Source organism: Bacillus sp. 196mf, from assembly GCF_003217275.1.
Classification (GTDB): domain Bacteria; phylum Bacillota; class Bacilli; order Bacillales; family Bacillaceae_G; genus Bacillus_A; species Bacillus_A thuringiensis_S.
The window spans coordinates 1-57,671 of the sequence record NZ_QJTG01000005.1 but is presented as its reverse complement, the minus strand read 5'-3'; the positions used below and the strand labels follow the sequence as shown (position 1 = coordinate 57,671).

Genomic DNA, 57,671 nt, shown 5'->3' with positions numbered 1-57,671 from the left:
AAAGCATTATCAAGATCTTTTCTCATTATTAGAGGATAACCCATCTCAGCAAGAAAAATTAAAACAGATTAACGAAAATATTATTAGTTGGATAAATAAAGAGATTCACCCGTTAATTGCAAATCATAATAGTAATAATGTACAAACAATCGACACGACTCAAATTCAGTCCTTACAGTCACAGGTAACTAACTTCCGTAGCACTGAGGAGCAATTAACGAAAAAAAGAGCAGCACAATTAGATACTGAAAATAATAAATTAGAGATTTGGTTATACAGTTTATTGTTCTTACTTTCTTGCATTTCCATTATTGTTTCCCTTTATATTTCTAATTCCATTACAAAAACGATTAAAAATGTAATTCAAGCTATTAAATCCATTTCTTCTAAAGAAAAAATCACGGAAAGAATTCATGTAAACACACGTGATGAAATAAAAGATCTTGCTCATACAACGAACCACTTACTAGACGAAATATCGAAAAGAGAGTGGTTACAAACTGAGCTTGCAGAATTAATTTTAATGTATCAAGGTGTATCTTCTATTGAGATGTTAGGTAAAAAAATTCTTAGTGGAATTATACAAAAAACGCACACTTCTTGCGGTGCATTTTATGTACGTGAAGAATATGAAGAAACTGTCTACTATGTGAAAAAAGCTTCTTTCGCCGATCAAGGTGCTGATATTGGAAAACAATCCATTAAAATGGGTGAAGGTTTCATTGGACAGTCTGCCTTAGAAAAGAAAAGTTTTATTCTCAGGGATATACCCGAAGAGTTTCGTTATGTCACTAGCGGAGTATTAGAAATACGTCCTAAAAATCTACTAGTCATCCCTATCTTATTTGAGGATGAGGTGATTGCAGTAATGGAGTTAGTAAGTGTAACTGAGATTTCAGACTTACATCAAGATTTAATTCAACAAACTATTGATAATCTAGGTTTAACAATCCATAGCATTATAGGACGTATGCGAATTCAAACTCTTTTACATGAATCACAAGCAATGACAGAAGAGTTACAAGTTCAATCAGAAGAATTACAAACGCAAGCTGAAGAACTACAAATGCAAGCTGAAGAATTACGAACAACAAATGAACAATTAGAGTCTAGAACTGAAGAAGCTGAACAAAAGACAGCTGACTTACAAATTACCAAATCAGAATTAGAAGAAAAAGCAAGCGAGTTGTTACGCAGCTCAAAATACAAATCTGAGTTCCTAGCAAATATGTCACATGAATTACGCACACCGTTAAATAGTATTTTACTATTATCTGAAATGTTAAGAGAAAATCATGATAATCATTTATCGGATGATGAAATTGAACTAGCAACTGTCATTCATTCATCAGGGAAAGACTTACTTACTTTAATTAATGACATACTAGATTTATCTAAAGTAGAAGCAGGCAAACTAGACATCATTTTTGAAGCAACGAACATAAGTGACATGGCAGCCAATATGCATCAAAACTTTTTACATATAGCTGCACAAAAAAATGTCGAATTTACTATTGAAGACAGTGATACGATTCCTGATCTGTTTTATACAGATGCAAAACGGATTGAGCAAATTATTAAAAACTTATTATCCAATGCATTTAAATTCACGGAAAAAGGATCCGTTTCTTTACATTTCGATTCAATAGAAACAACCAATTTAAGTCATGATATGCAGTCTATAAGTAAAGATTGGATTACAATTTCAGTAAAAGATACTGGTATTGGTATCGCTAAAGAACAGCATCAACTTATTTTCGAAGCCTTTCAACAGGCAGATGGCGCAACGATTCGGAAGTATGGTGGTACAGGATTAGGTTTATCTATTTGTAAAGAGTTTGCTAGATTGTTAGGTGGTTGGATTACGTTAGAGAGTAATGTAGGAGAAGGTAGTACTTTCACGGTATATATTCCTAACCTTCCAAATGGATTACCAGATATACAGTTATCCAATTTAGAAGTCGCAGCAACGATAGAAGATGTTATTCCTGCTGAAGTTGTTGAAGAAACTATCGTTACTCCCGAAACAAATAACGTCTTCCAAGAGAAAACCATTTTAATTGTCGATGATGATCATCGAAATATATTTGCGTTACAAAACGCATTAAAAAAACAAAATGCCAACATTATTACTGCCCAAAACGGCTTAGAGTGTTTAGAAATACTAAAAAGTAATACAAATATTGACCTTATTTTAATGGATATTATGATGCCTAATATGGACGGTTATGAAACGATGGAAAATATCCGAATGAACTTAGGGTTAAATGAAATACCTATTATCGCATTAACTGCTAAAGCAATGCCAAATGATAAGGAAAAATGTTTATCTGCTGGCGCTTCAGATTATATAAGTAAACCATTAAATCTATATCAACTCTATTCGGTAATGAGTGTATGGTTAATAAAATAAGTGAGGTTTAGTTGGAGTGGAAAATAAGTATTATAATTTTGATCCATCAGTAGATACGGATGAGCGCACGAACTTAGAAATTGAATTACTATTGGAAGCGGTATTTAAACTATCAGGATTTGATTTTCGCCAATATGCTCGCACATCTATTTATAGAAGAATTTGTAATAGAATGCAGCTCTCTAATATCCCTACCATTTCAAAATTAATTGAAAAAGTAATTCACGAGGAAGGGGTTTTAGAACAGTTATTAAATGATTTCTCGATTAATGTAACTGAGATGTTCCGTAACCCTGCCTTTTTTAAAGCGCTTAGAGAGCATGTTATTCCTGAATTAAAAAAGCAACCTGAAATTAGAATTTGGCATGCTGGATGCGCAACTGGTGAAGAAGTATTATCAATGTCCATCTTACTTCACGAAGAAGGATTAAGTGAAAAGTCGGTTATTTACGCAACAGATATGAATACAAATGTGTTAGAAAAAGCAAAACAAGCTATCCTCCCGTTAAATAAAATGCAAACTTATACGAAAAATTATTTACAAGCTGGCGGTACACAAGCATTTTCTAACTATTATTCAACAGATAATCGTTTTGCTTATTTTAATCCATCACTTTTACAAAACATTATTTTTGCACAGCATAATTTAGTAACCGATCAATCTTTTAACGAGTTTCATATTATACTTTGTCGTAACGTTTTAATTTACTTTACAAGTAAACTTCAAAATCAAGTGCAGCAACTATTTTATGAAAGCCTAGGTCACAATGGTTTTCTATGTTTAGGAAATAAAGAAACTCTTCGTTTTTCAAATATAATGCCGCATTATACCCAATTTAATCCTAGCGAACAAATTTATCAAAAAATACAATAAAAAGCGTATGAAATCCTCTGTTTGGATTTCATACGCTTTTTATTTCGCATTCGTTTGTATCATAATTAGACACATATCATCTGATTGCGCTTTCTTTTGTTCTTCCTTGTAAAACCCTTCTATCTCGCCTTCTAAATCTCCCCATTTTCTTTCTGTAAAAGTACGTAATTTCTCTTCAGACTCAAATTCATCATTTGCAATTGCTTCAAGAACACCATCTGTAAACAATAATATTTGAGCGTTCTTCTCAAAAGGTATAACTGTCTTTTTAACTTTTATTTCATCAAAAAATCCTACGGCACAACTCCCGCGATCTAGTTCAACTACATTTGTTTCATCAACTAAAACATATCCAGAAGGATGCCCTGCATTGACATATTCAACTGTTCTATCTTCTGTATTAACAACTAAGTATATCGCCGTAAAATAATAAGGAATATTATCATTTTCATTATGTAAAAGGGTCATATATTTATTTAATTCTTTAATAACGAGTTCTGGATCAATTAAACATTTAATTGTTTCACGTAATACAGACGAAATAAACATACAAACTAATGAAGCAGATACACCATGTCCCATCACATCTAATAATATAATACCGTAGCGATTTTCATCGATTTTATACCAATAATACATATCTCCAGCTAGTTTAAATGAAGGTAAGTAACTTGCTTCAATTTTTATATGATCTTCTCTTAATGGGCTACTTAATAAGTTTCTTTGTACTTGCGTAGCTAAATCTAGTTCATTCCGAAGATTTTCTTCTTGTTCTTTATGCCAATTTAATTCTGATTTCAAGCGTAACGCTACACGCATACGTGCTAATAATTCAACTTTATTTATAGGTTTCGTAATATAATCCATTGCCCCCATATCAAGAGCTTCGGCCAATTTATTTGCATCCTCTAAAGCTGTAACAAAAATAATAGGGATATCTTTAAACTTCTCCTCTTTTTGTAATCGCCTACAAACTTCAAGTCCATCAATTTCAGGCATCATAATATCTAATAGTATTAAATCAATTTCATTATGCCTGGAAGAATCTTTTCCAAACTGTATGTATTCGAAGAGCTCTTGTGCAGAATTGAGCGATACAAGATCATGATATCCGGCTTGTTTTAAAATCTTCTCAATTACAAATATGTTAACCGGATTATCATCAACAATTAAAATGGACACAAGTTATTTCCCCTTTTCTTATTTAAAATGTAAATCTATTATCATTTTCTATTTTTCTAGTATTACATACTCAGTTACAAAATGAAAATTTCTTACTCAAACATATTTATACAACAAAAGAACAAACCCCTAGAAATAGGAATTTGTTCTTTCACTCTATAAATTTCTACTTTTAATTTAAAACCATTGCTTTATCATTTAAAAGACGATCTAATTCTTCCATATGATTTGTTTCATCTGCAATCATATCTTCTAGTTTTACAACTAACTCTGTCATATTTAATTTCGCTGCCTGTTCTTTTCTCGTTTCATAACGCTTAATTGTTTCATATTCTGATTGTCTAGCGGATTCTAACATTTCTCTAACATCTTCTACTTGTTTCACTGGTAAAGGGATCGTAGTAGGTGTACCACCTAGCGTCTTAATTTTCTCCGCTAAATATAGGGCATGTCCTTGTTCATCACTAATTTCAGATTCAAAGAAAGGTTTTAACACTTGTCTATATATACCAGAAACTGTAGCTGCATTATGGTTATACATAATAATTGCTGAGTATTCTCCTGCTAAATCTTCATTCAATCCTTCGATTAGTTCTTTCACATCGTGTGACATTTTCATATCTCCTCCTATACTTAATAAGTACCCCTTTTCTCATGTTTTAAACATAATTATTTTAAATTTTTATGTATCTAAAAATGCGGCTTGCTTCAATTTACTTATCGCTTGTCTTTTAATACGAGAAACGTGCATTTGTGAAATACCTAACCGTTCCCCTGTATCTTTTTGATTTAAATTTTCTCCAAATATATAATGAATAACACTCTTTTCCGTATCATTTAATACGTTAAAAATATCCTTTAAAACGAGACGCCTTTCTGTCTCTTCATATCCTTGCTCTACTTCACCTACAGATTCAATTCTCGCTACCGAACTTCCATCAGATGAATTTTCAACTACATCATCTAAGGAAGATACTCGATAATTATTTTTCGCATCCATAATCTCTAGAACTTCCTCTTCCGATAGTCCTAAATGATTTGCAATTTCTATTATCTTCGGTGAACGTTGCAGGTGATCTGTTAACTCCTCTATCGCAAGTTTAATTTTCCCGCCCAAATCTTTAATTCGTCTTGGAACGTGAATGCCCCAAGTTTTATCGCGTAAATACTTCTTTATTTCCCCTACTATCGTAGGTATTGCAAAAGGCTCAAAAGCATTCCCTATCGAATAATCATACCTTCTTATTGCACCTAAGAGCCCTAACATCCCTACTTGTATAATATCCTCATGCATCGGCCCGCCTTTTGAATAGCGATATGCAATGGAATATACGAGATTTTTATAATGATCAACTAACCTTTCCTGCGCTTCATTACATTGGTTTTGTTGGAATTCTGCAATTAGCTTAATAACGTCTTCTTTAGTAAGAGTTGTAGGTTGAGATTGGATTTCCATCATTCTCCACCTGCTCTCTTTGTATATATTTTGTCATTAAAACTGTCATTCCCTCATCATGCATAATTTGTATATCATCCATTAACGTATTGATTAAATATAAACCTAAACCATTTTCCGGCAAATGTTCTACTGGTTTACTAATATCATACGGACCAACTTTCCTTTTTAAGCTATTAAAATCAAAGCTAACCCCATTATCCGCAACCATAATTTCTAATCGATCTTCATATAAGCCAAAGACAATTGTAATTTCTCCAACGTCTTCTTTGTATGCATGTTGTACAATGTTTGTACATGCTTCACTAATAGCAATTTTCATATCTTCTATATCGTCATAAGCAAAGCCCATTCGATTCGCAACACCAGCCATTGTTAAACGAATAATAGCCACATATTCTGCCTTTGCAGGAATTTTCATTTCTATCTTTTCAAATCTCTCCATCATCCCTAGTCACCTTCTTTCTACTTTTTCAAAATCGGAATTCAAATTTAATATTTCTGTTAACCCTGTAATATCGAATAATCTTTTTAATCTTTTAGATACACCGATAAACTCTAGTTTTCCATCATTTTTCTTAACTGCTTTTAATAGCGCTATAAAAACACCTAAACCAGTACTATCCATATAATCTACGTTATGAAAATCTACTACAATATGAACCTCTTTTTCGCTTGTAATAGGCATTACCTTATTTTTTAAATCTGATGCCGTATACGCATCAATCTCACCATTAAGTTGTACCGTATAACCTACATCATTTTGCAAAATATTTATTTCCAAATTCATCATTTCCGCCCCCTTATCTCAAACTTTTACTATTTAATTACCCATAAAAATTAGTTTTAAACATATTTTTTTATTTTCATTATAAATAAATTTTCTACACCTTTCTCGGCTTAACACTTAAAAAATACTACCGAATGTTTAAACCTTATAAATTTGTGTATGTATAATGTATAAACATTATTTTTAGGGGGATCTATCTATGGAAGAGCACAACTTTAAAAAGGGAGATTTTGTTCAATTTTCTTATCGACACGATCATGCTACAACGTTAGTTGGTTCCATTATTAACATACTAACAAATACAATTGTAGTTGATATAGGTAATAGCGAGGACTTATCTCATATAGAACCGAGGCAAGTCGTAAAAATAAATAATTGTGAAAAAGTAACGATGGTTTAATACATAATAGAAAGTGTAATTTTAATGAGTGGGGGTTCTTCATCCTCCACTCTTTCCTATGCAGATTACATAAAAAAACATCCAATTATTTTAATCGGATGCTTTTTTATGTATATTTATCAGTTCATTAACTTTATAGCTATATATAATAAACTTAAGATTACTATTTATTATCATACTTACGCTTTCCGCAGCATTCTAGAGAAGAATGTAACGATTAAAATAAAGACGATTGCACCTAATAACGCTGGAAGAACGAAAATGCCTCCCCATTCAGGACCCCAATGACCAAATAACGCACTACCTACCCAAGATCCAATTAAACCAGCAATTACATTACCAACTATACCTAAAGGAAAGTCTTTTCCCGTAATCATTCCAGCTAACGCACCAATAAGTCCACCTACAATACACGTAATAATAAGTCCCACAATTAAACCTCCTATATTGTTTTTATATTTGATTTATCAAGCTTTGGTATGTAACCAAAGCTTGATAAACATGTATCATTCTTTATTATCCAATCCATCACTTATCTTTTGTTTCACTTTTCCGACTTTTTCTTTTATAGTTCCCTTCGTCTTCTCCCACTTCCCTTCATTTTTCAACTCTCTATCTTCTGTAACTTCACCAATTCCTTCTTTTAATTGCCCTTTTTTCTTTTCAACTTTACCAGTAATTTGTTCTTTCAGCCCGCTCTCACTCATATTTCCCATCTCCTTTTCGTAATAGATTTATAGATGTAAAGGGTACAAAATTAAATAGAATACATGCATCTTCTTTCTTGTAACCATTCACCGACTCTTTCTAAATCCTTAACGAATAACAAGATTTTTCCTTCATCCAGCTTTTCTTCATAAAAGTTCGCTTCTTCCTCATTAAGCCCTAACTCTTGCATTTTATTTCTTAACTGATCTCCTGTTTTTTGAAAGACGTTAATAATGCTTGTCCCAAGTCCTTCCTCTTTTATTCCAATCGTGTTCACGTCTGCATTATCTGCGATTCTATCTGTCCTCTCTTTCTCATGTGTTAACACGTAAATATCTTTTTGTTCTATTCCTTTCTTCACTAGATCATTCGCCGCATTCATGACCTCTTTCTCCGTAATAAATTCATATACAAAAGGTTTACTATACTTCGTTTCCATCTTTAACTTCCTCCTTTAAAATGAATTATTTGTTATATTATATGTAGTACACCTATTTTCGAAATGTTAAACATAAAATATGAAAAAAATTATGTGAATTTTAATTTTAATAGAAAATGAACAACATCATTTACCACTTTAAAACACCTTCCCCTTACAATAACTACCTAAATTAACAGAAAATTGTTATAATTAAATTCAAGGAGGGATACTATGAAAAAAATCATATCTATATGCGCTCTAACCGCTCTATCTTTCACTTTAATAGGTTGTACAAGCACCTCGGCTACAGATAAAGCTTCACAAGTTAAGCAAGAACACACACAACATACCTTTCAATTAAACTCCGCAAATATTTCAGACATTGAAATACTAAAAACAACAAATCATACTACTTCCAAATCTCAAACAGATAACGAAGAAATGATAAAATCTATCGTTTCAGCAGTTCAAAATGGAACACCTAAAACAATCACTTTAGATCAAAAAAAGAGAGAATCTGCACATTCTACTATTACCGTTACATATAAAGATGACTCAAAAGAAGAATTTCTTGTATGGGTTGATAATAAGGAACAAATTACAATCGCTAAAAATGAGAAGAAAGATAAGGTAGAAGGTGTGATAGTGAATATTAAAGATGCTAAAATGATGAAGGATTTCTTTTAAAATTCTAGTTAACGTAAAAAAAGAGTAGGATTACATCCTACTCTTTTTTTACTCATGCCCAATAAATAGACTTTTATAAAAGCTATTTAAGGTCTAATTTTGCTAAATCATGTTGTAAAACATTATTTCCTTCTTGTGGGTTAAATACGATTGCACTAAGACCAAAAACATTCGTAACAACATCTCTATCTTTCGGACGAATGATTCTTACTTCATAAGCAAAAAGTGCTGGAGGAAGAGCTGCTGAACGAAAAGTAACATATCGATTAGGTGGCAATGTTTGCGTTGAAGGGTCTATTAATGGTAACAATACCGGAGAACCAGATGACCAATCAAACATTTCAACAGTTACTCTACGAGTATCGTCAGGATCAACATTCATAGCATCCACAGTAAGAAATAACGTAGCGGAATGTCTACGTAATATACCCGTTGATAAAGTTTCATTATGATGTTCACAGCATTTTTTTGGAGGGTGACCATAGCCATAACTCATACCAATCCCCCCCTTTCATTTACAATTAAGGACAAGTATTCCTTATAATATATAATGCTAGTATTCTTTTATTGAAAGGTATAAAAGCGGATTTCTATCTATATTTTTGGATATTTTATTTTTCATTTATTCGCTTTTAAAGAATGATATAGACTCTCCTATTTTGCCTTTGAATTCCTTCTAAGAATATATTCTGCCCTCATCAATCGAGGTCTTACTCCCCGACAAATAGCGGGATAAATCTATTTTGAAAAGGACCTGCTCCATTCATTCGTAAAAGCATACAGTAAATGGAATCCGTTAAAACACATGAGTGACCCCTTGGTTTTCCCTTCCTATTAAAAGGAGGAACTGTTATGGGCTTTGGTGGTAGTTGTGGTGGCTGTGGCTTCGCTGGAGGATTTGCTTTATTAGTTGTATTGTTCATTTTATTAATCATCGTTGGAGCTGCTTGCTTCTGCTAAAAAACTATCGGAAAAGACACTTTTATATGAGTGTCTTTTCTTCATAAAAAATACGCAATGTGCAGTTTAAGTGTAAGATGTAGTATTACATCCCCCTCCATAATGAACTTCGATACTATAAATTTCGTTTAGGTGCAATCTTAAAATTTTAGTTTAATAGCAATATGGTGAAACTCTATTCCATATAATATTGCTATTGCAGAAAAGTAAAACAAACTGGACAACCTAGATTTCAAACTGTAAGATTAGATGTTGGTGAAATTGGGCGGCAAAGCATATATAGAAAATAGGTGTTAATTTTGAAAATCAATAAAAAATTCGAACCAATAATTTTTAATATCTTTATGATTTTAGGTATATCTAGTATTATCTCTTTCGTCATGGTTTCAATGAATGTTGGATATACAGCTTTATTTCTCAAATCATGGATGAAAACATGGGGAATTGCTTTCGTACTTGCATTTTTAGCTTCTAAATTATTACCCTTTGTAGTTAAAAAAATAATGAAAATCTTCACTTTTGTTGAGAATGATGCTTAAGAATAAAGTGATGTACTACTCCGGTTCATTCCAATTAAAAGAGTTTATTATCACAAAAACTTAACCTAGTAAAATGTTTCAAATCGAAGGAAGACACCTTACAGGTTGTCTTTTCTTTATAAGTAAAAAAAGCCCACCTATTTCCGTAGGCGGGCTTTATCTTTATTACACAATATGAAAGTATACTCTCTTTTTCTCTGAAATTTTATGTAATTTTACATATTCATGAACATACATGTCTTGATGGACTTTATCTATATACTCATGGCAGTAATCCATTGAAAATGTATCTTCTTGAAAGCAAAACTCTCTTTTAGAAAAAAAAGACACCCTAAAGTTCATTCCTCCGACTTGAACCTCTTTAATTTTAATAATATGTATTGGACTCTTATCTAAAAAATAATCTAATGTATTCCAATAAGAGAAAGATAATGATAAAATAAAAGTGCAACAAGATGTTGCTTAGTTTTTAAATTTTATGGGAATAACACAAAAGCTAGGTTTGGTCGCCAAGTTTTTTCATTCCTATCGGTCATGAAATACCCCGGTTGGTCGCTGGGGTATTTCTTTTTTTATTAACGTATATATAGGTCTATTATGGACAAAATAAAATATAATCTTAGTAGAAGATAGAACACTGACATCTTTGCCGCTTCTAAATCACTTTGGTCTTGTGCGAAGAAAGTATGGTCAGTACTTTCAGCTCAGTGTTCGATCTACTTTAGTTTTTGAGTTGAGTGTTGCTAATCATAGCAGCACTTTTTTACATTCCAATTTGTTCTTTGATGAATTGAATTATATGTTTTACAAACTGGCTTTGCGTGAAGAAGTAATGAATATTTCTCAGTACTGTCGTCCACGATGCTAGATTACTTACGAAAGACTGGGATTCTGTCTTTTTGGTCGCCTTTTTTTTACGTTTTTTCATTCCTGTCCCTCCCTTCATAAGGGAAGGGCAAAGATGGCACATTTTATATTTTAAAGAGTTATATAGAAGAGGACAAGCTATTCATTAGCAAAATAAAGAAAAGACACCCTAAGGTGCCTTCCTCCGACTTGAACCACTTTAATTTTAATAATATGTATTAGACTCCTATCCAACTATTATTTTACTATGTTAAGTTATTTTTGTTTATTGAGAAATACAATAATTTATTTATGTTGGTCGTCTGTATGGTCCATGCAGCGATTAACAAGAGGACAATAGCAGTGATGACACCTAAAAGTCATTGCTTGAGCCGATGGCTAGAAACATAAGCATTACTGTGTATTTATGAAATCTCATTATAAGCAAACTCCTAGTGGAACTACACATTGGTAGAAAAATATATATACTTCTACTTGATAAGTTCTTATTTTAATCATATATAAAAGGAAATGAAACCGGCTATAACAATCAATGGAAGGATTACTGCGAGTTTATTTTTTAGAGGGACACGCTTGTCTGGGACGCCGGGGATGGATAACAAAAGCTAGTAAAACAATTACCCCAATAATACCTAAAAGTGTATGAATGATGATCATCCTCCTAAGTAATATTATTATTAAAATTATATCACATTCAAATGTTCATAAAGTAAATATTTTACAATATAACCCAGATGTTGCATTTTTAAATTCAAAAAAGCCCCTCAAAGCATCAGCTTTAAGAGACCCCATCCTATCATCTTCTCTCTTCATACAATCGATTTGCTTTATACGAGCAAACGAAATACATACATGTCACAACGGGGATAAATGTCAAAAAAAGTCCTCTCATTAATGCAAATGGCGTTTCAAATAAGAATGACCATAGAAATGATACACCTTGCTTATCCCATAATCCTGGCGTCAAGTATAGTTCTTTCGGATTTACAAAGGCTCCTAAATTCATTGTATTACTATACATAAATAAAAATAATATCGGCAAATAACAGATCGCTAATTCTAAAAATGTTTTAGATAGACGCTTATACTTCCCTGCTCGTGACATTGGATCTGAAAAAATGTCATCTTCACTTTCTTCATCTACCTTTTTAAAATATTGCGTACCTGACCACCGATTACCAGCTATATGCTCCCAGCCACTATCTTCAAATAATGTGCAGTAATTAATAAAGTCACTTTTTCTACTAAATACTCTATGGTCTATTTTAATTGTCGCATCTTCCGGTTCTGTATATCTAAATGTATAACCAAATGTATTGCTTTCTAGTTGATAACCTTTCCAAGCCATCTCTTCTAACCATTTTTCCTCTTTCTCAAAATCTAAAAAGAATTTCAATCTCCACATCATCGTTTCCCCCTAACTATACGTGTAATAAACTTTTTGTAACCGCAATAATGTGCTGCATTCTCATAAAGTCTAAGTGTAATACTTCTTTCCCTCGTTCCGTAATGACATACACTTTTCTTCGTTTATCTTCACTTTTTACTGATTCTATTAATCCTTGTTTTAATAAATTTTCAACCGCGCCATACAGTGTACCCGCTGCGATTTTCACTTGATGATTACTCAGTTCCTCTACCTTTTGCATAATTAAATAACCATGGGCTGGCTCTAACAAAGCTAAAAGAACGTAATACGTTGTTTCCGTTAATGGTAAATTTTTATCTCTATTCATAAAGACCTCCAATGTAACGATAAGTATATAGCTAAACTATATAGTTCAACTGAATAGTTTCATTTTATACAGTCAGACTGTATATGTCAAATGTAGGAATAACTTTATAATCCAAAACAAAAACGCTACCTTTTTAAAAGATAGCGTTTTTGTTTTATCCTTGCTTATTCTTCGCCTTCATTTGCTCTTCATAAACAAACTTCGCGGTCATAAAGTCGTTAGAAAAATCTTTCAATGCATTCTTCATTACATTTAATTCTTCTTGTGATTTAATTTCAATACCGTTTAAGAAATCAAATGCTTTTGATTGTTCCTCCGCAACAAAATTTTGTGTCATATAGTCATCTTGGAAGTCTTGCTTCGCCTTTTCTTTTACTTTATTCATTGCATCTGTTTTGTTTATGCTTTTCATAGGGTTTTCGAATGCTCCAGTAGGTTGTTCCGGTTTTGGCTCTTCTTTCTTTTCCGGCTGTTGCGCTGGTGCTGGTTGTTGTGGTTCTTGCTTTGGTTGTTCTTGTTGAACCGGCTGCTGCGCTACTTGTTGCTCTTTTTTCGCTAACTCATCTTTTAACTTCTTCACTTGCTCATCAAGAGATTTTTTTTCAGTTTCTAACACACTCATATCACTTTTCAACTTTTGCGCCTCTTCAAAATGTTCATCTACTAATTTATTATATTCTTTCTCAGAGTACATTTTTTCACTGGTTGATGTCGTTTTCTCTTTCGTAACAACTACATTAATAATTATAAATAAGGCTACAATTCCTATTAACGCAGCGAAAATCTTCTTTTTATTCATGATTAATCCTCCAAAATGTAAAATTTCAAAAATTATCATAACAGACCAATTCGTTTTCACCTGTCATATTTTGTCGAATCAATATAATAAAAAAAAAGCATCTGAAACAGATGCTTTTTTCTCATTCTTAATACGTAAACGTAATCGTCACTAAAGAATACCCTTCTTTCGCATTGTAAGGCTCCGCTTTATAAGAAACTCGATTTGCCCCTTGCGGATAATCGATTTCGCCAATTGCCTTTTTAACATCTTGCAGTGCACCATTCATTGATTGCTTGTACAGCACTTCAATTTTCTCTGGTTTTGCACTATAACGCTGCTGCATTTTATTTTTTAATTCGGTATAGTTGTTTACGATATATTCATTTCCTAAATAGTTTAACTTTGTATCTTTTAATATTTGCTGATATGCAGGCGTTTTCGTACTACCTGCCGCAATTTTGTTTGTCAGTGTACTATAATAATTTGTTGTAGCTTGCGGATAGTCTCCGCGGTTCCACTCATGATTTCTTGCGATTTGTTCATCTGATAAATTGAAATACGAATACGTTACGCGGCCCTGTTCATCTGGAACCGGATCATCGAATGTTGTATCAAGGTGATACCATTTGTTTTCGATTTTCACTAAATTCCAAGCATGAGGTTGTCCGTCCCCAGTTCCTGTCACGAAATGATTTTCAATTCCTGCTTCTTTTAATAATTGATAAGTTAATAGTGCGTAACCTTGGCAAACCGCAGAACGATTTACTAGTGCTTCATATGCTGTGTAAGCTTTATAAGACGTATCATAAGAAACATGTTTTACTACGTAATCATGAATCGCCTTCACTTTTTCGTGATCATCCATTCCAACTTGAGTAATAGAAGAAACGATTGCTTTCGCTTGTTTCATGACATATTCCGTCTGTTCTTTCGTTTCACGATATGTAATCTTAAGTGTAAATGTATAATTTCCAGGTGATCCAGAAAGTCCATATGAAACATTCGATCTATTATTATTTGTATACTCATTTTTACTTGCAACTTCTTTATATGCGTTAAAAAGTGTATTCATCACTTCGTTTGTATTATTGTTTTTCGTTTTATATGGAAGTGTAATATTTGTCTCGTATGTATTAATACGCTTTTGTACTTCCTCTTTAAAAGCTGTTAATAATGCCGCATCTCCTGTGTCTTTCACATCAGCATTTTTATACTTCAAAGTTTTATATAAAAACTGCGCATACTGTTCACGTGTTACTGTGCCATACGGTTCAAAATTCCCGTTCCCTGTGCCATCTGCGATTCCATTTGACTGCACTGCACTAATTGCGTTTTCTGCCCAAAATGGATTTGGAACATCCTTAAAGGTATGTTTTTGTTTTGCCGCAAGATGGAAAGCATTTGTAAGAATTTGTGCCATTTCCGCACGACTCACAGAAGCTTTCGGTCTAAATTGGCCATTTTCATCACCTTTAAAAACTCCTAAATTCGTTAAAGTTAATACCTCTTCTGGAAACATTGTAGAACTTTGATTAATATCACCGTAAGGATTTTTAAACGTAGACCCATCCTTTAATACGTAACGAGTTCCATCATTACTAAACGAACCGCCTTGTTTATTCGGTACTAACACTCGATAAATTAAAGCCGCAACTTGCTCCCTTGTCGCAACATCTCCAAAACCAAATATCCCATTTCCATAACCGGAAATAATATTTTTACTCGCTAAATCTTTAATCGCAGGATATGACCAATGTGATGTCGGCACATCAGAAAAAACACCCACTTCAGCAGCTTTTACATCGCTACCATTTGTATATAACAACGCACCACCAATAAGTGATAATGATGTAATTGATTTTAATAGTTTTGTATACATAATGTCTTCTCCCAATACATTCTCTATTTTTGTTGGTTTATGTCGAAAAATCTAAAAATATGACAAAATATATTATACAATTAAAAGTTTTTGATGGATATATTGAATTTTAAAATATGCAAAAATTCATATTGTTATAAGGATTCATAGTAATATTATGTTATTTTACTTGCGAATATACAAATAAAAAAACGCTCATTTGAGCGTTTCATCTATATACCTAATAATTACTTTTTCTTCACTTAGAACTCTTCTTCGGTAATAATCCTTTGATATAACAACTCTTTATACTTCAATATTTCTTCAACCCCACGGCTCTCCATGCGTATATTGTATAACACTTGTTGTATTGACCTCTGATTGGTCCGTTGAAACATTTACTCCATTTAATAGTATGACCGTAATTATTAATCCAATTGAACTGCTGATGATCCTTTTCATTTTAAAGCCCCTTTCTGAAAACCTTTTTCTTTTTCTTTATATCCTAAATAGAAGTATTCACTAGATTTTATTGAATTTCCTTCTTCATGATATTTAACCGCTAATTTTTCAGCATATTCCTGGACATATTGCCATAAACCTACTTCATTAAAGAAAGAAATTCCTTTAGAAATGGCTAACTCTAATTCTTCAGCAGAAACATTCTCATTCATTTCTTTTAGAATTGTAAAATGATGTTCATATTCTTTTTGTTCCAGTTCATTACAAATTATTAATCCTTTTTCAATTAAGGACGCTGCAAGCTTTGTCTTTCCTAACTTTAAATTCTCTCTAGCTTCCAAAAAAATCGCTCTAAAGTGATTCGGAATTTTTTGTGATACTTCTGATAAGTAACGAAGTGCTAAATCAGATAGGTTTTGCTCTGCATACATAACCCCTAAACTATGTCGAACTCGTAACATTAGCTCCTCTTCATTCTGCTTTTTCAAAATATCCAGAGACGACATGAAATAAACTTCTGCTTGTTCAAATTCATTTAGCTTTACACATGCTAAACCCAGAACATTGTCACATGCTGCCACCTTCCTGCTATACCCGTACAGCCCTTCAAATGTATTCCTTGCTCTAGTTGCATATTGAATTACTAAAATAGGCTGGCAAACGTGATAATAATAGCTTGATAGCTTAAAGTTAAATTCTGCTTTTTCAATTGGATCCTGGATATTTCCCAACAAAGATTCTGCTATTCCATAATGCTTTTCAGCCACTTTAAAATCACCGTTTACTGTAGCATGAGAAGCCTTAAAGAAATGGTAATAATATAATAAAGATTCATCTGATGGAGCTTCATCTAACTTCATTTTTCTTAGATCATTCTTAGATATGTCAGATTGATGGGGATAAAACTCTGCACTTAACATTTTAAATCTAAAATCTACAAGTGAATAAAACTCTGTATTCTTTCGATCTTCTTCCATACTATTAACTTTTGTATCAATACTTTGTTTTAATTCCTTTGCCTTAGAGAAATTCTGTGAACGAATTTCTCTATACCACTCATGTAAAAGTAAATTGATTTCTTCCTTTTTTATTACATGTACACTCATATAATCCCTTCTCCTTTGTCTATAGATTACTAACATAATAACAAAAATCTCCCAGCAAAACTTTTAATTTTCTGAATATTGTTGTTTCAAAAAAATTTCTCAATACAATCCCACCATTTTATCCCTTTAAACTATAACTTGTTCTGTTCCTTATTCGTTTCTATATAAAAATAACACATCATTATTAATAGTGATGACACATGAAAGTCTATCCTTTCATAAGAAAGCCTCTTTTCTTTTGTACATTATATCCATTAGGACTCATTTATTTTTTACGAAACCCACCCTTTTGCTTCCGCCGGCGACGAGGAGTGGGGTTTTTGTTATCTTTTTCTAAAATTTGTTTCCTAAAAACATACGCAGAAATTTTACGTACAATGGTTTTCACAAATACTTTTAGAAGTTCAAACAAAACTCCATTAGAGATAGTTTTATAAAATTTTTCACCACTAGCCGTAAAAATATCTTATAATCTATATATATAACAAATTAATGTATTAGGGGTAGATAAAATGCCAGTTACACTCGAACTTATTCTTTTCATTCTTATAGCAATTAGTGCTGTTGGCTATTTAATAAAAGAATTTCAAAAAACTAGGAAACGAACACTTGGAATTTCACTAGAATTTTTAGTTCTTTTCTGGTCAATATGGAGAATATCAACTATTATAATCTAATTTATAAAACATAAATTCCTTCGAATGAAGTGAAACTCTAATCAGCGGGAGTTTTATGGGATAAATTTACCAGTATTTTTACCACAACATTCATGTTAAAATCCCTTGTGAGTACGACATAACTCGACCTTATGAAGCTCCGCAGCTTTTATCGCGGAGCTTTTTTTATTAAAATTAACGCTTTTGTTCACTTTTTTGATACATTTACGAAACATTCATATGTTACGTTATATAAGTCCTTTTTTAAATCTTATTCATTCTAGCAAAAAGTCCTAGTCCCCCTAGGGCTTTTTTGCATTCAAACAATGAGTTGTATTTTTTCTCAATAACCGAAACTACTTAACATGGTAAAATAATAATCGGACTGGCATTCAATACCATATTACAATGGATCAAATCGCAAAAAGGCACCTTAGGGTGTCTTTTTTATAGAGAATCAGTTTAAAAACTAAAAATAAAAGAACCTCAATAAATGAGGTTCAAAAAATCTACTATTTTAAATTACCTTCGTAAAAAGCAACTCCATTTTGAACATGTTTTAAGTACCACGTAATCGTCCCGCCACAAACATTTTCATTAAAGCTATTAGCATATACTCCATTTGAGTAATAAAGAGTTCTTTTGAATTTACCATTAGAATACTCATAAGGAATTGAGCATGTTGCTTGCTTCGGAGAGCTCACAGCTTTTTGCGTATCAGCTGAAGCTGCACCAATTCCCCCTGTTAATGCAATACCTGTTGCTACTGCTCCTACTACTAATTTCCTGAACATAATAAATCCCCCTTTAATAATTTTTATAGCTTACAACTTAAATGTATCACTTTTGTAATTTATGTAAATATCTTGAATATGCAGAAATATTTATTTAATTATTGGTAATATTAGGATTTTATTTTATCAAATGGATAATAGAGGGATTAGAAAAGCATGTAAAAATACAGATAAGTTTATATTAAATGAATGTGGTTCAAGTCGGCGAAAGGAACTTTTGGTGTCTTTTTTTGTACATAAAAAAATCTCACCATCTTATAGAAACGATAAGCCCTTTAAAACAATAATTGCAACTATATTAATTTTACATTACATTAAGGTTAGAGAATGTTCTTATATTAATAAAGTGCTAAATAGTAGGTGGAAAAATGGAATTTAACGATTTGGGTATTACCATTAAAGAACTTAGAATTAAAAAAAATATATCACAATCCGAATTATGTCATGGAATATGTTCACAAAGTCAAATTAGCAAGATTGAAAAAGGTATGATTTATCCATCTAGTATATTGTTATATCAACTATCAGAAAGACTTGGTATTGATCCGAATAACATATTTGCACTAACTCAAAATAAAAGATTAAAATATGTAGAAAATGTAAAATACGTAATAAAAGATTGCTTAAAGCAAAAACAATATAAAGAACTTTATGAAATAGTGAAAAAAGAGAAAAACTTAAATAATTTTCAAACAAAAGAAGAGAAACAATTTCTAATATGGCATGAAGCAATTGCTATATTTATGGTGGATAAATCATTAAAAACTGCTTTAGATTTTTTAAATAATGCATTAAAACTGACTTTAACTAATTCTGATTTTTTATCAGAAAGAGAAATAGATATTATGCAAACAATGGCTATATTTTATGCGGAAAATAAAGAATATGAAAAAAGTATTAATATATTAAAAAGATGTTTAACTAATTTTAATAAGTTAGATTTTCCTAGAGATAAAGAAATTAAATTAAAAATCATGTTAAATTTAGCAAAATGTTTAGACTTCACATATCAACATGAAGAGGCAATAAAATACCTTGATAAGGGCATCAAATTAGCAATTAATCTAAATACTTTATACCTATTAGGTGAACTATTCTATTTAAAAGGTCAGTATTTATTAAAAATTAAACAACATAATGTAGAAGATGTTATTTATAACTGGAAAAAAGCATTGTTTATATTTGAACTAACAGAAAAAGAATATTATACAAAAACGCTACCAGATCAACTTACTGAAATACAAAATAAAAAAAACTCATAATTTCGTAAAAACTACTTACAAATCCCACAGAAAAAATCCTTATAGCTTTTAAACTTAGATCGATAATATTAAAATAATTTAAGTCGGCGGAAGGCACCTTTTGGTGTCTTTTCTTTATTTTTACAAGGAGCTGTTCAATTAATTCTTAAAAACATAATAGGAAACATTGTTTTATTTATCCCATTTTCATTCATGCTATATATAAAATTCGTTAATAAATCCACCTCAAACATACCTATATGCATAGGAGTATGTTTGAGGTGGAACTCCTTCAAATACTAGTTCCTTTTATAAGCCGTTTTTTTGATGTAGATGACATTATTCTCAATACAATAGAATGAATTATTGGAACATATTTAGCAATATATATCAAAAAACAATATTAAGAAACCCCCTCCACCTTAAGGTAGAAGGGATCTTTTAATTTCTATTTCAAACTACCTAAAATTTCCGTAAAGATAACCCCAAGCGTATGTGCACCTGCATCTGGATATCCTAAACTTCTTTCACCAACTACCGCTCCTCTGCCGAATGATCTTTCAACGATAAATTATATGCCTTGAAGTGCTACTTGCAACATTCAATTCAGATATACGACAGTAAAGAATACATCATCACGGTGTCAGCAAGCAAAAGTGTATTCTGCATTTCTGAAAACAGTAGATGGCAGATTATGACCTACTGAATCTGCTAAGAAAGAATATACAAGAACATCCTTAACATCCTCTTTATTTCCACTAATGATGACATCAAGAAAATCTTCTATTTGGAATTCTGGAGTAAATAACACAATCTTAGTTGTTCTGTTTGGTTCTAAAGAAACAAAAGTACGAGAGATTTCAACTAATTCATTTTGAGTTGGGAAAAAAGTGTTTCGACTTCTCTTAACAGTTACCGTCACATTACTAGTATGGCAACGCGAATCATTGTTTAGCATAATGTTGAGAGCAGTTGGAATAATCCCATTTTCAGAGACTGGAACTCGGAACACTCCAGTAGATTTATGGGCCATATAATCACATCCTTTCAAAATAAAATATATTTACAATATATTAGATGCAAAAAACGTTCATTTTGATATGGACAAATTACATGATTAATATATCTATAATAACCCTCGGTATTACAAAAGATTAACAAATATCGCGAGAACCAATCGAATGTATATTAAAAGTAAAAAGAATAAGTTGTCTAAAAGACCCCCTATTTTGAGCCAATAATGAGACATTATGTTAATCTTATATGTATAGCTGCACAAAATTGAGAAACTTAAGGAGACAGATAAATTTTATGAGAAAATTATCTATATTACTTACTTTCATTCTAGTATTAGTCAGTGTTACGGCTGCTTGCACACAAGATAAAACAGATAGTGCCGTTGAAAATGGTCCAATAGAAGAACCAACCGCAAAAAATGAAAATGAAGAATTAATAAATTTTGAAGAAAAAGAAGAGATGAGCCGCTTGGAACAAGGTATTTTATTAGTTGGCGAGAGTGTTAAGGGAGGCTATTACTTGGCCGCTGTTCAAAGTGCATATTTAAATGCTAGCAACGATTCCGCCATTGTTAATGTCTCTGTAAAAAATGTACGAGGGCAAACGATTGGACTATCAGAATTAAAATATAACTTAAAAGATGAAAAAGACGGAAAGATCTATAAAGGAAAGGTACTTGATCAAAACCCTTCTGATATACAAGTTAAACCAAATGAAACGGTAGAATTGAAAATAGCTTTTGAAGTACCACGTACCGCAGATGAATATATGTTTTATATTGAAAGCTCTTTAGACCCTCTACAAACATACTGGAAAATTGATAAGCTGCAATCACAAACAAACTAAGTCTAAAATAAGCAAAAAGCAATGAAAAATTTGATATAGATACAAATGAATACTATATAAACGTAAGACCATCGATTTAATGAATCGTTGGTCTTTTTCAAAAAATGCCCCATTAAAAACTAAGAGATAAAAAAGAACTAATCTCTAGAAGAGATTAGCTCAATATATCCAAAGCTATTATGGTACATAGTTTTATGAGCAAACGTTATATAATGTTGTATGGGATACATAACCTGTCATCCCTTTATATGTAACTTTTAACCACTGTTTAGAATTACTGTAATGACCTTGAACATATTCACCAGTTACCCATGTTCCAGTAATTTTCGTACCATCATTAAATGTATGTAAGACAGGTGAATCGACAGTATAACCACTGCGCATCTTTGCACCATATACACCTACCGTACCTCCCTTTGCACAAGCTGCTACTACATTTTCATTTTCAGTAGCATTCGTAGCCGCGAAAGCAGAGCCGTTAAATGTAAATAAAGTAAATATAAAAGCTGTTAGTACTGTACAAATAGATAAACGACGTAACAAAATAAATTCCCCCTTTTTTTATAATTTACTTCTTCACAAATGATTATCTTAAATATTCTAACTATTTTCAATATATTAATGTTGAGAAATATTAGTTGTATTTTTGAAATAAGATTTTATCAAAAACAGTAACAAACTCATATTTTACTGAGAAAGAACCGAAAGAAGTCTTCTACATATCAACTATATAAAAATCCCTCCACCTTAAGGCAGAGGGACTTTCTAATTATTATTTCAAACTACCCGCAATCTCCGTAAAGATAACTCCAAGTGCATGTGCACCTTCATCTGGATAGCCTAAGCTTCTTTCACCAACTGTACCGGCGCGGCCCATGCGAGCTACGATTTCTTTCGTGTACTCTGCGCCTTTAACGGCTGCTTCTGCACCTTTTTCAAAGGCAGTTTTTACGTCTACTTCGTTTGAGGCGCTATCTAACCAAGAATCTACACATGGAGCAAGTCCGTCAACTAATGTTTTGTCACCAACTACCGCTCCTCTGCCGAATGATCTTTCACCGATAGATTGTATGCCTTGCAGTGCTGCTTGCAACATTTCAGCGAATTCTTTCACTGTTAACTCACGCTTCTCGCCTGCTGCTTTACTAGCTGCGCGGAATGCTCCGCCCCAAATTGGACCAGAAGCGCCGCCGCAATGTTCCATAATAATCATCGAACAACCGTCAAGGAATGATCCAATCGTTACATTTTCTTGTTCTACAATCGAATGCCACTCACGTTTTAATTGCTTAAATCCTTTTGCAACACTCATTCCGAAGTCGCCGTCACCTGCATGTGTATCTAACTCACAAAACGGTACTTCATTTTTAATAATAATATCGCTCATTTTATCAACGAGATAAATCATGTTATTTAATGTAATGACATTATTTTTAATAACAGCGTGCTCTTCCGCTGTTTCTATTTCAAATGAAACTTCCTTCTCTTCTGCCTCTTCAAGTACATTCACGTACTCTACACTTTCAACTGGTCCATCTACTTTAAACGCAGGTGTATTACATTCTTTAGATAGTAATGTTTTTAGCTCTTCATCTAACTTCATTACCGTTAAAGACATACCAGCCATATCAATACTTGTCATATAGTTACCGACGAATACTCTATTAATTTTAATGTTTCTAGCTGCTAGTTCTCTCGTAACGGCGTTGTTAAATAAGTAAAGTTCTTGCAGTGGTGTTCCGCCAAAACCGTTAACTAGAAGTGCGATTTCCTCGCCATCTTTTACTCCTAAATCTTTCATTAAATCATTTGTCATACGGTTAGCTAATTCATCAGCCGACAGCATTTTTTCACGCTTAATTCCTGGTTCGCCGTGAATACCTACGCCGTATTCCATTTCATCTTCCGCAAGTGTGAAAGTAGGTGATCCGCTCGCTGGAACTGTACAAGACGTTAACGCTAAACCGATTGTGCGCACGTTAGCCGCTGCTTTTTCTGCTACAGCTTTCACCGCTCCTAAATCCATACCTGCTTCCGCTGCTGCGCCGGCAATTTTATGAACTAAAATAACTCCCGCAACGCCGCGGCGTCCTACTGTATATAGGCTATCTTCTACCGCAATATCATCGTCCACTTTTACGTAGTCGACTTCAATTCCATCTTCCGTCGCTAAATGCGCACCGTTTTTGAAATTCATAATATCGCCGCTATAATTTTTAATAATTAGTAACGTACCTTTTTTACTAGCTGTTTCTTTAATTGCTTGATATACCTGAATTTGTGAAGGTGACGCAAACACATCTCCGCACACTGCCGCATCTAACATTCCTTTTCCGACTAATCCTGCATGTGCCGGCTCATGACCACTACCGCCGCCGCTAATTAACGTTACTTTATTTTCGTTCATTTCTTTCTTCTTAATGACTTTATGTTTTTTCAAAAGCTCAAGCTCTGGGTGAGCCATAACCATTCCGTTACACATTTCCATTACTAATGTTTCTGGTTTGTTTATAATCTTTTTCATTGTAGTTCTCCCTCAATTCCTTTAATATATTGTGATATATTTGAAATCTTCTTCTTACTACTCATGTTAAAATGAAAGCGTTTTATAGTAAACGGACAAAATGGACAATCTGTCTAAAGACACCGCTCTCATTTATAGATAGGATTTTTATATTAATAACATTCTAGGGATGATTCAGATGACCTCTTCTATAATTTCTAAAAAGATAATCGCGAACTCATTGAAGTATTTAATGGAAACAGAGTCGTTTCATAAAATATCAGTGAGCGATATTATGTTACACTGTCAAATGCGTAGGCAAACTTTTTATTATCATTTTAAAGATAAATTTGAACTATTAAGCTGGATTTATAGAGAAGAAACGAAGGAAAACATTATCGATTTTCTTGACTATGAAACGTGGGAAAACATTTTCGATTTATTATTTGATTACTTTTATGAAAATCAAAAATTTTACCGAAATGCTTTTAAAGTTATTGAGCAAAATTCGTTTAATCACTATTTATTTGAGCATACGAAAAACTTATATATGAAGATTATTGATGAATTATCTGTGAGCTGTGGATTCAGCCTTTCTGATGAGACTAAAAATACGATTGCCTCCTTTTATAGTCACGGCTTCGTTGGAACGATAAAAGATTGGATTGAAAGCAAGTGCGAAGTAGATCCATCCGTTATGTCTTCTCTTATGAAAAATATGATAAACAATCAATTACTACTATTACTTGAGCAATCAGCAAAGTAATTAAAGGGTGGCAAAAGCAATGAAAAAGATTATGAATGATGTACAAAATATCGTTCAAGATATGCTGCATGGCTTTTATTTTGAACATAACGACAAAGTAAATTACGATGAAACAAATAACATCATTTATGTAAAAGATATCGAAAAAATGAAGCAAGACGTCGCTATTATAAGCGGCGGTGGTAGCGGACATGAACCTGCTGATATTGGTTATGTAGGAAAAGGTATGCTTACAGCGGCAGTAAACGGCAATATTTTCACTCCGCCTACAGTGGAACAAATTGTAGCGGCAACCCGCCTCATACCAAAAGATAAAAGTATACTATTCATCATCAAAAACTTTAAAGATGACGTAGAAAACTTTCTAGCAGCAAAGCAAATTGCTCAAGAAGAAGGAAGAAAAGTTGACCATATCATCGTAAATGACGATGTTTCAATTGAAGATGATGCTTCTTTTAATAAAAGAAGACGCGGCGTAGCTGGCACTGTTTTCGTTCAAAAAATACTTGGTGCGGCCGCTCTTGAAGGTCACTCTTTAGAAGAACTAACAACAATTGGCCGTTCTGTTACAGAAAACTTACACACATTAGGAGTTGCTCTTTCACCTGCAAACGATCCAGTGAAAGGAAAAGCTTCCTTCACATTAACCGAAGATGAAGTCTTTTACGGCGTCGGTATTCACGGCGAAAAAGGTTACCGCAAAGAAGCACTATCCTCTTCTGAAATATTAGCGATCGAACTAATGAACAAACTAAAAAGCATTTATCGCTGGAGAAAAGGTGACAACTTCGCTATCCTTATTAATGGACTCGGCGCAACTCCATTAATGGAACAATACATTTTCGCAAACGACATTCGCCGTTTGTCTGAACTTGAAGGATTGCAAGTGACATTCGTAAAGGTTGGTACGCTGTTGACTTCTTTAGATATGAAAGGTGTTTCGCTCAGTTTGCTTAAGGTAGCGGATTTGGATTGGATGAAGTGGTTGAAAGCGGATGTTAGAGTGGGTAATTGGTAAGTAAAAATCATGATGATAAAAGCCTTTAACTATAACAAGTTAAAGGCTTTTTACAAATTGAAATATCGCACGAGCGTTCAAAAGAAATTCGTAATCACCTCACTGAATGATGACAGGTCTTCCAAATAAAGCTGGATGATAAATTAACATCGCCCCTACAAATGAACACACTAAACAAAAAACAGCCTCATATTTTATAACTAGAGAAGAGTTGGTATCAAGCTTTTTCCCCTCTCTTCTTAATATCATTTTAAAAGCTCTATATAATAAATATCCAATAATCGCCCCGAGAGTGTTCGTAAATAAATCATCAATATCTGTAATTCTATTATTTAGTAATTGATTTAACTCAATTGCCAATGAAAAAAAGAATCCTGCACATACGGTGTTTTTCATTTTTCTAAAATGCGGCCAAATCATCGGTAATAAAAAACCTAACGGCATAAACAGTACGATGTTCAAAAGATACGTAGTACTACCTGCCGTATCAAATAGAGTCAAATTGATTTGACTTACACGAATCCACGTTTCATATCTACTTATATCCCGTACAGTCGCGATCTGCGTCACCCTATACACTAACGAAAGGTAGAATAGAAAAACATATACCCATAGAAAATGCCGAATAGATATGTTTCTTTTCGCTTTAAAATAAAATCCAATTTGAAACACAATACAAAAAATAATCGTAAAAAAATACGTATACAAATAATTAATCAAAACTCCTGTATCCATGTAGAATCCCCTAACTTTACATTTTCATCTATGACTTTGTCTTTTTTAGTCTCCTTCATGATGTAACTCATTTATAGGATAGGAAAAACTTTTAAAATAAAGAGTGGGGTAAACATAAAATTTTTCTTAAATCTTCAGTTTGGTTTTATTATTACTCTTCTTAGGCATCCGCCATTGATAGCTAGGCAACAACATGCTTAAACCTAACAATACTATCATTTTTGCACGTAATCCTCGTAGTACTTTAACCGATAAAGCATATATAAAATCATGTGACTCGTTTGTTCAGTTAAAACATGAAATTAATAAATATATGACGTACTATAATCACTCTTGCTATCAATGGAATTTAAAGAAGATGACTTCTGTTTGCATACAGAAATCATCTTTTTTAGGTTGCCTAACTTTTTTTAAAATGTCCTTTACAAAGGGTACAGATCAAGAACACCTTATTCCTATTCGAGGGGATCAACTATACCTTCTTCCCTTAAAATCACACAAACCCATTTACAAATCTATAAAAGTAGATATAATATCCTTATGGAACCTTCATTAATTTATAAAGCATTGTCAAATGAAACAAGATGTCAAATTCTATCATGGTTAAAAAATCCAGAAAACCATTTCGACGAAAAACCTTATTTAGAACAAGGGATTAATTTTCAGATTGGAGTGTGTGTAGGAGATATTCAGCTTAAAACTGGCTTAGCCCAATCGGTTATTTCTAGTTATTTATTAACTATGAAAAAGGCAGGACTACTAGACTCTGACCGAATTGGAAAATGGACATATTATCGTCGAAATGAAAAAACAATACAAGCGTTTTCTGAATACGTTCAAAATGAATTATAAAGTAAAAGCAAATAATCAACCTACCATTGATTATTTGCTTTCACACATTCTGCTTTTATATAGCTGCCCAATACATTCTTTTTAAAACTTCGCTACCTATAAAAGAAAGAAACATAGAAAGGAGCATCTTTTTTAACATATCATATCTAGTTATTTAGATATCTGTGTTTGTGTTTAACATTACATAATTCTATTACTATTGACATCCAATCATGCTCATTTCCTTGTTAATAAATCGATTTCACTTTCAAAATAATAAGAAGAATGGAGAGTTTTACAAATGAAAAAAGTAAGTCCTTTACTTATTCTTACACTAGCAATAGGGGTGTTTGGAATTATTACTACCGAGATGGGTATTGTCGGTGTATTACCACAAATCACTCAGAAATTTGGCATTTCAACTGCACAAGCAGGGTTTTTAGTAAGTATATTCGCACTAGTCGTTGCTATTTCTGGTCCGTTTTTAATTCTGCTCGTCTCTAGTATTAATCGTAAAATAATTTTATTAATAGCAATCTTTGTTTTTGTTATTTCAAATATAATTTACGCTTATACAACACAATTTGAAATCATGCTTATTTTTCGTATTTTACCTGCAGCACTTCACCCACTCTTCTTTTCAATCGCTCTTGTAACTGCTGCTAAACTTGTCCCTCCTGAAAAGAGTGGTCAAGCGGTTACAAAAGTTTTCATGGGAATTACGGTTGGCTTTGCACTAGGTGTACCATTAACCTCTTACCTTGCAGATCAATTTTCATTAGAAATTGCTTTCTTATTCGGAGCGCTTATTAACGCCCTTGCATTCATTGGAATACTAATCTCACTTCCTTCTATGCCCGTTAAAGAAAAAATGTCTTTCGGCAAACAAATTCGTATACTCGGCAAACCAGGATTATGGTTAAATATTTTAACTGTCACATTCCTTTTTGCAGCCATGTTTTCCGTATACAGCTACTTCGCCGAATACCTTGCGAAAGTAACTTCCATGAATGGATCGCTCATCAGTATCATGCTATTCATATTTGGTATAGTTATGATTTTAGGCAATCATTTATTTGGTAGTCTTCTGCAAAGAAGCATAGTAAATACAGTAATATCGTTCCCTATTTTATATTCTATTGTTTACATATTGGTTTATTATTTAGGTCCTTATCTTGTTCCAATGATTTTTATGGTATTCATTTGGGGAATCGTGCATGCTGGTGGATTAATTGTTGGTCAAACATGGTTAATAAGTGAAGCAAGAGAAGCACCCGAATTTGGTAATAGCCTATTCGTTTCATTCTCAAATCTTGGAATTACTCTAGGAACAACTATTGGAGGCTGGTTCATTTCAAACTTAGGTATTCATCAACTTATTTGGAGTGGATTTATATTTACACTACTTTCATTTCTATTAATTATAATAAAACTAAAATTTTTCACTTCTAATAACCTAGCTTCATTATCAAGCTAGTACATTTTCAGTTCCAAACTGGATAAAAAACATTATACAGTGAAACTTTAATCAGCTCTCACCAATCGGGCGTTTATGGGCAGCCCGGCAAATAGTGGGATAAATTCTATATAAAATACTGGTTATTCTTCTTATAAGATTTTATAAACTATAAAGTATGACACTCAGAGCCTTTAGCTATAAATACAAGTTAAAGACTTTTTATATAAAAACAGCTTTAAAAGGTGCTAATTTTATGGAACATCATCAAAATAGAATACTAAAAAAAGGCTCCATTGCTGGAGCACTCAAAAAATAATATAACTAAACGAATTAAAACAAGGAACAGACAATTAAAATATACAAATAAAACATAAATAAATCTATATATATGTAATATTACATATAAAAATCCTATTTATCACTGCTATAATAAACTTACTCGATGATTGTTATATTATTCATAGGTTAAAAGCAATAAGTTACCTTCTTAACACCAATTTACAAATAAAAAAAGACATCTTAATTGATGTCTTTTTTTATTTTCCAAAGGACCTGCTCAATTATTGCGTAAAAAACATAAAGTAATTTGAATCCGTTAAAATACATGAGTGTACCCTTGTTTTCCCCTCTTATTAAAAGGAGGAACTATTATGGGTTTTGGTGGTAGTTGCGGCGAAGGCTGCGGTTTTGCTGGAGGATTTGCTTTATTAGTTGTACTGTTTATTTTATTAATCATCGTTGGAGCTTCTTGCTTCTGCTAAAAAACTATCAGAAAAGACACTCTTATATGGGTGTCTTTTCTTTATAATAAAGTGAAACTTTATTCCTCCGCATCCCTCATACTGTAATACCCCAAATTAATAATAACCAAGAAATACCCACCCATAATTCCGGCAGCGAATGTCCACATGAATTCATGGTGTTCAATTTCATACATAATAATCGCACCTAGTATTGCGGCTGCAAACCGATTTATCATTCCGAGCATCGGTGCTTTTTCTTTTTTTACAATGCTATCTCCGAACTTTTCAATACGCCTTCCTAAAATCCAGGCGCAGTACATACTCACCAAAAGGCCAATGCTTATCCCTACAAACTGGGCTGAAAAAGGTGTCACGAGCCAGCCCAATAACATTACGCCTAGCAAACAATACATTTGTATGTTAAACGATTTTAGTGCCATACGAATCATGTTATTCTCCTTTATCTTTCTCATTGTAATTCCGTATCATCAGTCCAACCTTCCAGGCTTCAAGCTTTCAGCTATATCTTTTTTAAAATGAGGGAATTTGATTTTGCTCACCATTAAATAAGCGAGTGCGCATGTACCAAACGCCACGGAAACTGGATTCTTTAAAAAACATAAAATGAGGAGACACATTGCCGCAAATGGAATCGGCATGCCGATAAAGGTCGGGAGTTTGCTTTGCTGTGTGTTAAATCTTGCAAGCCGAAGCATTCCGCAAATACTATAAGCAAGCGCACATATCATCCCGATAGACTGCAAATCTTTTAAAGCGACACTATATGCAAGAATAGACGGTGCCACACCAAAAGTAACTAAATCCGCAAATGAGTCCAACTCTCCACCAATTTCTGAAACAGAATCCAGTTTCCGAGCGACCATGCCATCAAAAAAGTCAAACAGCATACCTGTAATAATAAAAACTGCTCCCAAATAAATATCGTGAACGAAAAGAGCGTAAATAGCTAAAAGCCCACATACAAAATTTGCTATCGTAATCATATTTGGTATGAAACTCATAATGCACTTCTCCTCCTTTCTACTAATTGCTTCATCTAAGTTCTTACTCATTACAATCAAGATCCTTCTGCTTTTCTTCCAATATCACTTTATTTATTTTCGTTAACGTATCTGTCATTTGCTCTAGGGCGTTTATATCGATTTTAGAAAAATATTTCTCAATTAATACATCATCTAACTCAGACAACCGCTCTATATACTTACTACCGTTTGGACCAAGTGTAAGAAAATACTCCCGTTTATTATTAGGGTTTACTTGTTTTGAAATCATCTTCTGTTTCTCCAATTTCGATAAAACTTGGCTAACGGCACTTTTTGATACATTAAAAGTAGTCGCAATGTGATTTGCCGTCGTGTTTTCATTTAAATTAATATGAAATAGCATGCTCTCTTGCTGTCCTGTAAGACCGAACTCATCTTTTAACTCCTGGAATAGTAAAATGTAGAATTCATTATAAGCTCGGTTCATTTCATTAATTACTTCTTTATACGTTCTAGTCATAGCGTTATTCCTCCATGCTTTTATTTCGTTTCACTCTATAGTTAAGTTTACTTAACTTAACTATAGTATACCGTTATGTTCGTGTAAAGGGAAATATAACTCTACACTTTACTCACAATGATACAAAAAAGAAGACACTCTTCTAAAACAAGTTAAGTCCCTTCTTCCTCACCGCTTCCTTCATCCAAATACCCGATTAATCGTTCTGAATAATCAAAAAGAAAATCAATTAAATTCCATATAGACCCATTACTGGTTAAAATGTTATAATGGAATTACCCTACATAGTTACTCATAGCCAGACTGAGGAACTAGCGTCTTATTAAGTAATGCGCATAACTAAAATAAAAAAGACACTTTACGGTGTCTTTTTTATTTATATTCCTAGGAATTATCTCTTTTATAAACAGACTCTATCAAACAGTAAAGGAGACAAACAGATGGAACATCCTGTTGCAAGAGAATTACGTTTTATACGGGTATGTCTTATCATTTTGATTATTGTCATTGCATTCTGGAACCGGGAGAAAACTGTGGAAATTACTGATCACGGTAGCGATCCTATTTTAAACACCAGCAATATGACCCAAGTTGGTGAGAATACATTTGCATACAAAGACGAATCGAATCAAATTAAAATATTTAAGTTTAATCCAGATACAAATGAAATAAAATTAATAAAAGAGTTTTATGCTAACGAATATTAATTACATGAATTAAATAATTCAAATCTGTAGAAGACACTTTAAAGTGTCTTTTCTTTATGAACTACAAAGTATGAGGACCCAAGCCATTAGCTGCAATTACAACTAAGGCTTTTACTATATAAAAAATAAAACATAGTAAGAATAGAATACTCACTTAAATTATTTTTCACTTCACAAACTACATCCAAAAAGTTGGATAACTTCTTTTACTACTCATATTATTAACGAATAAAGCAATAACTACAATAACAACGGAGCCAATTAAAACTGGTGTTACTAAATAACTCCAACTATTTGCCCCTAAAATAACGATAATCGGATCGGCGCCTGCCGGAGGGTGCGTCGTTCTCGTTAACATCATAACGGCTATTGCCATCCCCACCGCTAAAGCAATTGTCCAATATTCATTCCCAAACAAATGATATATTGATAGACCAATGAAAGTTGAAATCAAATGTCCTCCAATAATATTACGCGGCTGAGATAATGGCGCATTCCAAACTCCAAACGCTAATACACAACTCGCACCAAATGGAGCCATTAATAATTCTGTAGAGGTTATGCTCGTTAAATATGTTAAGGTAAGAATTGTTAAACCCCCCCCTAGTAGTCCCGTTAAAGAGTCCTTTACATTTACTTGTAATGGGCTTCTTCCTTTCCCTTTCATTTTTGTAAAATATCGTACACTTATTGGTTGAGGATCTTTCTGCTTAGTTACTGTTATATTATCCATCGTTCTCCTCCTTTATTTACCAACAATTATAACTCGACATAACTAACCTGTAAATATCAATTTAAGGGGTTAGTTCTAAAGTACAAAAAAAGAATCAACTGTTATAAGTTGATTCTCTAAACTTCTTCAAATTTTCGATCCTGAAATTTTGCTACCTTTTTCCGGTTCCCACATATTTTCATAGAACACCATTTTCGTTTTCCACTCTTATCTATAAATAATAAAACACAGTCAGGATTTGAACACCTTTTAAGGGAAATAAGCTTATTTTCTGCTATTAACGTTAAAGCGTCAAATGCAATTAACGATGCGAGTACATCCTCGATTTCTCCAACTGGGATAGATACTAGCTGCTGTTCAATGATTTTATATGTAAATGGTGCCTTCTCAATTTGTTTTTCTAAATACGTAATAAAATCATTAGAAATTTCTTGCTGATCAGCAATTGCCTCAAACTGTTTTCTCAATACTTCTCTTACCTCTAATATGCTAGATGTAACTTGATCCATTCGCTTCTGAATTCCTATAAGTGTTTTTTCATTCCAAAAAGGAAGATTAACCTTTATTACATGTAGCCATTCTAATACATCTTCATCTGTTATTAATAAATCATAACGTTGTCCACGCCTAACTAACTCTGTATTTACTAAATCTAATGAGAGATTTCCCGATATAAGCGGGAATTGTTTTGTTTCCTGCATGTACTCATCACCTTCTCTTTAAACAATCATATTCCAGATTAATACAGCAGTGCAACTTTTTTATAAACTACAAAGTATGAAGATTAAAGCCTTTAGCCATAATTACGACTAAAGGCTTTTTGTATGTAAGTAAATGAAAAAGGAGCTAATTTTATGGAACATAATAAAAATGGAATGCTTGCTTTAATTGTTTTATTTTTAGGATTAGTGTTTTTTGTTAGTGGAATGGTTTATCATTTATGGGGCTCATTTTAATTTCAACTTTTAGACAGATAAATAATTCGAATCAGAGAAACGCACAAATCTTTCCCTTTTCCTTCCAAAATCAATATAATAAGATATAAAATGTAATACATATAAAGACAAATATATATAGCACTCATTAAAAGTGCTTCTATTTTGGAAGGAAGAAACAAACGATGAACAAAAAGTTATTAGCATCATTATTATGTAGCACATTCTTGTTTGGAGCATCGGCTTGCAGTTCACATGATGCGCCTGCGAAAAATGAGCAGGCGACTTCTAAAAAAACAGAGAATGACAAACTTAGCAGCAAGGATCCGCAAAAAGAACTTCCTACCAATGTAGATTCCTCTGATGTATACATGTCAATGGGATCTGCCGAGTCATTAGATGTTCTAGGGACTGGAGAAGTTAAAGCACAAGGTGTCTTTAAAGTATTAGACATCGCCGTTTATAATCGTAAAGAAGAACCCATTACACTAGATATTAACAACTTTAAATTAATTGATGGATTTGGAAGAGAATATCACATTTCCAATGAATATCAGTCAGTACTTAAAGCTGCAAATATCTCCACATTCAAATTTAATATTGTTAATCCTAATGAAAGTTCGGAAGGAAACATTGTATTTGATGTACCGAAAAACACGCAAGGATTAACTTTAAAAATTAATAATGATAAGTTAGATAAAGAACTCCAATTAAAAGTGGAATAGGCCAATAAATGCGTCTCCCTTAACATTCTCTACCGACATAAAAAAGTACAGTCTTTTCTACAGCAGACTGTACTTTTTTATTTATCATTTCACATAACATTCCCTAATTTTTTTGACTAGATGCTCTCCAATCACGAAAAGATGTTGGGCGTCCAGAAAAAGCTCTTTGCTTTGTAACAGATGGTTTTTCTTCAGGAGTCATTGTTTTTTCTTTAAGAGTCGCTGGTTTTTCTTTAAGCGTCACTGATTTTTCTTCAAGAATAGTCACAGCTGTTTGCATTTTCTCTAACTGTTCTTTCAACAATTGTTGTTCAATCTTTAAATCCGTAAGTAAACGTAAAATCATCTCAGAATTAGCCATAAGATCCTCCTTCCCCCAATACACAGAATAAAATACAATATGTAGCAGACGAAATACCGGTGACAAAAATAAGGTCGTCAACTCTTTTTAACTTCCAAAATCCTTTTATTTTTTTAAGGACCTGCTCCATTCACCCTTAAAAACATAAATTAAATTAAATCCATTATTAAATGGTCTTTATGGAAGGAGGAGTTAATATGGGCTATGGAGGTAGTTGTGGTGGAGGCTGTGGTTTCGGCGGCGGATTTGCCTTACTTGTTGTGCTCTTCATCTTATTAATCATCGTTGGCGCTAGCTGTTGGGGCGGCGGATTCGGCTGCTAAGGAGAGGCACTCTTGAGAGTGTCTTTTTTTTGATATGTGGCTTGTATACATATTGTTCAAATCTATATATTTTTTAAAAATATAGATTTAAAGCATATTTCTCAATGAATAAAACAACTTAACATGGTAAAATAATATTTGGATGGGAGTCCAATATATTATTAAAATTAAGATGGTTCAAGTCGAAGGAAGGCACCTTAGGGTGTCTTTTCTTTATGACTTCTATCATCAACAAAGGGTGATACAAACTATTACATATGTTTGTACCACCCTTTATTGATGCGTTTAGACTTCACAGGTGTTGAAGTTTTAGACTTCTCCCTTAGTGTACCCATCTTATTAGAACATCCTGTAATCTGTAGACAAAATGTAGCTAATAAAAACAATATTAATAATTTCTTCAATAAATCCTCCTACATACATAAAACACCATATGTTACAAAACAAACATAACATCAACTCTTCATAAAAACAATATAATCCTCGGTCCTTAAGCTATCTCTTAACATAGGAGTACCGCCACATATCCATTTTTAAAATATCCCCTACTTAAGGAATTTGTAAGTATCAAGTAAGAAAAACGAGAACTTTGTTTCGTATAATCAAAATATAAAGTGAAGGAAGAAAGATTATTTCTGGGATTAATATGCATGTGACAAGAGAAGAAATCTACGTTTTTTTAGAATAATAATATGAGTATGTCCAAGTTTTGGAGATTGCTTGCAAATATTTTGAAGTTTTCGCACCAGAATTCTAATTACCATACCTGTTTTTTACCATCACATATTGGAGGTTAAAACATGAATAAAAAAAAGAAAATACAAAGATCAGTACTTACCTTTACCCTACTCTTTTCTTTAGGCATTTCATCTTTCCCGCTTACAACAACTATTCACGCAGATACACGCGAGGAACAATCTGCTGAAAAGAAACTAGTCTCTTTAACGGAGCGTACATCATTATTTTTTGAATATCTCCAGCAAGGTAAGTATGCAGAGGCACTCCAGTTGACGTCTGCTGCTTTTCAATCCAAATTTACAGCAAACACATTACAAAACTGGTGGACACAAAGTGGCTGGAGCGGGATAAAAAGCATGGGAATCCCCGTGATAAAAGAACGAAACTTGGTCCATCAGACGGTGGAAATTCCAGCAGCTACCGAAGGAACTACCATACCACTACTCCTTAAATTCACACCTGGCGGGAAAGTAGATGAAATTGGAGAAAGGCCACCCGAGGAATCTTTTACCATCCCCCATCCTAGCTATGATCAACCTAACTCCTATCAAGAACGTGAAATCGTCATTGGAAATTCTACCTATCCGTTACCAGCGACATTAACAGTTCCGAAACATAAGCGTGGTGAAAAGCTGCCCGTAGTTGTTCTTGTTCATGGTGCTGGCATCCATGATCGCGATGCTACCTATTTGGGAACAAAAATCTTACGCGATCTTGCGGTAGGCCTTTCATCCAACGGAATTGCAGTGTTGCGCTATGAAAAACGTACCTTAGAACATGCATTAAAGATGAGTGCAGAACCTGTTACGTTAGATGGTGATACTACAGATGATGCTATCTATGCAGCAAAATCAGCAGCGCAGCAGGAAGGCATTGATCCAAATAATATTTTCATTCTTGGACATAGCCTAGGAGCCGGCACAATGCCGCGTATACTGAGCAAAGCGCCTTCCTCACTTGTCCGAGGAAGTATCTTACTCGCACCACCTGCACGCCCTTTGACTGACATTGCCATTGATCAGTATCAATACCTTGGGGAGTCAAAGGAAGTAATCGATGAATTAAAAAGACAGGTCGCTTTTATCCAGGATCCTGCTTTCAATCCTGACCATCCTCCAGCTGGCTACAATTTTGGGTCACCTCATTTTATGTATGATGTTTCTAGGTGGCGTCCAGTTGAAGAAGCACAATCACGAAAAGAGCCTTTACTCATTTTGCAAGGAGTACGCGATTATCAAGTAACAGTAAAAGATGAATATACAAAATGGCAGAAAGGACTTTCAAACCGCGGGAATGTTCAGTTCAAAAAATACCCGAAATTGAATCATTTCTTCACGGAGGGTGACGGGGAATTAAGTCTTCCTAGTGAATACGAAATTCCTGCTAATGTTCCCGAGTATGTCATCCAAGACATTATTACATGGGTTAACGAGACAAAAAAATAAGAAAACATCAAAAGCCTTCATGCAATCATCATTGCGTGAAGGCTTTTTTGAAACTAGTGATTCAGAGATAGCTATTATAATGGATCAAAACGAAAATTATATTTTTCTACGTACTAAATAAAACGCTAAGGAACCCATAATAACAGGTGCAACGAAGTCAAAGAAATATGAAAAAGAAAAATTAAAAAGAAAAAGAAATGGTATAAGTGTATAGATAACTGCTAGTCCTATAAATAAAGGAATTCCAAATTGAAACTCTCGACATCGTTTAATTTTCCTATATAAGACTTCCCCAATTAGACAAGCTATAAGAGCTGGTATACTACCATAAGTGACGATAGTTTTTATGAACCCCTGTAAAACGTCTGGGTGAATAAAGCTAGGATTAAAAATATATGAAATTAAGAACCATCCAAAAATAAAAGCAAATAGACTTGCAGCATAACTAACTACAAATTTTATCAAAGTAAGCAACGTAATCATCCTCACAATTCCCTAATATTATCTTCATTTTATCATTTTCTCTTAAAAAGATTCCAAAAGGGTATACTTGCCCTTCAGCTTTCTTTTTTAACGCTTGTTCAAGACGTATTTTTTGATGTTATTCTGTATAAAAAACTTTTGGGAGCAACCTGTTCGAAAAATTGATAAAGAATAAGCGATTGAAGGATGAAAATAGAAGACTACAAGGAAAACTGTATGAACAAATATAATGAAACAAGGCTCTTACTTTGTAGCGGTATCCACGAAGTAAGAGCCTTGTTTTTTCTACTCATTTTTTATATCAGTCTTGATTTTCCAATGGAAAGGCACAGAAAATCTACTACAGAAGTTGTGATACCTCTAGGATTAACAAATTCTTTAAATTTCTGTGTACTACGTACAAGCCCTCTACTTTTGGCATGTGCCTCTAATTCAGCTCGAACTTGTATTGTATCCGGAGCCATTCTTTCTAAAGCATGTTCAGAATATTTACGAACATTGATTTCAAGTTTTTAAAACTCATTTATTGTAACTGTAAAATGTGGCTTGAATTTTACTTCGATTGTTTTGTTTTCTTCTGTACCTAGAATGTATAGTGAATCATTACGAGTATATATTTCTTTCACTGATTCCATCTTGGTTTCTATGATACGTTTGTCTTCGTATAGCATTATTAATTCAACTGTTGCATCATAATAGAACATATTCATAACCAGTTCAAATCCAAGTTTATCAATTTTACTATATCGATACGCACCTGCACCTGGAATATAGTAATCTTCTGGTTCGCTTTCGAAAATTTCTAGTAACTCATACTTATCATGTTTAATATCCAATATTCCTCAACCTTTTTGTCATAGATTACTTACTATGCTATTCATTCTATTCTTTTTTCTTTGCGGGAACAACTGTGATAACGTCACCTTTATCATTTATAACTACGTAGCCTTCGTCTCTAACGTATTTCCAAGTACCAGGATTGTCTCCTGGTTTGCGAGTGCCCGTTTTTATAATATCTTCAACTACATTTGGAGTCATTCCTCGAGGATCAACTTTTTTTAATTCTTCCATGTATTTATCTGATCCGAATGTATACCCTTTTCTTTCAGCTCGCTCACGTGCTCGTTTTGTAAGCTCCGCTCGAACTTGAACTGTATCAGGTGCCATTCTTTCAAGTGCATGTTCAGAGTACTTACGTCCATCAATGACGCCGCCACCTCTTGGCATACTCCATCCAATCTCTTCAGTTACCTTTGATACTTTTCCTAAATCCTTCGCTTTTTGCTCTAACTCTCCATATTTACCAAATACTCGACCAATAACTTTAGGAGTGCCACCTACAACTGTAGAAACAGTTCCCCATACATAATCATTCGGCTCATATTTTCTGTCTGTGAAAAATTCTCTTCCATTATAAATTTGTAAACCTTGTTTAATTTGTCCAACAACTGGAATAAAATCAAGCGCCATCGATCCCAATTCATTCGTTCGCTTTTGTTCTTCCAGATATTCTTTCATTTTTTCAGGTGGTACACCAAAATCTTTAAGGCGGGTTGTTAACCCATCCATATTACCAACATTTTTAACAACATTAGACGTATCTATTTTGTAGCCTGAAATCTTATTAGCAGAATCCATCATGTTATTAGCAGCATCTAAACCAGACATAATGTCTGTATGTATTGTTGGAAATGCTTGTTGAGCTTCTGCAACATGCGTTGAAACACTATTAATTAGTCCATCAGCCATTACGGCTTGTTTATGAAGTGATGCCCCAGCCTTCTGTACAGAATCACCAAATTTAAGGAAACTTTGATTTACAACACGCAAATCAGAAGCCATTTGTTTATATTTAGGTAATCTGCTTTTAAACCCTTCATGCATAGCTGTAACTTGCTGGCCGTAGTCCCGAACACCATCTGCTAATTTACTAATTTCACCTTTTGGTAAGGTGCCAACCCATTTTTCTGCTGGTTCAACAAATGTATCATTGATTGTAAGCCAGTATAAATTCGTTTGGTCAACCAGCGCTATCGTGAGTTCAGTTACAGCAGTTAAAGCATCTGCATACCATTCTACCATTTGCTTTTTATAGGATGTCATACTATTTTTATAATCCGTTAAACCATTCACATAGTTTTGAAGGTTAGCTTTATCTTGCTGTACCAAATATTTACCTTGTTGAATTTGTTGAATAATATTACCTGAATCCTGATTCACTTTATCGATAACCATAATACTATCTTTTAGTAGCATTAATTTATGGATTTTCCCAAAATCCTGATTCATCATCTCTAAAGTTGCGATAGTAGAATTGTATTTTTCTCTTACAGCTGGATCAGCTTCTTTTTCATAAATTTTATCTACAGTGTTCTTCAATTCAGATTTTTTTAGTGTGGTTAGTAATTGAGAGACACTTTGTGCAAGTTCACTTGATTCAACTATAACTGTATCATCATTTTTAGTTTCTTTTGCTTTTTTAAAGCGTTCCGAATATTTCTTCATCAATTCAGCAGAAGTTTTTAAATCGTCAATATCTTGACGAATTGCATCTATTTTATTGGATAAAGATTGATCAAATACAACTGCAAATAATTTTTGCACAACGTATGTTTGACCATTGTAGTTCACCTTAAACCATAGAGGACCGTCTTCCCCTACTACTTCAAGAATTTCATCCTTTCTAACTTTTATTGGGTCAAATCCCCTTACAACTGTTCTGGATTTGTAGATATTTTGGTCGAGGGATTGGATTGTTATCCACCCTTTTACCATTTTACCTGTTCTATCAAATTGGAATTGTTTTCCTTTGTAGGTTACATTGTCTTTTTGAATCACACCGTTATCGTCTGCATAATACCAATGGGTAGTTTGAGAGAACCATCCTTTTTGTGCAGCTCCACTTACCGTATCAAAATAGTAGTCCTTTCCGTCTACGGTATTCCATCCTGAAGCTAGATTACCATTTTTATCGAAGAAATAGGTATCCTCCCCTGAACGTAATAATCCAGTATGTTTCACGCCTGGTTTGTCATAATAGTATTTCTTTTCTCCATCTACAACCCAGCCAACCGATTCATTGTTTTTTATACCTGATGTTGCCATGATTGTCCTATATAAGAACACAGAAAATTGCTCTCTTGTGACAAGTCCATTTGGATTAAAATTGCCATCACCAGTACCATTTGTGATTTTATTCCCAGCTAATATTTTGACATATTCGTTAGCCCAATGACCTTTCATATCCGTACCCTTTCGGTTTTAAATCGAATGTTCTGACCAGTACTGCAGACATTTCAGCACGCGTCATATTATTTTTCGGATTGAATTGTTTCTCTACATTTACGCTAAATATGCCCCGTGCAGTAAGTGCCAAAATTTCCTTTTTAAAATTGCTATCACCAATATCAACAAATGGATTATTGGTACTATCTTGCGGTTTTAAATATCGATACAAGAATGCAGCAAGATGTTCGCGAATAATAGGATCCGTAGCACCGAAATATCCATTTCCGTATCCTGTTATAATCTTATTTTCAGCCATATACATCATTTCTTTATATGCCCAGTGGGTTTTAGGAACGTCAATAAAAGATGATGAATTCACTTGACCATTTTGTTCTGCATACGCTGTTCCTACTGTACTGAATAATAAAATACATATCACAGAACTTAAAAATAATTTCTTAATTGTATTCATAATAGATCTCCTATTCAATTTTTAAAAATATAATTGCAAAATCAGCACTTATTTTATCCTTCATTTACGGCGTTTTATATAATTATCAAATTTCTATTCATACTAATATTTCGCATAAGGACAACCTAAGTCATTCTGTCTAAACAATAATTAGTTCATAAGATGTTTCATGTTTTAAATGTAGTAGCCCGTTTATGGAACCTTCTTAATAAACAGTAAAACCAAGTTTTTTAATCTGAAAATCCCTTAGTCTAAAATTCGCATTATGTTGAAGAGATCCATAATAATACTAATCTCCTTTCTCTTTGACGCGGCCTATTTGATTTAAAACTTCGACTTCCTCTGTAAACATTGGTGCATAGGTAGAAAGTAATTAAAATAATGATAATATAAGTCCTATGGTTTTCTTCATACTCGCATCTCCTTATCAATTCGTAAAAAACTTTTTAATTATATATTAGGTTTAATTACTATTAAAATAAAAAAATATAAATATGCATAATTACATATTTACCTTCTCAATAGAGTGTACTCTATTGAGAAGCTTACAAGTTATTGATTTTAAAGGATTTAGAGTTTCTCAAATACACTTATCAAAATCGAAGCGTGGTATTTAATTTCAGAGTGGCCCTTGAAACCCATAATCGTTTCCGTACCCCTATAATGCTATTCATTTTTTTATACATTCCTATCCTGGTGTGGGTTGCAGAGTTTCCGTTTTTTACTGAATTAGCCGAAAAAATCACGCTAAGCAAAAAATATAATAAGCTGTCGATATAGACAGCCCTTTACATAATTATCTTTATTGGAATCAAAATAAGCTTACACATCCAAGCTGTTGATGATAGCTAATATTTGATGATCTGTCCATTTGCCATTAATCCTTATATTTTCTTTCGCTATACCTTCTTTTTTAAATCCCACTTTTTCTAATACACGAATAGATGCTAAATTATCAAGCATCGCTCCTGCTTCAATTCTATGTAACTTTAATTCCCTAAAAGCAAAATCTACAACAAGTTGAAGAGCCTCTGTTGTATAGCCCTTTGCATTATGCTTCTTATCTAAAGTAAATCCCGTATAACAGCTTTGGAGATCTCCCCTAACAATTTGAGTTAATGAAATGTCTCCGATAAGCTTATCATTTTCTCTTAAAAAGATTCCAAAAGGGTATACTTGCCCTTCAGCTGTCTTTTTTAGAGCTTGTTCAAGACGTATTTTTTGATGTTCTTCTGTATAAAAAACTTCTGGGAGCAATGGACAAACTCGTTGAAAAAATTCGCGATTTCTAATATGTAAGTTAGCTAACTCGTTGGCATCATCAGTTTTATAAAGCCGAATATAAATGTGCTTCCCTACTAGTTTCATAACATCCCTCCAACATTTTTATATGTCTAATAAGGAAAAAATATACCGTATACTATATACAGTTGGATATTATCAGGAATCATTTTGCACGAAAGAAAAGACACTCTATATGAGTGTCTTTTCCAATAGTTTTTAGCAGAAGCAAGAAGCTCCAACGATGATTAATAAAATGAATAACACAACTAATAAAGCAAAGCCTCCAGAAAAGCCACAACCGCCACAACTACCACCATAACCCATAATAGTTCCTCCTTTAGATAAGAGGGGAAAACTAAGGTTCACTCATGTATTTTAATGGATTCGTTTCATCTTATGTTTTTTCGTATTGATTGAGCAGGTCCTTTCGAAAACTATTCACATATTAACTATATTTTTAAAAATGAATAATTAAACTATAACAATAAATAGATAAATTAATATAATGTATTAATTCTAAAAGAAGGGAGGAATAGCCATGCAATTAGTTTGTTTTAAAATAGTAAGTGGTCAGTATTTCTTATTTGTAGAAGGTATTCAAATTCCTGTACCAATTCCAGCAGTTGCTGCAGCTTTATTAATTGGTTTAGGAGTAATTCCACTTTGTTCTTAATGTAAGGAATTCGGATCATTCCTATCTTTCCATTGGAAAAGCCTCAAGTATATGAATACTTGAGGCTTTTCTTATAATTGAGAAAGACACTTTAACGTGGCTGAAGATCTCCTGATTTAACTAATGCGGCCGTTACATCATCACCGAAAGTATTGAAACAGAATACTTTCTCGTCTATCTTATCCATTACTGTAGCTTCACCTATCTTGCCACCTTGAAGTTTAATAAAATAGTTATGTTCTTCTAAAATTTTACTAAAATCTCTGTTTGCCCATCTTTCAGTAATTGCTAATAGCTCTTCTTTATTCTTGAAATTGTTTCCGTTTAGAATGTTTCTTACTTTCTCTGCATTCTTTTTGGACATAGGGGTTGCTCCCTTTCCTTCACACGCTTTTACTTTTTGATGAGTCATGCTATGCATAGCTGAAATAACTTCTTCTTCAGTAGAAGTTACTGTAATGTGAAGTTGTGCATTTGAGCCTTTCACTTCTGCTTCATTCGATAGTGTGTCTTCTTTATTAAGCTCTGCAAAAACATGGTCCTCACTCTCAAGCGGGACTTCAGCAAACTGTAACATTCCATAAGTCATACCAGTTGCAAGTACTACTACACCTATAATAGATGCTAGCCAATACGTTAGCTTCTTGTCCATCTTCATTTCCCCTGTCTTCGTTTACATATCTTAACTAAAGAATACCATATTAAATTCCTTTTTATTGAAGTGTCTCTAATTTTCACTATAAAAAACGTTCAAATCGCTTAATATAAATATAACAACTTCACAATCATGACTATGCCTATTCTCATAACAGGATCTATATACGATGTCACTAAATCATCTGGTGAACTATTAGTTATTAGTACGGCTTTGCATCCTTATTCTCAAAAAGGATAATTATTGTACATACCAATTCTTATGTATGAAGACCCCAAAACAAGTGTTACGAAAAAAATATAAAAAAGACATCTTTTCTAGGGAAAGATGCCTTTTTTATATAAACCTTAATGTTCGTTCTGTAAAACCCTCGCTGCCTTTACTCCTTCTTTCTCTTCTTTTAAGAATAACGATACGATAAATGCAACAATAATAAAGATTAACCCAAGTGCAAATGCACCTTGGAACCCTGACGTTAAACCGTTTAACTTCTCTACTGGATCCAGTGGATTTGCGGAGCTTTCCATATACTTAGTTGTTCCTGAAGACATTTTCGAAATAAAGATAGCTGTACCAATTGCACCAGCTACTTGTTGCAACGTACTAAATAGTGCTGTTCCGTGCGGATATAAATCTGGTGTTAATTGATTTAAACCGTATGTTTGTGCTGTCATGACAAACATGAGTCCAACCATTAATACGCTGTGCATGACAATAATTTGTACCATTGATGTATCAGGAGTAATGCCTTTAAATAAGAACATTGCAATTCCTACTAAGACAATGCCGGGAACGATAATAACTTTCGGACTAAATTTATCAAATAGTTTACCTGCGATTGGTCCCATTATGGCGCTAATAACACTTCCCGGAAGCATGATAATTCCTGATTTAAAAGCTGTAACGAGTAAAACGGTTTGCAGGAACATCGGTAATAAAGTCATCGTTGAAAATAACGACATCATCACAATGACAATTAATCCAACTGATAATGTAAACATCGGAACTTTAAATGCTCGTAATTCTAAAATTGGATTCTCAATTTTCAATTGTCGAACGGCAAAAATACATAATGAGATAAGCCCAACAATTAAAGTGCCATACACTTTTGCATCGGACCATCCTAAATCACCCGATGCACTAAAGCTATACACAAGCCCGCCAAATCCTAATGTCGATAAAAGGATAGATGGGTAATCTACTTTTGGCCTTGTTAACTCTGAAACATTTTGAATGTACTTCATCCCAATCATAATGGAAATAATCACGATAGGAATAACAATATAGAATAACCAGCGCCAATTTAATGAATCCACAATTACTCCAGATAATGTAGGGCCAATTGCCGGAGCTGCCATCATCACGAGTGCGATTAACCCCATTGTCGCACCACGTTTTTCAGGTGGACAAATGATTAAAATCGTATTCATTAATAACGGTGTAATTAACCCCGTCGCTACAGCTTGGACGATACGGCCAATTAATAAAACGGAAAATGTCGGTGCGAATCCCGCAATTAATGTACCGACTAAAAACGTTACCATAGCGATCAAAAACATTTGTCTCGTTGTGAGCCATTGCTGAAGTAATGCTGTAATTGGAACTAAAACCCCAACTACTAACATGTATGCTGTAGAAAGCCATTGAATCGTTGAAGCCGTTACGTCAAATTCTTTCATTAATACCGTTAACGCATTTCCAAGTAATGTTTCATTTAATAATGCAACCATTGCACCTAAAAGTAATGCAATTAAAATGGGGGTATGTTTCAAATTAGAAGTATCAACTTTGCCACTTGTAGGGCTCTTAGTTGTCATATTCATTTACAGATTCTCCTCCTGTTTCTTACTTAAAAAACTTTAAATACACCAGAACACATGTAATATAATATACATATGTAGATTAAAAAGGGAGAATCAATTTTCAGCCACTGTATATTTAATCTACAAAAAAGGAGAATTGTAGATGAATGATAATGAAAAACAACTTGATTTACGTATTAGACGTACACATAAATTACTGTGGGATTCCTTATTTGAATTAATGACGCAATCAAAACAGAAATATAGTACGATTACGATTAACCAAATATGTGACCGCGCAATGGTACACCGAACAACCTTTTATAAACACTTCGAAGATAAAGATGCTTTATTAGCATTTGGATTTAAACGATATAGCAAGATGATTGCTGAAATACCGGTTTCAGATCGATTAAGTAAACCATTTCAAGTAATGGAACAATTTCTACACCATGAAGAAATCGGTAAAATATTAGAGACACAAATGTCTGATGAACAATTTATTAACCGGACACAGTATTTAAGTCACGAAACGAGAAAACAAGAAATAGAAGCGTTACATCAACTGCGCAAAAATCATACGATGCCAAATGATCTAATCATTGAATTTTATTCAGGGGCAATCACCTCATTAAGCGCATGGTGGTTTAAAAATGAAAGAAGCGTTTCTGCGGCTGAAATGGATAGGTATCTCCACCAACTTATTAACCGGGATATTTTTCAGTTTGAAGAGGAATAACTTCCCCATCAAAAAAAGGCTGTTTTATAAACAGCCTTTTTTTGATGGAATAAAACGTCGATAAATTTAAGTTACAAATATTCAGAATTGACATTAAAATTAAGAATGGGGATAGGGGTATGGGATTTTAAATTTTATACATAACGAGGGAATAGAAATGAAACTACAATTAAAAGCGGATTTAGGGCTACTACTAGTTACATTCTTTTGGGGTGCATCCATCTTACTTACAAAGGTTGGACTTGAAGGCATTGAAGAATATAATTTAATCGCATTACGATTTATTATCGCCTTTCTTTTATCAGGTTTAATATTTTACAAACATTTATTCAAAATCGATTTTAAAACTGTAAAATATGCATTTATACTCGCTTCTGTCTTATTTATCGTTTACATTTTCGCAACTTTCGGTACAAAGTACACAAGTGTTTCTAATGCTGGTTTCTTACTATGTCTCACAGTCATTTTCATTCCGATCTTATCAGCTATATTTTTAAAACACATTCCGGAAAAGAAAGTTATAGTAGGAATCATTTTAACGATAATAGGAATCGGCTTATTAACATTAACGAGCGAATTCAAGATCGGTAACGGCGATATATTTTGCATACTGTCAGCCTTATTTTATGCAATCCACGTCATCATCACTGGCAGCGTAACAAAACATGTGAACTCCATTGCGCTTGGAGTCATACAACTCGGCTTCGTCGGCCTATTTAGTCTTATTTTTTCATTCATTATCGAAACGCCAAAACTTCCTAGCACAACCAACTCATGGCTAATCATCCTAGCCTTAAGCATATTTTGCACCGCAGTCGCTTTCATCGTGCAAGTTATCGCCCAGCAATACACGACGCCTACACATACAGGACTTATCTTCTCATTAGAACCTGTCTTTTCCGCAGGCTTTGCTTTCATTTTCACAGGTGAAACGCTGACAGGAAAAGGATACTTAGGGGCTACGCTTATATTATTGAGTGTGTTAATTGCTGAGTTGGATTTTAAGAGTTTGTTGAGGCCTAATTATAAGAAGAATATAGAGTAAACATTTCAATATAATCAATAAACATACCCCAGAAAAATATGAGTTTATATTATTTTCATTCTCTTCACTTAGATTTTCTTTTTAGATGCTATCTTCAAACAAGGTAGCATCTAAAAAATGTTAAAAGGAATTTTCTCCCTAGTGTCTTCTTATATTTTATGTAATCTGCGTATTTAACCTTTTCTACGTTCTTTAATTACTTACTGAATATAGTCATACAGATTCTTCGCTAATAATAAACAAGTTACTGTAATGAAAAGAGCACGAACATACCCGCTTCCTTTTTTTATAGCAAATTTGGAGCCAACAATCCCTCCAGCAATTTGAGCAATCTCCATTATAAAACCATATGCATAGTTTACTTGCCCTACATACATAAACATCAACAATGCACCAACATTACTTCCTAAATTAAGAAGCTTCGCATTACCTGCTGCTTTTAAAAAATCATACCCAATAAATAAAAGAGAAAACATTAAAAACGAACCTGTTCCAGGACCTAGAAATCCATCATAAAAACCAATAGCAAAAACAAAGAAGGTAAAAATAATGACGTGTCGACCAGACAATTTCTTATGAGTGGAAATACTACCCCAATCCTTTTGGAATATCGTATAAATAGCGACCGCACCAAGCATAATCAACATCAATGGCTTCAGTACTTCTGGATTCATTAAATGAACGGTCCATGCCCCTATTATGGAACCTATGAAAGTGAGCGGAACTAATTTAAACGCCGATTTCAAATCAAGATTACCAGAACGATAAAACACAATATTACTAGTTGCACTTCCCATTGTCGACGCTAGTTTATTCGTAGCTACTGCACTTGCTGGATTCAGTCCTGTAAATAATAAAGCTGGTAAAGCAATGAGTCCACCACCACCTACAACTGAATCAATAAATGCAGCTACAAATCCAAAAACAATCAAAATCATTAATACAGATGGGTCTAAATAAAAATCCATACTATTAACCTCCCCTTTAGTCACTACTCGAATAGTAACTAATAATTTGCTAAATGTAAACAGTTATTGTAACGTTGAAATATAAAGTGAAACTTTAATCAGTGGGGGGGTTTGTTCATCCCCCACTGATTATTAGTTGAACCAATCGGGCTTTTACGGGCAGTTGATCCCCACCTAACTTCTTTGCTTCCGCTGAATTTTGAGGTGGGGGTCTTACTGCCCGTTAATGCGGGATAAAAGCAAACATCGGAGGACGAAAAAAGTGGACTACATAGTGCAACAGCTTAAAAAAATTGGTTTCAATGAATATGAAGCTAAATCTTATGTATCTCTTGTTAAACAAGGGCCTGTCACAGCCTACCAAGTGAGTAAAGATTCGGGTGTCCCAAGAGCGCGAATTTATGAGATTTTAGGTAACCTTGTAGAAAAAGGAATTGTCATGAAAGAAGAAATAAATGACACCACTCGCTATTCACCTCTACCTGTTGAAATCTTTTTACAGAAGGCGCAATCAGAATGGCAGTCTACATATGAAGGAATAAGTGATTCATTAAAAAAACTAGAAACTTCCGAAGAAAAAACAGATAATCGAGTGATTACTTTAAAAGACAATCAAACAATCATTAGCTATTGTCAGGCATTAATAAAAAAAGCAGAACGACGTATTGTCATTTCAATGTGGGATGAGATGTATGAAGCGTTAAAAGAAGATCTATCTGAAGTAGCTGATAAAGTTACAATACAAGGTATTACCCTACATGTTGAAAATCCCATTAAAAATCTAGAAGCCCATCGCATAACACCTTATACAGAAACCTTGTCTACAGAACATTGGTTTATTGTATCGATAGATTCTAAAGAGATGATTTATGGACCATCACTTGAAGAGCGTAATATTGCTTTTTATACAGATGACCCCGTTCATATATACCTATTAGAGGATTATGTATGGCATGATGTTTTAGTAAATCGACTTGTCCGACGTAGCCAAGATGACTTGCAGCAATGGATTACTGCAGAGAGAAGATCTTTCTTTATGGGGAAATGAGGAATATATTCAAGAGCAAACCAAAAGATTTGCGTATTAAACCTAACAACTTCTCCGTACAAAAATAGCCGACTATTATATAATAAATATTCGGCTATTTTTGTATAAATTTATACAGACGCTGCCATTACCCCAGCGATTAATGAGATAAACGCTTCTCCCACTCTTTCACCTTTTCAATTGTTACATCTAATTTTTTAGCTATTTCTTCTACACTCATTCCTTTAAAGAGCATTCCAGCTGCCGAAAGTGCTTTATCAATTTCTTCTTGCTTCTCTTGCTCATATAAACGACCTACTTTTGTCATCCGTAACCACTCCTTTACCTTTTTATATGCTTTCTTCTATTTTATCATCCAATCTCCACAAACCGCCCAAACTCCTTCAAAAACCTCAGCTTAAAACTCCCCACAGGCCCATTCCGATGCTTCGCCACATGAATCTCCGTCATCTCTTTCTGCTTCGTTTCCTTATCGTAATAATCCTCGCGATACATAAGTATAATGACATCCGCATCTTGCTCAATCTGTCCCGTCTCTCTTAAATCTGATAAAAGCGGACGCTTATCTTGCCGCGACTCTACAGAACGAGATAACTGTGATAACGCTACTACACAAACATTTAACTCACGTGCTAATAACTTAAGCTTACGAGAAATCTCACTAATTTCTTGAAATCGATTGCCCTTATGCTTCGGATCGCCCGTAATAAGCTGCAAGTAATCTACAATAATTAAAATCTTTTTATCACCGTGCTTCCTCTTTAACTTACGAGTTTGCATCCAAATATCTTGTACCGTAACGCCTGCATTGTCGTAAATCTCAAATGGCAACTCACCAATCTCCGCAAACGCCTTACTTACCTTCTCCCAATCTTCCATCGCAAAACGATGCTTCGGATTTTTCAGCCTGCCTCCTGACACTTCACCTACACAAGAAGCCATCCTTTTTAACAATTGCTTACTACTCATCTCTAACGAAAACAATCCAACCGCCGCTCCAGACTTTGCCGCATGCAGTCCAACATTAAGCGCAAACGCAGTCTTCCCCATAGAAGGACGCGCACCAAGAACGACAAAATCACCTTCCTGCAATCCGCACGTCATTTTATTTAACGATGTATAACCAGTCTCAATACCTGTAATCTCTTTTACATCTTGATGAAGCTCTTCATATAAATCAACTAACGCATCCTTCAAATCAAACTCACATACACAATCCTTTTCCTCTAACTCACAAAGTGCTGTAATCGTCTCACCAATAATCTTCTCACTCTTCTCCGCAATAAGACGCTCTCCCATTTTGTGCCCAAGAACACCGGCCTGATACATTTTCCAGGCACCTCGAACAAGCCCCTCATAATAAGAGAAATTGCTAGTAGTAGGCACACCATCCATTAACCCTATAAAATACTCCATTCCCCCGATACCCTCTAAAAACTTCGGATCTACCCGAGAAATGAACGTCACAAGATCAATCGGTTGCCCCTCTCCTTCCATCTTTCGCATTAACTGAAATATAGACTTATGTACTGGCATAGAAAAATACTGCTCCGTCAAACGGCACTCCTTAATAAGCTCTCCATCAATTAATAGAGAACCTAACACCGTCTTCTCCGCCTCCACATTTTGAATACTCATGGTCGCCACCCGCGCTCCGCTAAAAAGCGCTGCAACTCCTCCTCAGATGGCGCATTCTTCTCCCACTCCTCACACCTCGCCAAAAACTCCTCCGTCTCCCCCGTACTAACAGACAACTCCTTCTTCCGAAACTTAGCCGTATCCGCCTCAACCTCACACACTTTCGTAAACCCTTTCCCGTGCCACCCACGCAGAATCCCCTTCACATAAGCAATCGTCCGCTTATTATTCTCAAACGCAATTTGAAGAGCCTTCAGCACAAGCTCCTCCGACAAATCATCCATCCACGCACTCATTTCCTCCACCGCAAAAGGAGACAAACTACCGAAATGTTGCTCATAAAAAGAAAACACGCGACTTCCCGTTTCTTCCTCTATAACCTCTTCTTCCTCTGTCTCCTCACAAACTGGATCTGGCTCAACATCATCCACAGCCAAATCACCAGGCATACCGAAATGTGCTAAAAGCATCGGAACATTCAGCTCCTCCTCTACGCACTTCTGAAGAAACATATGTACAAACTCCTTATTCTTCACACCCTTAAGCTCACGAAGCACACACTTCTCCACATTCGTATTCGTCACCGGATTATAACGAAGCCAATTCAAAACGAATAACTCCCGCGTCTCCGCATCATAAAGAATCTTCCCATAATCAATGAAGCGCTGCACAAGCTTATCAACAGTCTCCCGATTATAACCCGTCTCCATCTCCGCTAACCGCTTCGGAAAAGGAAAAATCCCACACTGCGTCGTCTTCGAACAAGTTAACAAATAAACATAAAAATACCGCTCCTCCGGCGTCAAATCCAAAACAAAATCATCCTGCCAAAAATTCACCTGCACAGTACGATACACCGCCATCCTAATTCCTCCCGTCTCCGTTCAAAAGTAAAAGCCTCTTCATAATATATATGGGAGACTGGCTGGGTTTTTGGCGTGTTATTTCAAAAATTTTTTTGACTACTACTACGGTGTTTGTTGGTGTTTTTGTTTTGTTGTGTTTTTTCTTAGTGATTTATTACTTGGTAGGGGCTTGTAAGGGGCTTATGAGGGGCTAGTTATCGGTTACTTCAATTAGAAAGACTCGATCTGAGAAGCCGCCTCTTTCTTTTGCTTTCTTTTTACGGATGTTGTTGATTTCTTCTAGTGTTGTGCCTTCTTGTTCAACTAGGGCGTTTATTAGTTCTAGTAGGTCGGATAGTTCGTCTAGTTTATGAGGTTTTGTTTTTGCTTCGATGTATTCTGTTAGTTCTTCTTGTGTTTTCTTGCAGAGTTCTTTTATGTATTCGTCTTCGGGTAGGATTCTTGTTGTTGGTGTTTTTCCGTTGGATTTTATTATTTGTGGGATTTTGTTTCGGATTAGTTTGTTGTAGGTTGGCATGTGGGTTTCCTCCGTTTGGTTTTTCTTCTATTTACATTTATAGCCCTTGGTAAATCTTCAAAGATCTCATTAGGCATAAACACTGGTTCTTTTTCACTTGTTCAAATGTAGTTTCTATGTGTGAATAGCATTGATATTGGGAGGTAAAACACACAATACCAATGCTCCATATCATATCAGTTAGACACGGGGATTAACTTTAATAACATTGTTGTTATAGCTTCGGAACATTTTCTTCCAAAATAGTAATTCTGTTGTACTAATGCATATCTATATAGAACCTGTAAAAAAGAAAGTTGCTACAAATAAATGCAGCAACTTTCTTTATGAATATTCAATTTGCAACTATAAAAATCGTCCTAATTCTTAAGTATGGAGTTTACAGATAGATGTCCATAGCTTTAATACGATTTAAGTTTTCAAGGACATTGAAAATGGGGAATTTTTCAACAATTACTTCAGGAGTACCAGCATTTTCTAATCTATGAAGGTAATTTACTTTAACAATGAAATAATTTTCTTTGTAACTCGCCATTTCTTTTAATTCATTTCTTGTAATTGAATAGTAACCACTATTATTAAAGCTTGTCTTCACTTCTAATTGTAATGATTTCGCTTTAGTACTCACTTTAATATCATGACCTAATGATAAATCTCGAAAATCTCCATCGCCTGAATCGTATTCTAAATTACTCCATTCGGTTTTAGTAATTTCTTCTTTACTTTTAATACCAAGCGCTTCTAATAGTTTTTCATGTCCGTTTAACAATAATTTATATACAAACTTCTCTCCAGTCCAACCAATTAATTGTTGGTTTTTCTTACTTAGATTATTTTTTTCTTTAATCTGAGTAAGAGGCTTAGCATTTAATGATGTATTTCCATCTTTTTCATTACGATTCCGAGTCTCTACTTTTACCCCGTTAAGATTTCTAAATAAATCTTCATTACATATTGTTAAAAAATCTTCTACTTGGTCATTAATATATTTTTTTCCATCATTAGAGTGTAACACTTCACTCTCAACAATCTCCTGTTCTGAATTGGTATCATCAATATATGTACCTTGAGAAGATTCTTTAATAATAGAAATAAATTCATCCTCTTCAATCAGTTTAGGACCAAGTTTTGTTCGAGACAATTTTTTATTAAGATTCCATACCCTAAACATTTCGTAACCGTTATGAAAAATCTCACTAGGTATATTCTCCAGAATATTATCTAACTTAATTCGATTCTTCGTTAGTCTCAGTTTACTTTTTAATACGAATACCGAATCAAACTTAACAATCAATTCATATTGACTATCGTTCCAATTTTTTAATCCTTCTTTTGAATTTATATATTTGTCGTATAGAGTGGCTATTGAGTCTATAAATTCGTATCCTTCTGAATCTCTTCCAATAAAACAAACATAATCTCCTATACCCATCGCATCAAAATTACTTTTATTTTTTGGTCCTGATTTAAATGCCCAATAACTAGCATCGAGCTTTTCCCCATCAAAAGTAATTTTATTTAATACAGCATTATTATAATTTTCTAGTGTTCCCTCATTTCGAATAGGTACATACCAAATTTTGTTACCACCTAAATTTAGAACATTGATTACTTCCATAATTCTTTTATCCACCATATCAAAACCTCCCCCTCTAAATCGTGACACGAAATAACGACCACGAATAATCATTTTACAAACCTATGATATCAAGTTACATTAATCGTGTCAAAAAAGTTGTGTAACGATTATAAATTTGTGAATAACCAGCTGGAAATATCATAACTTAATGTCATAAATGAACGCAGAAGATATAATGTATATCACTAATTTTACAAAATAACCCAATTTATATATATCTGTTGAATCTGAAATAACCGAACTTGGATTAGAGCATTATTTCGAATATGCACTGGGTGATATAATATATACTGGAGATAAAAAAAAATGGTATAACATACACACAGACAGGCACTCTTAAGACAAAAATTATTGATAAGAAAGTTTTAACAACTAAGCAAGATATTAAAGATTTTAAAGATAGTATAAACAAGTTATCTTTTAAAATTAATAAAGAAAAAAACGATATTAAAAAAGAGAAACAAAGGCAACAACAAGAAAAAATAAGAGTAGAAAACGAAAGAAGAGAAGAAGAATTACGCCAAAGTTATGAGAGACTACAGAAACCCCAATATGCTTATATTACATTAGATGAATTCCAACAACTACAATTGGGCATGACATATGAGGAATGTATAAAACTTATTGGTGATGAAGGGAAATTAACCTCCGAAAGTTATAATTATAAAATATATGAATTTGAAGCTTTATCTGGTAAAGGTATCGCACTACTAAGCTTTTATAACAATAAATTGGAATCTAAAACACAAAATAGTTTAAATTAAACAGTAATTCTTCTTAAGTTTTAATGTCTTCCCACCTACAAATACAATTTCACAAAAAGTCCCTTCTTTATTATTAAGAGGGGACTTTTACACTTATATATCAATATCTAAGAGGCTATCTTGTCATTCAATTAGCTCACAGAATTTAAAATAAAAATATTTGTTCAATCATTTTTTCATATCCTTCTAAAAATATTGTTACATTAATAATTTTTCGTTACTCAATATAAAAATAGCAATACTCCACACCCCAAAACACAAAACTAATGTACATACGGTATCCTTTCGGCTACTATTTTCTATTTGATGTGTCATCAAATTTAAAAAATTCAGTTTGGAGTTCCATCCAATAGTTAATGTCTTTAACATCTTTAACAGTACTCACCAATTTCTTTTTAGTAAAATCTATTACATAAAAAGCATCTATCCATTCATTTACACCTTTATTCCTCATATTATTAATCTTCTGTTCAATTAACACCCCATAATCTTTTTCTCTATATTTAGAAAAAGAATTTAGTTCCTGATAATTTATCTTGTACTTTTTATAAATTAGTTTTTTTCCAGCTATATAAAAAGCCTCCTCGCCCATAACAGTATATTGTTTAAAAGCAAAATTATCTTTAAAAGGATTAGCTAGATAATTCAAAAAATCTTCTAAACTAGGTACCTTAGAAAAGTCCCACCAATGCTTTATTATAAAATTAACCCCTGTCTTGCTTAATCTATTTATATCCTGGATTAAAACAACAGGATAAGCAAAAAATCTCCAGAAATCTTCTCGAGTTAAAATGGGAACATTTTCATTTAAATGTACTCCAGAAAACTTCCCTTCATTTGTTAATAAAAATCCCTTTACCTCTTCAAAATCAGGTACATCAATATTCTTTTCTTTTTTTAATTTAGCAATAAATAAATCTTTATTTCTTTCAATAAATTTACAAATATAATCCACTTGTATAATGCCATCATATGTATAATTTAATTTTCTTAAATTACTTATACTTTCAAATTTCTTCATAGTGTGTTTGACATCAGCAATAAATAATGTTTTTTCATACATAAACATCAAATCAATCTCTATTGATAAATCTTTAAACTCTATATTCTTTGGATAGACTAAAAATTCGTTATTGTTCTTAAACAGTAAATTTTTTACTACCTTTAAATCATCTATAAGTTCAGCTTCATAAAACTTCTTATCTATGACTTTAGGAACAATATTATTTAGCAAATATGTAAATTCAATATCTGTGCCCCAATTTAAAATCAAATATTGAGATTTATACTTTTGAACAGGATACAAGTACAAATCAACTTTCTCTATATTCGATACAAAATAGTTCTCAAGAACTTTGTAAAACTGTTCCTTTGAAATAATCTTTTTAAAATCCTTGTTGATAATTCTCTCATAATTTATCCTTAACCAAGTTGATTTAGATGTATTAATATTATCAACAAATTCGCAAATACTATCCCAGACATTATAAATATCTTGAATAGTAATACCATTTTCTATTTCATCATCTACTTTATATCCAAAATCTTTATACAGAAATTCTAAACTTGTTTTTCTGAATAATGACCGGGTAAATCGCTCACCTCTTCTATCTAAAGATATCATTCTTCGCTGTTGTCTGTTAGCCTCATATAAAATCGACACTAAGTCGAGATTATTATCGGAGGATTCGAAAGTATAACAATTTTCATTTAATGAAAAATTGTATCTTCCACTTAATAAATCAAAAAAGTTATTCTTAAACTCTATTATCAAGCCGTATTCCATTATTAGCCTTTTTACAAACTCTTCATTATTATTTCCACACCTAATTTCCTGCTTTTTCTCTAATTCTATGCTATCAGCTAATAAATTAGTGTCGTATAAAAATTGACTATATATTTCTAAACACTTTTCATTTGAATGCCTTTTATATTCTTGGAAAATCAATTGTTCAAAATAATATAGTAGATTTTTTATGTCCTTTTTATTTTTACTAAGTAACTCATTTATCATTTGATTCTTATTTTCTCTTGATTTTTGATAAGCTGGTAAAAAATCCACGTATATTTTTTTTATATTTTGACAGAAATTCAACGCTTCATTAGAAAAATTAGAACAAATATACTCATCCTTTTCTATTAACTCCAAAAATTCATAGACTCTTTTGTAATCTTCCCCGGTAACTACTCAGCCACCTTTTGGTGTCTTTTTTTAATTTTACTAGTTTCATATGCCTCCCATTTGTAAATACTGAGTATATCAAACAGGGGGGTGAATAGGATGGTCGATCGAAAAATCATTTTAGATGCATATAAAAAAGGACCTGAAGCTGTTATTTCTTTATTTGAAGAAACATTCTCTAAGTTAGAAAAACGGATTCAAGAACTAGAACATGCTTCAAAAAAAAACTCTACAAATAGTCATAAACCACCTTCTACAGATGGTTTGCGTAAACCTGTTACAAAAAGTTTGCGCAAATCCTCCCAGCGTCCAACCGGTGGCCAGTTGG

The 57,671-nt window shown here is 33.4% G+C and carries 63 protein-coding genes and 3 pseudogenes (1 of these 66 running past the window's edge); 23 read left to right on the top strand and 43 right to left on the bottom strand.

Annotated elements, in window-relative coordinates:
• A protein-coding gene (locus tag ATL10_RS10135) for an ATP-binding protein (RefSeq protein WP_110496857.1) crosses the window boundary here: on the top strand, positions 1 to 2,413 show its 3' portion. The gene continues 278 nt to the left of window position 1, outside the view; 2,413 of the gene's 2,691 nt are visible here — the last part of the coding sequence; the start codon falls outside the window, past its left edge; it ends in the stop codon at positions 2,411 to 2,413.
• A 16-nt stretch (positions 2,414 to 2,429) separates the two neighbouring features.
• Positions 2,430 to 3,287, top strand: coding sequence for a CheR family methyltransferase (locus ATL10_RS10130; protein WP_000429042.1), 858 nt, complete (start codon positions 2,430 to 2,432; stop codon positions 3,285 to 3,287).
• Between the two features lie 39 nt (positions 3,288 to 3,326).
• Here ATL10_RS10130 and ATL10_RS10125 read toward each other — a convergent pair whose 3' ends face one another.
• The 5 genes from ATL10_RS10125 to rsbV all read right to left on the bottom strand — a co-directional run bounded on the left by ATL10_RS10125 (position 3,327) and on the right by rsbV (position 6,718).
• Positions 3,327 to 4,469 (bottom strand): fused response regulator/phosphatase, encoded by a 1,143-nt coding sequence (locus tag ATL10_RS10125; protein ID WP_029442048.1) that lies wholly within the window; start codon positions 4,467 to 4,469, stop codon positions 3,327 to 3,329.
• Between the two features lie 172 nt (positions 4,470 to 4,641).
• A complete protein-coding gene (locus ATL10_RS10120; RefSeq protein ID WP_000017755.1) occupies positions 4,642 to 5,082 on the bottom strand; it encodes a ferritin-like domain-containing protein in 441 nt (146 codons plus the stop codon).
• Positions 5,083 to 5,151: 69 nt separating this feature from the next.
• Positions 5,152 to 5,928, bottom strand: coding sequence for an RNA polymerase sigma factor SigB (gene sigB / locus ATL10_RS10115; protein ID WP_015055091.1), 777 nt, complete (start codon positions 5,926 to 5,928; stop codon positions 5,152 to 5,154).
• Positions 5,891 to 6,373: an anti-sigma B factor RsbW gene (gene rsbW, locus ATL10_RS10110; protein ID WP_000970583.1), complete on the bottom strand. Its 483-nt coding sequence runs from the start codon at positions 6,371 to 6,373 to the stop codon at positions 5,891 to 5,893. The genes sigB and rsbW overlap by 38 nt, the downstream gene beginning before the upstream one ends.
• A 6-nt stretch (positions 6,374 to 6,379) precedes the next feature.
• Positions 6,380 to 6,718, bottom strand: coding sequence for an anti sigma b factor antagonist RsbV (rsbV, locus tag ATL10_RS10105; protein WP_002106052.1), 339 nt, complete (start codon positions 6,716 to 6,718; stop codon positions 6,380 to 6,382).
• 196 nt (positions 6,719 to 6,914) lie between these two features.
• Here rsbV and ATL10_RS10100 point away from each other — a divergent pair, with 196 nt between their 5' ends.
• A complete protein-coding gene (locus ATL10_RS10100; RefSeq protein WP_000391014.1) occupies positions 6,915 to 7,115 on the top strand; it encodes a hypothetical protein in 201 nt (66 codons plus the stop codon).
• Positions 7,116 to 7,294: 179 nt separating this feature from the next.
• Here ATL10_RS10100 and ATL10_RS10095 read toward each other — a convergent pair whose 3' ends face one another.
• From ATL10_RS10095 to ATL10_RS10085, 3 genes are all read right to left on the bottom strand, one after another.
• The gene (locus tag ATL10_RS10095; protein ID WP_000522903.1) at positions 7,295 to 7,546 is read right to left on the bottom strand and encodes a GlsB/YeaQ/YmgE family stress response membrane protein; all 252 of its coding nucleotides are present in this window, start codon (positions 7,544 to 7,546) and stop codon (positions 7,295 to 7,297) included.
• Between the two features lie 75 nt (positions 7,547 to 7,621).
• Complete coding sequence (locus ATL10_RS10090; RefSeq protein ID WP_053565102.1) at positions 7,622 to 7,822, bottom strand: CsbD family protein; 201 nt, start codon at positions 7,820 to 7,822, stop codon at positions 7,622 to 7,624.
• 50 nt (positions 7,823 to 7,872) lie between these two features.
• Positions 7,873 to 8,262 (bottom strand): YflT domain-containing protein, encoded by a 390-nt coding sequence (locus ATL10_RS10085; protein WP_053565103.1) that lies wholly within the window; start codon positions 8,260 to 8,262, stop codon positions 7,873 to 7,875.
• A 213-nt stretch (positions 8,263 to 8,475) separates the two neighbouring features.
• Here ATL10_RS10085 and ATL10_RS10080 point away from each other — a divergent pair, with 213 nt between their 5' ends.
• Positions 8,476 to 8,931: a hypothetical protein gene (locus ATL10_RS10080; RefSeq protein ID WP_053565104.1), complete on the top strand. Its 456-nt coding sequence runs from the start codon at positions 8,476 to 8,478 to the stop codon at positions 8,929 to 8,931.
• Positions 8,932 to 9,013: 82 nt separating this feature from the next.
• Here the strand turns inward: ATL10_RS10080 and ATL10_RS10075 are convergent, their stop codons facing one another.
• Complete coding sequence (locus ATL10_RS10075) at positions 9,014 to 9,427, bottom strand: hypothetical protein (RefSeq protein ID WP_000120208.1); 414 nt, start codon at positions 9,425 to 9,427, stop codon at positions 9,014 to 9,016.
• A gap of 356 nt (positions 9,428 to 9,783) precedes the next feature.
• Here ATL10_RS10075 and ATL10_RS10070 point away from each other — a divergent pair, with 356 nt between their 5' ends.
• Positions 9,784 to 9,891 (top strand): YjcZ family sporulation protein, encoded by a 108-nt coding sequence (locus ATL10_RS10070; RefSeq protein WP_000505670.1) that lies wholly within the window; start codon positions 9,784 to 9,786, stop codon positions 9,889 to 9,891.
• A 299-nt stretch (positions 9,892 to 10,190) separates the two neighbouring features.
• A complete protein-coding gene (locus tag ATL10_RS10065; RefSeq protein ID WP_000700210.1) occupies positions 10,191 to 10,430 on the top strand; it encodes a DUF2798 domain-containing protein in 240 nt (79 codons plus the stop codon).
• 763 nt (positions 10,431 to 11,193) lie between these two features.
• Here the strand turns inward: ATL10_RS10065 and ATL10_RS31220 are convergent.
• From ATL10_RS31220 to ATL10_RS10025, 8 genes are all read right to left on the bottom strand, one after another.
• Positions 11,194 to 11,358, bottom strand: coding sequence for a hypothetical protein (locus ATL10_RS31220; protein WP_000746319.1), 165 nt, complete (start codon positions 11,356 to 11,358; stop codon positions 11,194 to 11,196).
• Between the two features lie 735 nt (positions 11,359 to 12,093).
• Entirely contained in the window at positions 12,094 to 12,705 is a 612-nt protein-coding gene (locus ATL10_RS10060; protein WP_002083001.1) for a DUF2812 domain-containing protein, read from the bottom strand.
• Positions 12,706 to 12,718: 13 nt separating this feature from the next.
• Entirely contained in the window at positions 12,719 to 13,033 is a 315-nt protein-coding gene (locus tag ATL10_RS10055) for a PadR family transcriptional regulator (RefSeq protein ID WP_001078063.1), read from the bottom strand.
• Between the two features lie 154 nt (positions 13,034 to 13,187).
• Positions 13,188 to 13,832: a hypothetical protein gene (locus ATL10_RS10050; protein WP_142669948.1), complete on the bottom strand. Its 645-nt coding sequence runs from the start codon at positions 13,830 to 13,832 to the stop codon at positions 13,188 to 13,190.
• Positions 13,833 to 13,959: 127 nt separating this feature from the next.
• On the bottom strand, positions 13,960 to 15,693 hold the full coding sequence (locus ATL10_RS10045) for an S-layer homology domain-containing protein (RefSeq protein ID WP_016513686.1): 1,734 nt from the start codon (positions 15,691 to 15,693) through the stop codon (positions 13,960 to 13,962).
• Between the two features lie 303 nt (positions 15,694 to 15,996).
• Positions 15,997 to 16,134, bottom strand: coding sequence for a Phr family secreted Rap phosphatase inhibitor (locus ATL10_RS10040; protein ID WP_000821342.1), 138 nt, complete (start codon positions 16,132 to 16,134; stop codon positions 15,997 to 15,999).
• Entirely contained in the window at positions 16,131 to 17,240 is a 1,110-nt protein-coding gene (locus ATL10_RS10035; protein WP_016082632.1) for a response regulator aspartate phosphatase, read from the bottom strand. The genes ATL10_RS10040 and ATL10_RS10035 overlap by 4 nt, the downstream gene beginning before the upstream one ends.
• Before the next feature lie 1,168 nt (positions 17,241 to 18,408).
• Positions 18,409 to 18,690: an LCI fold-containing protein gene (locus ATL10_RS10025; protein WP_000488870.1), complete on the bottom strand. Its 282-nt coding sequence runs from the start codon at positions 18,688 to 18,690 to the stop codon at positions 18,409 to 18,411.
• Positions 18,691 to 19,058: 368 nt separating this feature from the next.
• On the opposite strand from ATL10_RS10025, the gene ATL10_RS10015 reads away from it, so the two are divergent.
• Positions 19,059 to 19,952 (top strand): helix-turn-helix domain-containing protein, encoded by an 894-nt coding sequence (locus ATL10_RS10015; RefSeq protein ID WP_090975702.1) that lies wholly within the window; start codon positions 19,059 to 19,061, stop codon positions 19,950 to 19,952.
• A 427-nt stretch (positions 19,953 to 20,379) separates the two neighbouring features.
• On the opposite strand, the gene ATL10_RS31830 is transcribed toward ATL10_RS10015, so the two are convergent.
• Positions 20,380 to 20,499 (bottom strand): DAK2 domain-containing protein, encoded by a 120-nt coding sequence (locus tag ATL10_RS31830; RefSeq protein WP_071713771.1) that lies wholly within the window; start codon positions 20,497 to 20,499, stop codon positions 20,380 to 20,382.
• Positions 20,500 to 20,574: 75 nt separating this feature from the next.
• Entirely contained in the window at positions 20,575 to 20,964 is a 390-nt protein-coding gene (locus ATL10_RS10000) for a hypothetical protein (RefSeq protein WP_000940659.1), read from the bottom strand.
• A 278-nt stretch (positions 20,965 to 21,242) separates the two neighbouring features.
• Here ATL10_RS10000 and ATL10_RS09995 point away from each other — a divergent pair, with 278 nt between their 5' ends.
• Positions 21,243 to 21,794, top strand: coding sequence for a DUF4352 domain-containing protein (locus tag ATL10_RS09995; protein ID WP_090975700.1), 552 nt, complete (start codon positions 21,243 to 21,245; stop codon positions 21,792 to 21,794).
• Between the two features lie 192 nt (positions 21,795 to 21,986).
• Here the strand turns inward: ATL10_RS09995 and ATL10_RS09990 are convergent, their stop codons facing one another.
• Positions 21,987 to 22,337: an SH3 domain-containing protein gene (locus tag ATL10_RS09990; protein ID WP_000946191.1), complete on the bottom strand. Its 351-nt coding sequence runs from the start codon at positions 22,335 to 22,337 to the stop codon at positions 21,987 to 21,989.
• Positions 22,338 to 22,566: 229 nt separating this feature from the next.
• Positions 22,567 to 24,318 carry a dihydroxyacetone kinase subunit DhaK gene (gene dhaK / locus ATL10_RS09985; protein ID WP_110496853.1) on the bottom strand — a complete coding sequence of 584 codons (1,752 nt, stop codon included), beginning with the start codon at positions 24,316 to 24,318 and terminating at the stop codon, positions 22,567 to 22,569.
• 178 nt (positions 24,319 to 24,496) lie between these two features.
• On the opposite strand from dhaK, the gene dhaS reads away from it, so the two are divergent.
• Positions 24,497 to 25,063, top strand: a complete 567-nt coding sequence (gene dhaS, locus ATL10_RS09975) for a dihydroxyacetone kinase transcriptional activator DhaS (protein ID WP_078385069.1) — start codon at positions 24,497 to 24,499, stop codon at positions 25,061 to 25,063.
• A 19-nt stretch (positions 25,064 to 25,082) separates the two neighbouring features.
• Positions 25,083 to 26,081 carry a DhaKLM operon coactivator DhaQ gene (dhaQ, locus tag ATL10_RS09970; protein ID WP_098329560.1) on the top strand — a complete coding sequence of 333 codons (999 nt, stop codon included), beginning with the start codon at positions 25,083 to 25,085 and terminating at the stop codon, positions 26,079 to 26,081.
• A 99-nt stretch (positions 26,082 to 26,180) separates the two neighbouring features.
• On the opposite strand, the gene ATL10_RS09965 is transcribed toward dhaQ, so the two are convergent.
• Positions 26,181 to 26,816, bottom strand: a complete 636-nt coding sequence (locus ATL10_RS09965; RefSeq protein WP_110496851.1) for a VanZ family protein — start codon at positions 26,814 to 26,816, stop codon at positions 26,181 to 26,183.
• 244 nt (positions 26,817 to 27,060) lie between these two features.
• Between ATL10_RS09965 and ATL10_RS09960 the strand changes: the two are divergent.
• The 4 genes and pseudogenes from ATL10_RS09960 to ATL10_RS09945 form a co-directional block, all read left to right on the top strand.
• Positions 27,061 to 27,211, top strand: a pseudogene (locus ATL10_RS09960) (IS3 family transposase); the annotation flags it as partial.
• 145 nt (positions 27,212 to 27,356) lie between these two features.
• Positions 27,357 to 27,668, top strand: a complete 312-nt coding sequence (locus ATL10_RS09955; RefSeq protein WP_000433732.1) for an ArsR/SmtB family transcription factor — start codon at positions 27,357 to 27,359, stop codon at positions 27,666 to 27,668.
• Between the two features lie 280 nt (positions 27,669 to 27,948).
• The gene (locus ATL10_RS09950; protein WP_065228393.1) at positions 27,949 to 29,124 is read left to right on the top strand and encodes an MFS transporter; all 1,176 of its coding nucleotides are present in this window, start codon (positions 27,949 to 27,951) and stop codon (positions 29,122 to 29,124) included.
• Between the two features lie 632 nt (positions 29,125 to 29,756).
• Positions 29,757 to 29,867, top strand: a complete 111-nt coding sequence (locus tag ATL10_RS09945; protein WP_000505669.1) for a YjcZ family sporulation protein — start codon at positions 29,757 to 29,759, stop codon at positions 29,865 to 29,867.
• Positions 29,868 to 29,926: 59 nt separating this feature from the next.
• Here ATL10_RS09945 and ATL10_RS09940 read toward each other — a convergent pair whose 3' ends face one another.
• The 3 genes from ATL10_RS09940 to ATL10_RS09930 are packed head-to-tail and all read right to left on the bottom strand — an operon-like array spanning position 29,927 to position 31,373.
• Complete coding sequence (locus tag ATL10_RS09940; protein WP_000620577.1) at positions 29,927 to 30,298, bottom strand: ATP synthase subunit I; 372 nt, start codon at positions 30,296 to 30,298, stop codon at positions 29,927 to 29,929.
• A 39-nt stretch (positions 30,299 to 30,337) separates the two neighbouring features.
• Positions 30,338 to 30,922: a CDP-diacylglycerol--serine O-phosphatidyltransferase gene (pssA, locus tag ATL10_RS09935; protein WP_255300619.1), complete on the bottom strand. Its 585-nt coding sequence runs from the start codon at positions 30,920 to 30,922 to the stop codon at positions 30,338 to 30,340.
• Entirely contained in the window at positions 30,915 to 31,373 is a 459-nt protein-coding gene (locus tag ATL10_RS09930; RefSeq protein WP_000198941.1) for a MarR family winged helix-turn-helix transcriptional regulator, read from the bottom strand. Before ATL10_RS09930 ends, pssA begins: the two co-directional genes overlap by 8 nt.
• A gap of 440 nt (positions 31,374 to 31,813) precedes the next feature.
• Here ATL10_RS09930 and ATL10_RS09925 point away from each other — a divergent pair, with 440 nt between their 5' ends.
• Positions 31,814 to 32,080: a YmzC family protein gene (locus ATL10_RS09925; RefSeq protein WP_000400971.1), complete on the top strand. Its 267-nt coding sequence runs from the start codon at positions 31,814 to 31,816 to the stop codon at positions 32,078 to 32,080.
• 178 nt (positions 32,081 to 32,258) lie between these two features.
• On the opposite strand, the gene ATL10_RS09920 is transcribed toward ATL10_RS09925, so the two are convergent.
• Together ATL10_RS09920 and ATL10_RS09915 are read right to left on the bottom strand one after the other, a co-directional pair.
• The gene (locus tag ATL10_RS09920) at positions 32,259 to 32,813 is read right to left on the bottom strand and encodes an HPP family protein (protein WP_090975693.1); all 555 of its coding nucleotides are present in this window, start codon (positions 32,811 to 32,813) and stop codon (positions 32,259 to 32,261) included.
• A gap of 116 nt (positions 32,814 to 32,929) precedes the next feature.
• Entirely contained in the window at positions 32,930 to 33,514 is a 585-nt protein-coding gene (locus tag ATL10_RS09915) for a CGNR zinc finger domain-containing protein (protein ID WP_001158435.1), read from the bottom strand.
• Between the two features lie 419 nt (positions 33,515 to 33,933).
• Between ATL10_RS09915 and ATL10_RS09910 the strand changes: the two genes are divergently transcribed.
• Complete coding sequence (locus ATL10_RS09910; protein WP_001035572.1) at positions 33,934 to 34,473, top strand: DUF4352 domain-containing protein; 540 nt, start codon at positions 33,934 to 33,936, stop codon at positions 34,471 to 34,473.
• A gap of 103 nt (positions 34,474 to 34,576) precedes the next feature.
• Here ATL10_RS09910 and ATL10_RS09905 read toward each other — a convergent pair whose 3' ends face one another.
• Complete coding sequence (locus ATL10_RS09905; RefSeq protein WP_000013694.1) at positions 34,577 to 34,834, bottom strand: hypothetical protein; 258 nt, start codon at positions 34,832 to 34,834, stop codon at positions 34,577 to 34,579.
• Positions 34,835 to 35,031: 197 nt separating this feature from the next.
• Here ATL10_RS09905 and ATL10_RS09900 point away from each other — a divergent pair, with 197 nt between their 5' ends.
• The gene (locus tag ATL10_RS09900) at positions 35,032 to 35,157 is read left to right on the top strand and encodes a YjcZ family sporulation protein (protein ID WP_000540377.1); all 126 of its coding nucleotides are present in this window, start codon (positions 35,032 to 35,034) and stop codon (positions 35,155 to 35,157) included.
• 800 nt (positions 35,158 to 35,957) lie between these two features.
• Positions 35,958 to 37,340, top strand: a complete 1,383-nt coding sequence (locus ATL10_RS09890; protein WP_110496847.1) for an alpha/beta hydrolase — start codon at positions 35,958 to 35,960, stop codon at positions 37,338 to 37,340.
• Positions 37,341 to 37,436: 96 nt separating this feature from the next.
• On the opposite strand, the gene ATL10_RS09885 is transcribed toward ATL10_RS09890, so the two are convergent.
• The 6 genes and pseudogenes from ATL10_RS09885 to ATL10_RS09855 all read right to left on the bottom strand — a co-directional run bounded on the left by ATL10_RS09885 (position 37,437) and on the right by ATL10_RS09855 (position 43,131).
• Complete coding sequence (locus ATL10_RS09885; protein ID WP_000631589.1) at positions 37,437 to 37,823, bottom strand: hypothetical protein; 387 nt, start codon at positions 37,821 to 37,823, stop codon at positions 37,437 to 37,439.
• Positions 37,807 to 38,004, bottom strand: a pseudogene (locus ATL10_RS32335) (GNAT family N-acetyltransferase); the annotation flags it as partial. The gene ATL10_RS09885 and the pseudogene ATL10_RS32335, both read right to left, overlap by 17 nt.
• 331 nt (positions 38,005 to 38,335) lie before the next feature.
• Positions 38,336 to 38,659 (bottom strand): hypothetical protein, encoded by a 324-nt coding sequence (locus ATL10_RS09875; RefSeq protein ID WP_000351759.1) that lies wholly within the window; start codon positions 38,657 to 38,659, stop codon positions 38,336 to 38,338.
• Positions 38,660 to 38,705: 46 nt separating this feature from the next.
• Positions 38,706 to 41,523: pseudogene (locus ATL10_RS09870) on the bottom strand (S-layer homology domain-containing protein).
• A gap of 822 nt (positions 41,524 to 42,345) precedes the next feature.
• Positions 42,346 to 42,891 (bottom strand): GNAT family N-acetyltransferase, encoded by a 546-nt coding sequence (locus ATL10_RS09860; protein ID WP_071731849.1) that lies wholly within the window; start codon positions 42,889 to 42,891, stop codon positions 42,346 to 42,348.
• A gap of 132 nt (positions 42,892 to 43,023) precedes the next feature.
• Positions 43,024 to 43,131 carry a YjcZ family sporulation protein gene (locus tag ATL10_RS09855; protein WP_000540375.1) on the bottom strand — a complete coding sequence of 36 codons (108 nt, stop codon included), beginning with the start codon at positions 43,129 to 43,131 and terminating at the stop codon, positions 43,024 to 43,026.
• 214 nt (positions 43,132 to 43,345) lie between these two features.
• On the opposite strand from ATL10_RS09855, the gene ATL10_RS31825 reads away from it, so the two are divergent.
• Entirely contained in the window at positions 43,346 to 43,480 is a 135-nt protein-coding gene (locus ATL10_RS31825) for a hypothetical protein (RefSeq protein WP_001177693.1), read from the top strand.
• Between the two features lie 91 nt (positions 43,481 to 43,571).
• Here ATL10_RS31825 and ATL10_RS09850 read toward each other — a convergent pair whose 3' ends face one another.
• On the bottom strand, positions 43,572 to 44,132 hold the full coding sequence (locus ATL10_RS09850; RefSeq protein ID WP_110496839.1) for a PRK06770 family protein: 561 nt from the start codon (positions 44,130 to 44,132) through the stop codon (positions 43,572 to 43,574).
• Between the two features lie 350 nt (positions 44,133 to 44,482).
• Complete coding sequence (locus ATL10_RS09845; RefSeq protein ID WP_001057560.1) at positions 44,483 to 45,958, bottom strand: MDR family MFS transporter; 1,476 nt, start codon at positions 45,956 to 45,958, stop codon at positions 44,483 to 44,485.
• 142 nt (positions 45,959 to 46,100) lie between these two features.
• On the opposite strand from ATL10_RS09845, the gene ATL10_RS09840 reads away from it, so the two are divergent.
• Positions 46,101 to 46,676, top strand: coding sequence for a TetR/AcrR family transcriptional regulator (locus ATL10_RS09840; RefSeq protein WP_090975683.1), 576 nt, complete (start codon positions 46,101 to 46,103; stop codon positions 46,674 to 46,676).
• 157 nt (positions 46,677 to 46,833) lie between these two features.
• A complete protein-coding gene (locus ATL10_RS09835; protein ID WP_110496837.1) occupies positions 46,834 to 47,721 on the top strand; it encodes a DMT family transporter in 888 nt (295 codons plus the stop codon).
• A gap of 200 nt (positions 47,722 to 47,921) precedes the next feature.
• Here the strand turns inward: ATL10_RS09835 and ATL10_RS09830 are convergent, their stop codons facing one another.
• Positions 47,922 to 48,689, bottom strand: coding sequence for a TSUP family transporter (locus ATL10_RS09830; protein WP_110496835.1), 768 nt, complete (start codon positions 48,687 to 48,689; stop codon positions 47,922 to 47,924).
• Positions 48,690 to 48,951: 262 nt separating this feature from the next.
• On the opposite strand from ATL10_RS09830, the gene ATL10_RS09825 reads away from it, so the two are divergent.
• Positions 48,952 to 49,737 carry a TrmB family transcriptional regulator gene (locus ATL10_RS09825; RefSeq protein ID WP_048538038.1) on the top strand — a complete coding sequence of 262 codons (786 nt, stop codon included), beginning with the start codon at positions 48,952 to 48,954 and terminating at the stop codon, positions 49,735 to 49,737.
• Between the two features lie 139 nt (positions 49,738 to 49,876).
• On the opposite strand, the gene ATL10_RS31215 is transcribed toward ATL10_RS09825, so the two are convergent.
• From ATL10_RS31215 to ATL10_RS09795, 6 genes are all read right to left on the bottom strand, one after another.
• Positions 49,877 to 50,044: a hypothetical protein gene (locus ATL10_RS31215; protein WP_000169783.1), complete on the bottom strand. Its 168-nt coding sequence runs from the start codon at positions 50,042 to 50,044 to the stop codon at positions 49,877 to 49,879.
• Between the two features lie 44 nt (positions 50,045 to 50,088).
• Positions 50,089 to 51,375, bottom strand: coding sequence for a replicative DNA helicase (gene dnaB, locus ATL10_RS09815; protein WP_142669947.1), 1,287 nt, complete (start codon positions 51,373 to 51,375; stop codon positions 50,089 to 50,091).
• Positions 51,372 to 52,238 carry a DnaD domain-containing protein gene (locus tag ATL10_RS09810; RefSeq protein ID WP_110496831.1) on the bottom strand — a complete coding sequence of 289 codons (867 nt, stop codon included), beginning with the start codon at positions 52,236 to 52,238 and terminating at the stop codon, positions 51,372 to 51,374. Before ATL10_RS09810 ends, dnaB begins: the two co-directional genes overlap by 4 nt.
• A gap of 193 nt (positions 52,239 to 52,431) precedes the next feature.
• Complete coding sequence (locus tag ATL10_RS09805) at positions 52,432 to 52,758, bottom strand: nucleoside triphosphate pyrophosphohydrolase (protein WP_110496829.1); 327 nt, start codon at positions 52,756 to 52,758, stop codon at positions 52,432 to 52,434.
• Between the two features lie 379 nt (positions 52,759 to 53,137).
• A complete protein-coding gene (locus ATL10_RS09800; protein ID WP_258375769.1) occupies positions 53,138 to 54,394 on the bottom strand; it encodes a DUF3883 domain-containing protein in 1,257 nt (418 codons plus the stop codon).
• Positions 54,395 to 55,453: 1,059 nt separating this feature from the next.
• Positions 55,454 to 57,310, bottom strand: coding sequence for a hypothetical protein (locus ATL10_RS09795; protein ID WP_110496827.1), 1,857 nt, complete (start codon positions 57,308 to 57,310; stop codon positions 55,454 to 55,456).
• A gap of 132 nt (positions 57,311 to 57,442) precedes the next feature.
• Here ATL10_RS09795 and ATL10_RS09790 point away from each other — a divergent pair.
• The coding region (locus tag ATL10_RS09790) for a DUF6444 domain-containing protein (protein WP_258375768.1) at positions 57,443 to 57,671 on the top strand (229 nt) is incomplete at its 3' end.

Coding starts and splice junctions, on each gene's coding strand:
- ATL10_RS10120 (WP_000017755.1), bottom strand. CDS start 5,082: ATGTCACACGATGTGAAAGAACTAATCGAAGGATTGAATGAAGATTTA.
- sigB (WP_015055091.1), bottom strand. CDS start 5,928: ATGATGGAAATCCAATCTCAACCTACAACTCTTACTAAAGAAGACGTT.
- rsbW (WP_000970583.1), bottom strand. CDS start 6,373: ATGATGGAGAGATTTGAAAAGATAGAAATGAAAATTCCTGCAAAGGCA.
- rsbV (WP_002106052.1), bottom strand. CDS start 6,718: ATGATGAATTTGGAAATAAATATTTTGCAAAATGATGTAGGTTATACG.
- ATL10_RS10100 (WP_000391014.1), top strand. CDS start 6,915: ATGGAAGAGCACAACTTTAAAAAGGGAGATTTTGTTCAATTTTCTTAT.
- ATL10_RS10090 (WP_053565102.1), bottom strand. CDS start 7,822: ATGAGTGAGAGCGGGCTGAAAGAACAAATTACTGGTAAAGTTGAAAAG.
- ATL10_RS10085 (WP_053565103.1), bottom strand. CDS start 8,262: ATGGAAACGAAGTATAGTAAACCTTTTGTATATGAATTTATTACGGAG.
- ATL10_RS10080 (WP_053565104.1), top strand. CDS start 8,476: ATGAAAAAAATCATATCTATATGCGCTCTAACCGCTCTATCTTTCACT.
- ATL10_RS10075 (WP_000120208.1), bottom strand. CDS start 9,427: ATGAGTTATGGCTATGGTCACCCTCCAAAAAAATGCTGTGAACATCAT.
- ATL10_RS10070 (WP_000505670.1), top strand. CDS start 9,784: ATGGGCTTTGGTGGTAGTTGTGGTGGCTGTGGCTTCGCTGGAGGATTT.
- ATL10_RS31220 (WP_000746319.1), bottom strand. CDS start 11,358: ATGAAAAAACGTAAAAAAAAGGCGACCAAAAAGACAGAATCCCAGTCT.
- ATL10_RS10060 (WP_002083001.1), bottom strand. CDS start 12,705: ATGATGTGGAGATTGAAATTCTTTTTAGATTTTGAGAAAGAGGAAAAA.
- ATL10_RS10055 (WP_001078063.1), bottom strand. CDS start 13,033: ATGAATAGAGATAAAAATTTACCATTAACGGAAACAACGTATTACGTT.
- ATL10_RS10050 (WP_142669948.1), bottom strand. CDS start 13,832: ATGAATAAAAAGAAGATTTTCGCTGCGTTAATAGGAATTGTAGCCTTA.
- ATL10_RS10045 (WP_016513686.1), bottom strand. CDS start 15,693: ATGTATACAAAACTATTAAAATCAATTACATCATTATCACTTATTGGT.
- ATL10_RS10040 (WP_000821342.1), bottom strand. CDS start 16,134: ATGAAAAGGATCATCAGCAGTTCAATTGGATTAATAATTACGGTCATA.
- ATL10_RS10035 (WP_016082632.1), bottom strand. CDS start 17,240: ATGAGTGTACATGTAATAAAAAAGGAAGAAATCAATTTACTTTTACAT.
- ATL10_RS10025 (WP_000488870.1), bottom strand. CDS start 18,690: ATGTTCAGGAAATTAGTAGTAGGAGCAGTAGCAACAGGTATTGCATTA.
- ATL10_RS10015 (WP_090975702.1), top strand. CDS start 19,059: ATGGAATTTAACGATTTGGGTATTACCATTAAAGAACTTAGAATTAAA.
- ATL10_RS10000 (WP_000940659.1), bottom strand. CDS start 20,964: ATGGCCCATAAATCTACTGGAGTGTTCCGAGTTCCAGTCTCTGAAAAT.
- ATL10_RS09995 (WP_090975700.1), top strand. CDS start 21,243: ATGAGAAAATTATCTATATTACTTACTTTCATTCTAGTATTAGTCAGT.
- dhaK (WP_110496853.1), bottom strand. CDS start 24,318: ATGAAAAAGATTATAAACAAACCAGAAACATTAGTAATGGAAATGTGT.
- dhaS (WP_078385069.1), top strand. CDS start 24,497: ATGACCTCTTCTATAATTTCTAAAAAGATAATCGCGAACTCATTGAAG.
- dhaQ (WP_098329560.1), top strand. CDS start 25,083: ATGAAAAAGATTATGAATGATGTACAAAATATCGTTCAAGATATGCTG.
- ATL10_RS09965 (WP_110496851.1), bottom strand. CDS start 26,816: ATGGATACAGGAGTTTTGATTAATTATTTGTATACGTATTTTTTTACG.
- ATL10_RS09955 (WP_000433732.1), top strand. CDS start 27,357: ATGGAACCTTCATTAATTTATAAAGCATTGTCAAATGAAACAAGATGT.
- ATL10_RS09950 (WP_065228393.1), top strand. CDS start 27,949: ATGAAAAAAGTAAGTCCTTTACTTATTCTTACACTAGCAATAGGGGTG.
- ATL10_RS09945 (WP_000505669.1), top strand. CDS start 29,757: ATGGGTTTTGGTGGTAGTTGCGGCGAAGGCTGCGGTTTTGCTGGAGGA.
- ATL10_RS09940 (WP_000620577.1), bottom strand. CDS start 30,298: ATGATTCGTATGGCACTAAAATCGTTTAACATACAAATGTATTGTTTG.
- pssA (WP_255300619.1), bottom strand. CDS start 30,922: ATGAGTAAGAACTTAGATGAAGCAATTAGTAGAAAGGAGGAGAAGTGC.
- ATL10_RS09930 (WP_000198941.1), bottom strand. CDS start 31,373: ATGACTAGAACGTATAAAGAAGTAATTAATGAAATGAACCGAGCTTAT.
- ATL10_RS09925 (WP_000400971.1), top strand. CDS start 31,814: ATGGAACATCCTGTTGCAAGAGAATTACGTTTTATACGGGTATGTCTT.
- ATL10_RS09920 (WP_090975693.1), bottom strand. CDS start 32,813: ATGGATAATATAACAGTAACTAAGCAGAAAGATCCTCAACCAATAAGT.
- ATL10_RS09915 (WP_001158435.1), bottom strand. CDS start 33,514: ATGCAGGAAACAAAACAATTCCCGCTTATATCGGGAAATCTCTCATTA.
- ATL10_RS09910 (WP_001035572.1), top strand. CDS start 33,934: ATGAACAAAAAGTTATTAGCATCATTATTATGTAGCACATTCTTGTTT.
- ATL10_RS09905 (WP_000013694.1), bottom strand. CDS start 34,834: ATGGCTAATTCTGAGATGATTTTACGTTTACTTACGGATTTAAAGATT.
- ATL10_RS09900 (WP_000540377.1), top strand. CDS start 35,032: ATGGGCTATGGAGGTAGTTGTGGTGGAGGCTGTGGTTTCGGCGGCGGA.
- ATL10_RS09890 (WP_110496847.1), top strand. CDS start 35,958: ATGAATAAAAAAAAGAAAATACAAAGATCAGTACTTACCTTTACCCTA.
- ATL10_RS09885 (WP_000631589.1), bottom strand. CDS start 37,823: ATGATTACGTTGCTTACTTTGATAAAATTTGTAGTTAGTTATGCTGCA.
- ATL10_RS09860 (WP_071731849.1), bottom strand. CDS start 42,891: ATGAAACTAGTAGGGAAGCACATTTATATTCGGCTTTATAAAACTGAT.
- ATL10_RS09855 (WP_000540375.1), bottom strand. CDS start 43,131: ATGGGTTATGGTGGTAGTTGTGGCGGTTGTGGCTTTTCTGGAGGCTTT.
- ATL10_RS31825 (WP_001177693.1), top strand. CDS start 43,346: ATGCAATTAGTTTGTTTTAAAATAGTAAGTGGTCAGTATTTCTTATTT.
- ATL10_RS09850 (WP_110496839.1), bottom strand. CDS start 44,132: ATGGACAAGAAGCTAACGTATTGGCTAGCATCTATTATAGGTGTAGTA.
- ATL10_RS09845 (WP_001057560.1), bottom strand. CDS start 45,958: ATGAATATGACAACTAAGAGCCCTACAAGTGGCAAAGTTGATACTTCT.
- ATL10_RS09840 (WP_090975683.1), top strand. CDS start 46,101: ATGAATGATAATGAAAAACAACTTGATTTACGTATTAGACGTACACAT.
- ATL10_RS09835 (WP_110496837.1), top strand. CDS start 46,834: ATGAAACTACAATTAAAAGCGGATTTAGGGCTACTACTAGTTACATTC.
- ATL10_RS09830 (WP_110496835.1), bottom strand. CDS start 48,689: ATGGATTTTTATTTAGACCCATCTGTATTAATGATTTTGATTGTTTTT.
- ATL10_RS31215 (WP_000169783.1), bottom strand. CDS start 50,044: ATGACAAAAGTAGGTCGTTTATATGAGCAAGAGAAGCAAGAAGAAATT.
- dnaB (WP_142669947.1), bottom strand. CDS start 51,375: ATGAGTATTCAAAATGTGGAGGCGGAGAAGACGGTGTTAGGTTCTCTA.
- ATL10_RS09810 (WP_110496831.1), bottom strand. CDS start 52,238: ATGGCGGTGTATCGTACTGTGCAGGTGAATTTTTGGCAGGATGATTTT.
- ATL10_RS09805 (WP_110496829.1), bottom strand. CDS start 52,758: ATGCCAACCTACAACAAACTAATCCGAAACAAAATCCCACAAATAATA.
- ATL10_RS09800 (WP_258375769.1), bottom strand. CDS start 54,394: ATGGTGGATAAAAGAATTATGGAAGTAATCAATGTTCTAAATTTAGGT.